The 57,671-nt window shown below is 33.5% G+C and carries 66 protein-coding genes and 3 pseudogenes (2 of these 69 running past the window's edge); 6 read left to right on the forward strand and 63 right to left on the reverse strand.

What is annotated here, in order from left to right; genetic code table 11:
• Positions 1–803, reverse strand: partial view of a hypothetical protein gene (locus E0D87_RS07955; RefSeq protein ID WP_000687657.1) — the 5' portion only. 352 nt of this gene lie to the left of the window's left edge; only the first 803 of its 1,155 coding nucleotides appear in the window; its start codon is at positions 801–803; its stop codon lies beyond the left edge, outside the window.
• A gap of 595 nt (positions 804–1,398) precedes the next feature.
• Between E0D87_RS07955 and E0D87_RS07960 the strand changes: the two genes are divergently transcribed.
• Positions 1,399–2,379, forward strand: coding sequence for a site-specific integrase (locus E0D87_RS07960; protein WP_000009490.1), 981 nt, complete (start codon positions 1,399–1,401; stop codon positions 2,377–2,379).
• Between the two features lie 162 nt (positions 2,380–2,541).
• Positions 2,542–2,778: pseudogene (locus tag E0D87_RS09275) on the forward strand (hypothetical protein); the annotation flags it as partial.
• Between the two features lie 73 nt (positions 2,779–2,851).
• Here E0D87_RS09275 and E0D87_RS07965 read toward each other — a convergent pair.
• The 26 genes and pseudogenes from E0D87_RS07965 to E0D87_RS08100 form a co-directional block, all read right to left on the reverse strand.
• Positions 2,852–3,181, reverse strand: a complete 330-nt coding sequence (locus E0D87_RS07965; protein WP_000359188.1) for a hypothetical protein — start codon at positions 3,179–3,181, stop codon at positions 2,852–2,854.
• Positions 3,182–3,830: 649 nt separating this feature from the next.
• Positions 3,831–4,214 (reverse strand): hypothetical protein, encoded by a 384-nt coding sequence (locus E0D87_RS07975; RefSeq protein WP_130820054.1) that lies wholly within the window; start codon positions 4,212–4,214, stop codon positions 3,831–3,833.
• Positions 4,215–4,229: 15 nt separating this feature from the next.
• Positions 4,230–4,919: a hypothetical protein gene (locus E0D87_RS07980; RefSeq protein ID WP_000039974.1), complete on the reverse strand. Its 690-nt coding sequence runs from the start codon at positions 4,917–4,919 to the stop codon at positions 4,230–4,232.
• A 424-nt stretch (positions 4,920–5,343) separates the two neighbouring features.
• Positions 5,344–6,075, reverse strand: coding sequence for a 23S rRNA (adenine(2058)-N(6))-methyltransferase Erm(A) (gene erm(A), locus E0D87_RS07985; protein WP_000810833.1), 732 nt, complete (start codon positions 6,073–6,075; stop codon positions 5,344–5,346).
• A gap of 57 nt (positions 6,076–6,132) precedes the next feature.
• Positions 6,133–6,258, reverse strand: coding sequence for an erythromycin resistance leader peptide (locus E0D87_RS09400; protein ID WP_017650677.1), 126 nt, complete (start codon positions 6,256–6,258; stop codon positions 6,133–6,135).
• A gap of 404 nt (positions 6,259–6,662) precedes the next feature.
• A complete protein-coding gene (locus tag E0D87_RS07995) occupies positions 6,663–7,142 on the reverse strand; it encodes a Csac_0668 family 2Fe-2S cluster-binding (seleno)protein (protein WP_000700631.1) in 480 nt (159 codons plus the stop codon).
• 398 nt (positions 7,143–7,540) lie between these two features.
• Positions 7,541–8,489, reverse strand: a pseudogene (locus E0D87_RS09280) (IS3 family transposase); the annotation flags it as partial.
• Positions 8,490–8,846: 357 nt separating this feature from the next.
• Positions 8,847–9,137, reverse strand: coding sequence for an RNA methyltransferase (locus E0D87_RS08010; protein WP_130820056.1), 291 nt, complete (start codon positions 9,135–9,137; stop codon positions 8,847–8,849).
• 197 nt (positions 9,138–9,334) lie between these two features.
• A pseudogene (locus E0D87_RS08015) lies at positions 9,335–9,750 on the reverse strand (sigma-70 family RNA polymerase sigma factor).
• A gap of 311 nt (positions 9,751–10,061) precedes the next feature.
• Positions 10,062–11,414 carry an MATE family efflux transporter gene (locus tag E0D87_RS08020; protein WP_034439151.1) on the reverse strand — a complete coding sequence of 451 codons (1,353 nt, stop codon included), beginning with the start codon at positions 11,412–11,414 and terminating at the stop codon, positions 10,062–10,064.
• A gap of 26 nt (positions 11,415–11,440) precedes the next feature.
• The gene (locus E0D87_RS08025; protein ID WP_034439153.1) at positions 11,441–13,186 is read right to left on the reverse strand and encodes an ABC transporter ATP-binding protein; all 1,746 of its coding nucleotides are present in this window, start codon (positions 13,184–13,186) and stop codon (positions 11,441–11,443) included.
• Positions 13,179–14,969 carry an ABC transporter ATP-binding protein gene (locus E0D87_RS08030; protein ID WP_019125105.1) on the reverse strand — a complete coding sequence of 597 codons (1,791 nt, stop codon included), beginning with the start codon at positions 14,967–14,969 and terminating at the stop codon, positions 13,179–13,181. The genes E0D87_RS08025 and E0D87_RS08030 overlap by 8 nt, the downstream gene beginning before the upstream one ends.
• Positions 14,959–16,428 (reverse strand): ABC transporter ATP-binding protein, encoded by a 1,470-nt coding sequence (locus E0D87_RS08035; RefSeq protein WP_044565602.1) that lies wholly within the window; start codon positions 16,426–16,428, stop codon positions 14,959–14,961. The genes E0D87_RS08030 and E0D87_RS08035 overlap by 11 nt, the downstream gene beginning before the upstream one ends.
• A complete protein-coding gene (locus E0D87_RS08040; protein ID WP_130820057.1) occupies positions 16,413–17,126 on the reverse strand; it encodes an energy-coupling factor transporter transmembrane component T family protein in 714 nt (237 codons plus the stop codon). Before E0D87_RS08040 ends, E0D87_RS08035 begins: the two co-directional genes overlap by 16 nt.
• Positions 17,116–17,712, reverse strand: coding sequence for an MptD family putative ECF transporter S component (locus tag E0D87_RS08045; RefSeq protein ID WP_019125108.1), 597 nt, complete (start codon positions 17,710–17,712; stop codon positions 17,116–17,118). The genes E0D87_RS08040 and E0D87_RS08045 overlap by 11 nt, the downstream gene beginning before the upstream one ends.
• 122 nt (positions 17,713–17,834) lie before the next feature.
• Entirely contained in the window at positions 17,835–18,473 is a 639-nt protein-coding gene (locus tag E0D87_RS08050; RefSeq protein WP_004835143.1) for a TetR/AcrR family transcriptional regulator, read from the reverse strand.
• Positions 18,474–18,544: 71 nt separating this feature from the next.
• Positions 18,545–20,107, reverse strand: coding sequence for a recombinase family protein (locus E0D87_RS08055; protein ID WP_130820196.1), 1,563 nt, complete (start codon positions 20,105–20,107; stop codon positions 18,545–18,547).
• A complete protein-coding gene (locus E0D87_RS08060) occupies positions 20,100–20,516 on the reverse strand; it encodes a recombinase family protein (RefSeq protein WP_068370147.1) in 417 nt (138 codons plus the stop codon). The genes E0D87_RS08055 and E0D87_RS08060 overlap by 8 nt, the downstream gene beginning before the upstream one ends.
• Positions 20,509–22,071, reverse strand: a complete 1,563-nt coding sequence (locus tag E0D87_RS08065; protein WP_068370143.1) for a recombinase family protein — start codon at positions 22,069–22,071, stop codon at positions 20,509–20,511. The genes E0D87_RS08060 and E0D87_RS08065 overlap by 8 nt, the downstream gene beginning before the upstream one ends.
• 59 nt (positions 22,072–22,130) lie before the next feature.
• Positions 22,131–22,340, reverse strand: a complete 210-nt coding sequence (locus E0D87_RS08070; protein ID WP_068370139.1) for an SHOCT domain-containing protein — start codon at positions 22,338–22,340, stop codon at positions 22,131–22,133.
• Positions 22,341–22,548: 208 nt separating this feature from the next.
• On the reverse strand, positions 22,549–23,358 hold the full coding sequence (locus tag E0D87_RS08075; RefSeq protein ID WP_068370136.1) for an N-acetylmuramoyl-L-alanine amidase: 810 nt from the start codon (positions 23,356–23,358) through the stop codon (positions 22,549–22,551).
• Positions 23,359–23,760, reverse strand: coding sequence for a phage holin family protein (locus tag E0D87_RS08080; RefSeq protein ID WP_068370134.1), 402 nt, complete (start codon positions 23,758–23,760; stop codon positions 23,359–23,361). It lies immediately after the preceding gene.
• Between the two features lies 1 nt (position 23,761).
• On the reverse strand, positions 23,762–25,195 hold the full coding sequence (locus tag E0D87_RS08085) for a hypothetical protein (protein WP_242618459.1): 1,434 nt from the start codon (positions 25,193–25,195) through the stop codon (positions 23,762–23,764).
• Positions 25,128–26,999: a hypothetical protein gene (locus E0D87_RS08090; protein ID WP_068370129.1), complete on the reverse strand. Its 1,872-nt coding sequence runs from the start codon at positions 26,997–26,999 to the stop codon at positions 25,128–25,130. Before E0D87_RS08090 ends, E0D87_RS08085 begins: the two co-directional genes overlap by 68 nt.
• Positions 26,999–27,361, reverse strand: a complete 363-nt coding sequence (locus E0D87_RS08095) for a hypothetical protein (protein WP_068370126.1) — start codon at positions 27,359–27,361, stop codon at positions 26,999–27,001. The genes E0D87_RS08090 and E0D87_RS08095 overlap by 1 nt, the downstream gene beginning before the upstream one ends.
• A gap of 1 nt (position 27,362) precedes the next feature.
• On the reverse strand, positions 27,363–30,428 hold the full coding sequence (locus E0D87_RS08100) for a phage tail tape measure protein (RefSeq protein ID WP_068370123.1): 3,066 nt from the start codon (positions 30,426–30,428) through the stop codon (positions 27,363–27,365).
• Between the two features lie 89 nt (positions 30,429–30,517).
• Between E0D87_RS08100 and E0D87_RS08105 the strand changes: the two genes are divergently transcribed.
• Entirely contained in the window at positions 30,518–30,841 is a 324-nt protein-coding gene (locus E0D87_RS08105; RefSeq protein WP_068370120.1) for a type II toxin-antitoxin system Phd/YefM family antitoxin, read from the forward strand.
• The gene (locus tag E0D87_RS08110; RefSeq protein WP_049690779.1) at positions 30,838–31,167 is read left to right on the forward strand and encodes a type II toxin-antitoxin system RelE family toxin; all 330 of its coding nucleotides are present in this window, start codon (positions 30,838–30,840) and stop codon (positions 31,165–31,167) included. Before E0D87_RS08105 ends, E0D87_RS08110 begins: the two co-directional genes overlap by 4 nt.
• Here E0D87_RS08110 and E0D87_RS09135 read toward each other — a convergent pair.
• From E0D87_RS09135 to E0D87_RS08285, 36 genes are all read right to left on the reverse strand, one after another.
• Positions 31,164–31,328: a hypothetical protein gene (locus tag E0D87_RS09135; protein ID WP_165442734.1), complete on the reverse strand. Its 165-nt coding sequence runs from the start codon at positions 31,326–31,328 to the stop codon at positions 31,164–31,166. The genes E0D87_RS08110 and E0D87_RS09135 overlap by 4 nt on opposite strands.
• 17 nt (positions 31,329–31,345) lie before the next feature.
• Positions 31,346–31,702, reverse strand: a complete 357-nt coding sequence (locus tag E0D87_RS08115) for a hypothetical protein (protein WP_044565579.1) — start codon at positions 31,700–31,702, stop codon at positions 31,346–31,348.
• A gap of 2 nt (positions 31,703–31,704) precedes the next feature.
• Positions 31,705–32,301, reverse strand: coding sequence for a major tail protein (locus E0D87_RS08120; RefSeq protein ID WP_130820058.1), 597 nt, complete (start codon positions 32,299–32,301; stop codon positions 31,705–31,707).
• 161 nt (positions 32,302–32,462) lie between these two features.
• Positions 32,463–32,789, reverse strand: coding sequence for a hypothetical protein (locus tag E0D87_RS08125; RefSeq protein ID WP_068370114.1), 327 nt, complete (start codon positions 32,787–32,789; stop codon positions 32,463–32,465).
• The gene (locus tag E0D87_RS08130; protein WP_068370110.1) at positions 32,782–33,162 is read right to left on the reverse strand and encodes an HK97 gp10 family phage protein; all 381 of its coding nucleotides are present in this window, start codon (positions 33,160–33,162) and stop codon (positions 32,782–32,784) included. Before E0D87_RS08130 ends, E0D87_RS08125 begins: the two co-directional genes overlap by 8 nt.
• The gene (locus E0D87_RS08135; protein ID WP_068370107.1) at positions 33,159–33,491 is read right to left on the reverse strand and encodes a phage head closure protein; all 333 of its coding nucleotides are present in this window, start codon (positions 33,489–33,491) and stop codon (positions 33,159–33,161) included. Before E0D87_RS08135 ends, E0D87_RS08130 begins: the two co-directional genes overlap by 4 nt.
• Positions 33,491–33,763, reverse strand: a complete 273-nt coding sequence (locus E0D87_RS08140) for a head-tail connector protein (protein WP_068370105.1) — start codon at positions 33,761–33,763, stop codon at positions 33,491–33,493. Before E0D87_RS08140 ends, E0D87_RS08135 begins: the two co-directional genes overlap by 1 nt.
• A 10-nt stretch (positions 33,764–33,773) precedes the next feature.
• Complete coding sequence (locus tag E0D87_RS08145; protein ID WP_068370102.1) at positions 33,774–34,964, reverse strand: phage major capsid protein; 1,191 nt, start codon at positions 34,962–34,964, stop codon at positions 33,774–33,776.
• A gap of 2 nt (positions 34,965–34,966) precedes the next feature.
• Positions 34,967–35,653, reverse strand: a complete 687-nt coding sequence (locus E0D87_RS08150; RefSeq protein WP_130820059.1) for a head maturation protease, ClpP-related — start codon at positions 35,651–35,653, stop codon at positions 34,967–34,969.
• Positions 35,643–36,917 carry a phage portal protein gene (locus tag E0D87_RS08155; protein ID WP_068370099.1) on the reverse strand — a complete coding sequence of 425 codons (1,275 nt, stop codon included), beginning with the start codon at positions 36,915–36,917 and terminating at the stop codon, positions 35,643–35,645. Before E0D87_RS08155 ends, E0D87_RS08150 begins: the two co-directional genes overlap by 11 nt.
• Before the next feature lie 39 nt (positions 36,918–36,956).
• Positions 36,957–37,376: a nuclear transport factor 2 family protein gene (locus tag E0D87_RS08160; RefSeq protein WP_002834879.1), complete on the reverse strand. Its 420-nt coding sequence runs from the start codon at positions 37,374–37,376 to the stop codon at positions 36,957–36,959.
• Between the two features lie 44 nt (positions 37,377–37,420).
• Positions 37,421–39,010, reverse strand: coding sequence for a terminase large subunit (locus E0D87_RS08165; RefSeq protein WP_068370093.1), 1,590 nt, complete (start codon positions 39,008–39,010; stop codon positions 37,421–37,423).
• Positions 39,011–39,102: 92 nt separating this feature from the next.
• A complete protein-coding gene (locus E0D87_RS08170) occupies positions 39,103–39,333 on the reverse strand; it encodes a DUF6900 domain-containing protein (RefSeq protein WP_083329050.1) in 231 nt (76 codons plus the stop codon).
• On the reverse strand, positions 39,334–39,666 hold the full coding sequence (locus tag E0D87_RS08175) for a hypothetical protein (protein ID WP_068370089.1): 333 nt from the start codon (positions 39,664–39,666) through the stop codon (positions 39,334–39,336).
• An 85-nt stretch (positions 39,667–39,751) separates the two neighbouring features.
• Positions 39,752–39,976, reverse strand: coding sequence for a DUF4314 domain-containing protein (locus E0D87_RS08180; RefSeq protein WP_068370086.1), 225 nt, complete (start codon positions 39,974–39,976; stop codon positions 39,752–39,754).
• Between the two features lie 43 nt (positions 39,977–40,019).
• Positions 40,020–41,462 (reverse strand): DNA cytosine methyltransferase, encoded by a 1,443-nt coding sequence (locus E0D87_RS08185; RefSeq protein ID WP_094208055.1) that lies wholly within the window; start codon positions 41,460–41,462, stop codon positions 40,020–40,022.
• A gap of 1 nt (position 41,463) precedes the next feature.
• Positions 41,464–42,060 (reverse strand): HNH endonuclease, encoded by a 597-nt coding sequence (locus E0D87_RS08190; protein WP_068370080.1) that lies wholly within the window; start codon positions 42,058–42,060, stop codon positions 41,464–41,466.
• Entirely contained in the window at positions 42,053–43,306 is a 1,254-nt protein-coding gene (locus E0D87_RS08195; RefSeq protein WP_232300144.1) for a site-specific DNA-methyltransferase, read from the reverse strand. Before E0D87_RS08195 ends, E0D87_RS08190 begins: the two co-directional genes overlap by 8 nt.
• Positions 43,303–44,085 (reverse strand): S-adenosylmethionine synthetase N-terminal domain-containing protein, encoded by a 783-nt coding sequence (locus E0D87_RS08200; protein WP_068370079.1) that lies wholly within the window; start codon positions 44,083–44,085, stop codon positions 43,303–43,305. The genes E0D87_RS08195 and E0D87_RS08200 overlap by 4 nt, the downstream gene beginning before the upstream one ends.
• A gap of 5 nt (positions 44,086–44,090) precedes the next feature.
• Positions 44,091–44,558, reverse strand: coding sequence for a P27 family phage terminase small subunit (locus E0D87_RS08205; RefSeq protein WP_083508594.1), 468 nt, complete (start codon positions 44,556–44,558; stop codon positions 44,091–44,093).
• 222 nt (positions 44,559–44,780) lie between these two features.
• Positions 44,781–45,122, reverse strand: a complete 342-nt coding sequence (locus tag E0D87_RS08210; protein WP_479722806.1) for an HNH endonuclease — start codon at positions 45,120–45,122, stop codon at positions 44,781–44,783.
• A 122-nt stretch (positions 45,123–45,244) separates the two neighbouring features.
• Positions 45,245–45,673, reverse strand: coding sequence for a hypothetical protein (locus E0D87_RS08215; RefSeq protein ID WP_068370075.1), 429 nt, complete (start codon positions 45,671–45,673; stop codon positions 45,245–45,247).
• A 92-nt stretch (positions 45,674–45,765) separates the two neighbouring features.
• Positions 45,766–47,112 (reverse strand): DEAD/DEAH box helicase, encoded by a 1,347-nt coding sequence (locus E0D87_RS08220; protein WP_130820060.1) that lies wholly within the window; start codon positions 47,110–47,112, stop codon positions 45,766–45,768.
• Positions 47,113–47,394 carry a VRR-NUC domain-containing protein gene (locus E0D87_RS08225; RefSeq protein ID WP_068370071.1) on the reverse strand — a complete coding sequence of 94 codons (282 nt, stop codon included), beginning with the start codon at positions 47,392–47,394 and terminating at the stop codon, positions 47,113–47,115. It abuts the gene before it with no gap.
• On the reverse strand, positions 47,352–47,609 hold the full coding sequence (locus E0D87_RS08230) for a sterile alpha motif-like domain-containing protein (protein WP_068370067.1): 258 nt from the start codon (positions 47,607–47,609) through the stop codon (positions 47,352–47,354). Before E0D87_RS08230 ends, E0D87_RS08225 begins: the two co-directional genes overlap by 43 nt.
• Positions 47,610–47,873: 264 nt before the next feature.
• Entirely contained in the window at positions 47,874–50,075 is a 2,202-nt protein-coding gene (locus tag E0D87_RS08235; RefSeq protein WP_068370064.1) for a phage/plasmid primase, P4 family, read from the reverse strand.
• Positions 50,076–50,462 (reverse strand): DUF7768 domain-containing protein, encoded by a 387-nt coding sequence (locus tag E0D87_RS08240; RefSeq protein ID WP_068370061.1) that lies wholly within the window; start codon positions 50,460–50,462, stop codon positions 50,076–50,078. It lies immediately after the preceding gene.
• Positions 50,455–50,655 carry a hypothetical protein gene (locus E0D87_RS08245; RefSeq protein ID WP_009431911.1) on the reverse strand — a complete coding sequence of 67 codons (201 nt, stop codon included), beginning with the start codon at positions 50,653–50,655 and terminating at the stop codon, positions 50,455–50,457. Before E0D87_RS08245 ends, E0D87_RS08240 begins: the two co-directional genes overlap by 8 nt.
• A 12-nt stretch (positions 50,656–50,667) precedes the next feature.
• Entirely contained in the window at positions 50,668–53,526 is a 2,859-nt protein-coding gene (locus tag E0D87_RS08250) for a DNA polymerase (RefSeq protein WP_130820061.1), read from the reverse strand.
• Positions 53,501–53,701, reverse strand: a complete 201-nt coding sequence (locus tag E0D87_RS08255) for a hypothetical protein (RefSeq protein ID WP_002834902.1) — start codon at positions 53,699–53,701, stop codon at positions 53,501–53,503. The genes E0D87_RS08250 and E0D87_RS08255 overlap by 26 nt, the downstream gene beginning before the upstream one ends.
• Positions 53,702–53,710: 9 nt before the next feature.
• Complete coding sequence (locus E0D87_RS08260; RefSeq protein WP_094208053.1) at positions 53,711–54,262, reverse strand: DUF2815 family protein; 552 nt, start codon at positions 54,260–54,262, stop codon at positions 53,711–53,713.
• Position 54,263: 1 nt separating this feature from the next.
• Positions 54,264–55,376 carry a DUF2800 domain-containing protein gene (locus E0D87_RS08265; protein ID WP_094208052.1) on the reverse strand — a complete coding sequence of 371 codons (1,113 nt, stop codon included), beginning with the start codon at positions 55,374–55,376 and terminating at the stop codon, positions 54,264–54,266.
• On the reverse strand, positions 55,376–55,675 hold the full coding sequence (locus tag E0D87_RS08270; protein ID WP_068370051.1) for a hypothetical protein: 300 nt from the start codon (positions 55,673–55,675) through the stop codon (positions 55,376–55,378). The genes E0D87_RS08265 and E0D87_RS08270 overlap by 1 nt, the downstream gene beginning before the upstream one ends.
• A complete protein-coding gene (locus E0D87_RS08275; RefSeq protein ID WP_068370048.1) occupies positions 55,617–55,868 on the reverse strand; it encodes a hypothetical protein in 252 nt (83 codons plus the stop codon). The genes E0D87_RS08270 and E0D87_RS08275 overlap by 59 nt, the downstream gene beginning before the upstream one ends.
• 85 nt (positions 55,869–55,953) lie before the next feature.
• Complete coding sequence (locus E0D87_RS08280) at positions 55,954–56,541, reverse strand: RNA polymerase sigma factor (protein WP_068370045.1); 588 nt, start codon at positions 56,539–56,541, stop codon at positions 55,954–55,956.
• 261 nt (positions 56,542–56,802) lie between these two features.
• Positions 56,803–57,027, reverse strand: coding sequence for a hypothetical protein (locus E0D87_RS08285; RefSeq protein ID WP_019117877.1), 225 nt, complete (start codon positions 57,025–57,027; stop codon positions 56,803–56,805).
• Positions 57,028–57,208: 181 nt separating this feature from the next.
• Here E0D87_RS08285 and E0D87_RS08290 point away from each other — a divergent pair, with 181 nt between their 5' ends.
• Together E0D87_RS08290 and E0D87_RS08295 are read left to right on the forward strand one after the other, a co-directional pair.
• Positions 57,209–57,556, forward strand: a complete 348-nt coding sequence (locus E0D87_RS08290) for a helix-turn-helix domain-containing protein (RefSeq protein WP_165442736.1) — start codon at positions 57,209–57,211, stop codon at positions 57,554–57,556.
• Positions 57,556–57,671, forward strand: the start of a protein-coding gene (locus E0D87_RS08295; protein ID WP_068370039.1) for a double zinc ribbon domain-containing protein. 1,180 nt of this gene lie beyond the right edge of the window; the window shows 116 of its 1,296 coding nt (coding positions 1–116); its start codon is at positions 57,556–57,558; its stop codon lies off the right edge, out of view. Before E0D87_RS08290 ends, E0D87_RS08295 begins: the two co-directional genes overlap by 1 nt.

Below are 57,671 nucleotides of genomic sequence, written 5' to 3' on the forward strand. Positions count from 1 at the left end.
TTTTTTTCTAAATATAAGAATAATTTTTGACGAAACACTTCTTCATTTAAATTAAAAAGATTTGTTTCTTCAAAAAAATCTTTAAACTTATCTGTTTTTTTTATTGTATGCTCATATCTATAAATACTCCCATTTAGTATCTCTCCATTTTCATCAACGATGACGATTTCTTTATTTTTATGCTTCTTTTTTGTTTCTTTTAATTTATCATAAAATGTAATTTTATGTCGTTGATTTTGTGCTGTTATTGTTTTGGATTCATAGCCGTCTTTCTCTTTATGGTTTTCAATATCTATGCAAATTTTCATATACGGGATAAATCTAACCAGAGTACGTAATGGGTCTTCAAAATCTTTAGTATTACCTGTCGTTAAATAATTGTAGTTAATTTCACAATAGTTAAAAATGACATTTGATATGTCTATCTCAATTTTATAATCTTCGTATAATATATTTTTAATTTCCACAACCACATCTTTTAATTCTTCTAAAGAAAAATTTTCTATATTTTGTCCTAGAATGTCCGTTGGCGAAAAATCTATTCTTGCATATAAGCCACAATCTATGTTGCAACAATTCTCTCTTCTTATCTCCAATCGCCCAATTCCTCCCCTTTCAATTCGAATGGATTTCAGTTCTTTTCTATAATAACTAAATTTCGTTATTCCATATGAGTTCTGATATAAGCTTATTAAGTGATTAATCTCATACTCGGTAACTCTTACATTCTTAAATTTCACTCTATCAAAGCCAATGCGTTGAAATTTCTCATATCTTACTAAGATGTTTTTTTCTATTTTCATAATTCCCCCATATAAAAGAAAGTTTTTAATCTATCTCTTATATGTCAGAAAATTTAATATTTTTATTTTCTACACAGGATTTCCAATAAATAAAATCTGTTTATACGGTCCATTTATGGACGTATAAACAGATTTAGGGTATTTACCAAGGATAAGTTTTTAAACTCTTTTGTTATTAAGAACCTTTTCTGACAAATTATAAATAGAAGATTGATGGTATGGAGAAAATAAAAAAGATAAGTGATCAAAAATGAGGAAACAAAGAGAGGAAGTCGCAAAATATGAAGTAAGAAAAAAATAAAAAAGATTTATAGAGCAAAAATTTTAAGTATGTAAAAAAATGTATAGTGTAGGAATTCACTTACAAAAGCATTAAATAGCAAGCCAAGCTATCAATCTAAAAATGTGTACTTTAGAGCAAGCCAAGCTCTTTAAAAAATGTGTTTTGTCTTAGATTGGACAACTTAGAAGCTTCTACGGACTCGGTAGTATAAAAAGCTTAGTCTTAACAATTAGAGTAACAAATAAGGCTCTAGAATCGTTTTTAAGAGCTTTAATTTTAAAAAGATAGTTATATATTTGAAAGGAGCATTCTATGTCTTTTAATATCACAAACAAAGCTTTTAACAAAGAATTTGGAATAATAGATGAAGAAAAGAAAAAAACTAAAAAATGGGATAAAAGAAAGCAAAAAAACATTTTAAAAAATCAGATTTATGATAGATTAACAAGAATGTTAAATGATGGTATGAGTACATCAAGAAATGACGATAAAAATGATTTATCAACTACAACAATAAATAAAATTTATAGCGTTACAACTTATAAGACATACAAAAAACAATGTTATAAATTTGCAGAATTTTTGAAAGAAAATTATCCTGAAATAAAGAAAATGCAACAAGTTAAAACAGAACACGTAAATGAATATCTGAAAAACTTAACAAATCAAGACTTATCTGCTTACTCAATTAGCACATCTAAATCAGCTATAGCAAAGGTTTTAAGAACATCATCTACAAACTTTATAGCGACAGCTCCAAGGACAAGAAAATCAATTAAAAGAAGTCGATATGAAGCTAAAAGAGATAAACACATATCAGAAGAGCTAGAAAGAAAATTTTCTAAAATAACAAGCTCTACAGGATTAAGAAAAAAAGAAATGGAAGCTGTAAGAGGGGTTGATTTAAAAGAAATCAACGGAAAATATTATGTAAAAGTTAGACAAGGAAAAGGTGGAAAAAAACGCTTAGCTTTAATCATGGGCAAAGATAAAGAAGAAACAGATGAAATAATAAATATTTTTAAAGAAGCTGGAGAGCTTAAAATAGCACCAAAATTACCTTCTCATTATGACAACCACCACTACAGAGCAGTATACGCCAAGAGAATTTATAATCATTATGCAAGACCAATAGATGAAATACCTGGTGGTTTAATTTCAGAAGGAGGAGAAAGATACATCATGAGAAATGATAGAGCTGGAGAAATATTAGATCGAAAAGCTATGTTAATAACCAGCAAATACTTAGGACATAATCGTATTGATGTAATCGCTCAATCTTATCTGTACTAAAATAAATAGATGTAGATATAAAATCTAGGTTTGGAGAAATTGATTTAAAGCTAGTTATTTTCTTATGATATACAACATCCACTGAATAAATTTTAAAAAATTGAAACTGAAATAAAGATCTTACATCATGAAGTATAAAAATGTAAAAAAACTGAATAAAACCAATTTACAGAGAAGTATTATATCGAACTTTCTATTTATAAAATAGCTACTAATGAAATTTTAGAAATCTATAAAATATTACCAAACATAAAAGAAATATTAATCAGACTCGATAAGTTGCAATAAAAAAGAATACCCTTATGCAAGAGCATTCTTTGAATAAAGAAGAATTTTCTGACCTTTTTCAGTATAGGAAAAACTATGAAAATCACTTATGGGAAGGAAGTGGAGAGATAAAATGCTATAAGCAGATAAACTTATATCTTTTTAAGATTATTTACAAAATTTTACTCTAAGCTTATTATATTACTTAAGGAGATCCTACTAGATGACCTACGAACATTGTTATAGGAAGTAATAAAATCAAAAGGATATTTAATGCCATAAACAACTTATCCTTTTCCTTTACCCCATATACTAAACCTATTAGTCCAATAATTGGCAGAAAAACATTAATGTGAAATTTATAATAATCTTTATGAATTTCATGAGCATCTATATAATTACTTGATTTGATTTTTATTTCACATCCACCATTAAATTTACAAACAACTTCATAAATACCATCACTGGAAAAATTTAATGGATATTCAACATTTTCATCATGATTTATAACTCCAATATATGCCAATTTATCCATTATTATCCACCATAAAATTTACTACTATATCTTTTAAGAGACATTTTAAAAATAAAGAAGGTTAACAAAAACAAAAATGTTCTTGATAGTAGTAGTTTTATATAATCATGTTGTAGTAAACTTAAAACTTTTATAGTCATCGGAAATGTAATATATCCACTATTAACTACTAAAAGTACCATTAATAAAATGTAATAGTTTATATAAGTAAACAAATCCTTTTTTAATAGTAATAAAATAGATAGAACTATATAACTTGCAGATAGAATTTCTAAAATTGTTAATACATTAAACTTAATACTAATTAAATACACTTCACCTGTTATAAAATAATTAATTCCTTGAAAAAAAATTTGTCCCAAAATATAAAATATTAATTCAGTCCCCAAAATAATATAAAATATCTTTCTAATATTCTTTTTCTCGTTAATTGAATATATTACCATATAGTCTTTCTGTATACATATAAACTTTTCATTTATTACATTTAATACAAAAATAGGCACCAAGAATATTAAAAATACTTGATGAGTCAAAAGACGAAATAAGGAGTTACTCTAGCACTTTTATTGTTTTTTATTACTTCCATTGCATATTCTTCTCCATCTAGTTCATCTAATTCTTTAGTTGCTACTGCCATTTTCTCAGTTTAATATAGATCCTTGCCTAGCTTATCAAAATCGCTGAAGTTATTTATAACGCTATAGCAATGCAAGTTGAAACTTAGGCTTACTAAATCTGCCATTGTATTAGGTTCTTCTGTAAAGGTCGCAGCACAAAACTTTTCTATTTCCCTTGGACTGAACCCATCAAATCTTTTCATTAAATAGTTTAGTTCATCTATATTTACATTTTTATCAGCCAGTATATTTGAAAATCTTTCATCCCTACTGCCTTCTATATAACAGTTTGACCTTGTACTCATTTCTATTCCTAATTCATTGCATACCTCTTGTAGTTTATCTTCCTCCATTGGAATCCATATGGTTTTTCTTTTATCATCATCCCTTGATTTTTTAATAGTTATATTCAATCTTTTTCCTCCATTCTATTTATTAATTAAAAATAACTCTGTCCCGTATCTATTGATTAAGGCAGAGTTAATTATTGATTTAAATATATAGTCATCTATTAATTCCCTATCTGCTAGCTCATTGATTCTTATACACTCCTTTCCAGTTGATAGGGTCTTTGCAGTTTGGTATAAGGCATAGCCATTGGTATCTATATCCCGAAGACATATTTGTTTTAAGCCAAACTTAACATTTAAAATATGATTTTCAGAAACCTTCCATAGATTTTCATCGGCAGTAAGTAAAAATAGGATAGCAATAAATCTTGGGGATATATCATGAATATCTAGATCTTGGTTTCGAAGAAAATTATAGAATCTTTCTTTGTGGTTATGATTTAAAAAGATTTCCCCCTTGAAATTATTTGCTAGACTTTCTAATCTTTCCTTTAAATAATAATTATTTATCTTTCCAAAGCACTCTCTGACTAGATCTTTATATCTACATCTATCCACATTGATTTTGAAGTTTGAACCAATGTGTCCACACTCCTTACAATCATCATCAACATTAATCACACCAATCTTGCAATCTCCATCACCCCCTTGGCAATTAAAATAATTATTGATGATTATTCCATTTCCTCTTGGCTGGAAATTTGGAACCATAACCATCAATTGCTCTATTCCTTCCAAGGATGTACCATACATAAATAATTTTGACATTGTTCCCAATCCTTTCTTTCTATTTTTAAGCATAAAAAAATGACGAAGTTTATTGGTCTTTAGTTGACCTAAACTTCGCCACCATATTCTCGATATTTAATCTTGATTTATATACAAATAGATGTATTAGAATATCAGATATTCTAATACATCTATTTGCTACATTTCAAATTCCTTTAAATATTATTTCTTCATTAATTAGTTGCACATATACCTACTATATCAATAAATTTTGAGTTATCATTGACTATATTAGTTGCTATTATCAGAATAGTCGTCGATAACTATATTTTCGTGCAAATATGCAAATAAGTAAAATGATAGTTATGTTATATCATAATAATTGAAAATAATAGAATGCATTTTTCAATGTAATAAGATTAAGCGTTCTCTTAAAGTTAGAGAACGCTTAATTATTTTTAATTTATTGAAATAATTTGTAACTATTGAAAACAGACAAAAATTGTTCATTGGATAATTTATCAAGATCAGTAACATTCGCATGCTTCAGCACCTGTCTTAATTGATTTTTAGTAAAAAGAACATGATATTCCCTGTTTACCCATTTATAAACGAAAAATCTATACTTTTTGTAGTCCTTCTTTAAAATAAATGGTTTATGCCTTTCAAGTACAATCAATACAGAATCTACATTAGGCTTAGGGTGAAAATATGCTCGTGGCACTTTTTTAAGAATTTTTATATCCATTTCCACCATTAACAGCAAACCTAAAGCTCGTTGGGTATTTTGCAACCTTTTAGCAAATCCCCTCTCTACAATAAGGTAGCTATATTTCGCTTGACTATCAAAAGCAATCTTTTTTACAATATCAGTACTAATATTGTAGGGAATATTACCAAATATTTTATAGTCTGTATTTTTAGGAAAGCTAAACTTCAAAATATCCTCATGAATAACTTTTATATTCTGAAAAGGTTCAACTGCTTTTTTCGTGGCATGACATAAACCTTCATCAATCTCTATAGCATTCACCCGTTGACTCATTTCCACAAGTTCCTTGGTAAAATGTCCTTTTCCTGACCCAATTTCTATTATTTTATCTTGTTTATTGATATTCGTATATTTTAATATTTCCTTTACATGCTTTTTAGATGTAATGAAATTTTGCGTATTTTTCGGGTTTTTCTGTTTCATTATAACCTTCTCCTTGCCGGTTATAATGAACTAATCTTAAGAGCTCATTATAACCAATTATTTTTGGTTTAGTTGATAATGAAATCTCTCAATAACAAATATAGAAAACATACCCATACCTTTACCTCCTTTAATTTTTTTCATTATAAATGAGATAAAGTAATATCTACTACTGCAATACATGTACACATATTTAACTCCTCCTTATGCAACTGATTATATCACTTTTAATTTCTCTATTCAATAAAGTTCTGTGCTAATCTACCTCACCCTATGGATTTTTAATCCCGAAACATCAAATGTCATCTGTCAAATGCCCTATTTAAAAGGGTCAAAAAACGGTATTTTTTAGCCTGTTTTTGACCCGATTTTCGTACTCAAACCACTACATGTTGTGGTTGACTCCTATTATTCCTTGTCCAAACCACAATACGTCATCAGAATTGCTGCTTCAACGTGTGTCGAGTTGCCTTGATAGCTATCAAAACTGCATTCTCAACCCCTAAGGTTATGGGGAACATATCCACGCTCGTAGATGGAAACATATCAAAGATTGGCTCTCGTTTGTAGGAACATATCGACTGTAATTATTTCATTTTCAAGCCTTTATCGATAGCTTCCTGAATAATCTTATGACAACAAACTCCCAACGGATTGTTTTCTTTACAATTAGAATTTTTCATTGCCCCAGTGATGGCATTTACTTCTTTTACGGATTTCGCGCCATGCTTTACAACTGCTTCAATTACCTGATTTTCTGTGACTTCGCTACAATAACAAGCATACTTAGGATCTGCATCTTTCTTAAACCAGATAGGAACTCTAACTTGGTCTTTCAAGAATTTTATTTCATTATCTAAGTTATAGTAAACAACGTCGCAGTCCTCGTTCATGCAAATCTTATATTGATCTCCGTTAACAGCATTACGATAATCATCTACCACTAGATGTTCAACAGTTACTTTACTAACGGAAATCCCTTCATTATTACATACAGGACAATTGTCTTTAATTTGATCCGGCTTTTCTGTTTTGCATCCACAACAACATTCATTATTAATCTTCATATTCTTAGCCTCCATATTTTCATTATAATTTCTTTTTTAAACTAGGTAAAACCAATTTCATATACTTGTCATTTATTAATAGCGTCAAACATTTTAGCTGGTGTTAATTTACTTAGCTCCCTGTTGTCAGCCAACGCACGTGTAGCTTTTTTGTGTATAAACACATCAGCGTCATGTTACCCATTGCTCGGCATTCTTCTAATGAACCCAAATACATGGAATGGCAACCCTTTTTTAGACAATTTATAACCGAACATTATCAAGCTTGAAAGTTTCTTTAGATTATAAAATATATTCTCAGACAATCAAGGGTAAAGGCTTCGCCCAAATTTCGTTGAAATTTGCCCTTGACAGTCTGTTCATATATTTTATTTAATTTATGAAACTTCCAGAGCTTTTTATTCTGCTTTTCTATATTCTACTGGTGTTTTATATCCTAAAGATCCATGAATTCTTAGGTTATTATACCAATATACGTATTCTGCTAATTTTAGATTAAGTTCTTGGAAATTAGTAAAGTTCTCCTGATATATGAATTCTGTCTTCATTACTCTATTGACTGCTTCGCTTACTGCGTTATCATATGGGCTTCCTTTTTTACTTAGCGATCTTTTTATCCCAAATACCTTTAATATTTCTTCTATTTTTATATTTTTAAATTCTCTTCCTCTGTCTGTGTGAAATATTTTTATACGATTTAGTGGCTGCCTTATTGAGTAAATGCTCCTGCTACTAGATTTGCATCTTTGTTTTTACCTGATGAGTATCCTATTATTTCACGGCTGTTTAAGTCTATTATTAAACATATATAATTTCATGTTTTTCCTACTCTTACATATGTTAGGTCGCTTACTATTGCTTCTAAATAGTCTCTATTGTCAAATTATCTATTTAAAAGGTTAGGGATGTCTTCTTCGTTGCATTTGGATCTTATTACTTTATATTGTGCTACTGTATAGTTTGAGACTAGGCCATTTTTCTTCATTATTCGGCCTATTTTTCTTCTCGATATTTTATATCCAATTTTCCCTAGTTCTTTTTTTATTTTGCGTGTTCCATAGTTGTTTCTACTTCTTCTGAATATTTCTTTTATTTCTTCTATTAGTTTTTCATCTTCATCTAATTTCACATCTTTTTCTTTGTTCAAATGATAATAGACTAAACTTCTTGTGACCCCAAGTAGTCTACACATTGCACTAATGCTATATTTATCTCGGTTCGAGATAATGAGGTCTATTTTTTGCCTAACAGTAGTGCAGCTAGCTTTAAAATATCATTCTCCATTTCAACCTGTTTCAATTTTTTACGAAGTCTGATTATCTCTTTTTGTTTCGCATCCACATTATCAAAATGGTTACTCTAAGCAGCACACCAACTATTTATTTTTTGAGTTTTAAACTTTGGTAGAAGTCTTGAACTCTTTATATTTACATAACTATTTGCCTCTATCACTATTATGACACGAAACCCTGCACAATGATCTAAAATTTTCAATTCTAACAAGTCTTTTTCAGTATTTTTAACTTCATAAAAACCTCTTTGGCATTAATGCCTAATTCTTCTTTAGTTGTTAAAATTTTTTATTTTACCATCATCGTTCCCCTGATTTTCAATTAATCTTCTTAGGTTATATAAGAAGTACATATCTTTTTAATCTTAAAGTTTTTAAGTCTTAATTTTAAAATTTTCAATCTTAGATATTATTTAAATCATTCCAAAATGCTCTAAAGCATCTTCGATTGCTTTTTCTTTTTCTTCTGGGCAATTTGGCACTCTTTGATTTTCTTTCTTACTAAAATTATAATTTTCTCTCTCTATTAGACCATGTTTCCTTTTTATTTGTGCAATATATAGGCTTGAAACTTTTAGTCCGTATTTATCTAACACATACTTTTTAATTTCTCCATAAGTTGCGTCTTTTGAAAAGTCAATTTCAGAAAATTCATCTTCCCCTATTTCTATATCTAAATGATGTTCTGTATTTAGTTTGGACAACAGAGCTACCGTCTCCACATGGCTTGATCGGTCAGTATGGATAAAATTGTAATTTTTTCAAAAGCCTTGTATGTGGGAACATATCTATGATATAAATTCCTTCTCTCATTACATAATATACTATTAATAAGCAAAGAAAAATAGCCCTATATCACCTTTACTTTATAATGGAAAATCTGCCCTTATCTACAAGTCGATTATCTTAAAAAATCTTCTAATAACAACTTCAGTTTTTTCAATATATTATTCTTACGCCATTGTATAGCTTGATAACTCACTTTCTTTATTCTTGTAATACTCGAAAGAATTTCATCCTGAAAGTACAAACGCTCAATGATGCCCCTTTCTTCTGCATTGAGTCTTGAAATTGTATTTCTGACTGCTTCAATCATCATCTGTGTTTCAACAATCTTTTCTACATCAACACTTTCATCAACAATATTATCTACAAAATGTCCGTCATGATCCAATGATGAAAAAAGAGCAAGTGATTTTTTCTTTCCACCTGCTCCAAATACTTTTCGTGTTCTCTTTCTCGCCAGTAGACTTTATAAATATCTTCACTGACTTTGACCTTTTGTCCGTTGATATAAAGGTAATATTTTTTTGGCATATATGCTTCCTCCATTTCTTTTTGTCTGCGTTTTAAAACAAAAAAAGGAGGACTCCTGCACCTTGGCATAAGAAGTCCTCTAAAACGAAAGAAACTTGTTCTTCCTTTAATTATATTTAATTGTTTAGACGAGCATATGGAAAGACAAACAGCTATAAAGCTTATAGGAAAAAGGACTATTTTTATTGTGGTTTATTCTTTCAAATAAATATATAGACTTTTCCATTTCTATCCCTCCATTTTATAGCTAACTATTTTCCATAAATTAAGTCCTTCTAATGTTTCAAATTCTAAACACCTAATAAGAAATTTTACGCTTGAACTTTTTCTTTCCCCATTTTATTCAGTTCCCCAATCATCATGAAAACGCCAACAACAATCATAATGAAATCAACAAGTGGCTGTGTAAACCAAACAGCTTTTACTCCAAATATCATTGGCAATAAAATCATGGCAGGAACAAACAAAAACAGTTGTCTAAGCATTACGATTATCCCAGCTTTCTTTCCGTTTCCGATTGATTGGAAGAAAGTAACAGTCATAACCATTACTCCATACAAAATAAATACGGAATAGAACAATCTAAAGTTTCCAACACCCTGTGCAATGATGTTTGCTTCTACACCGAATAAAGATAGTATTTGACTTGAAAGCAATAAAGACGGAATCCAAAAGATTGCTGCAAGAACTAAACCGCCAATAGAAAAGACCTTCATAGCCTGTCTTACTCTGTCATACTGCTTTGCTCCAAAGTTTGTTCCAACAACAGGTTGTAAGCCTTGACTCATTCCCCAAAGAGGAATAAATGAAAAGGCATATACACGAAGTGATGCCGCCATCAAAATTCCATTGGTATCTCCGCCATACTTAAATGCCATTTTATAGAGCATAGTCTGTTGAATCATAAACAAAAGCTGCATCATCATAGCGGATGAACCGACAGAAAACATTTCTTTTTTAATTTCCGCATCAGACTTTATCTTATGGATTTTAACAACTTTACTCTTTTTCAAGAAATAATGTAGTGTTGCCACTGCCTGAACAAATTGTGCTGTGATGGTTGCGAGGGCAGCACCTTCAATCGCATATTCACCCATAACTGTCATTAAAATCGGATCGAGAATGATATTCAGTAATGCTCCAAGTCCCATAATCGTCATAGCTTTTTTCATCAGTCCTTCGCCACGCATAACCATGTTTGCGGACTGTGTGAAGTTTACAAATAGAGAACCTATAAAAATTACTCTAAGGTATCTAATACCATAGGCTTTGATTTCACCCGTTGCACCGACCATATCTAAAAAATGCGGAGCAAGAAGTATTCCTCCAACTGTAATAATTACAGAGAAGAAAATCACCCAATAGATTAGGTTACCCATAATTTTATCTACAGTTTTTTGATCCCCTTTACCGATTGCTCTTGAAAGTACAGATGCAGAACCTACACCAAGTAAAGTTGAAACACCGCTGTTGAAAAAGGTAAGTGGCATTGCGACACCACAGGCAGTCATTGCTGTCTGTCCTATAATTTTCCCTGCAAATATTCCGTCCATTAACGGATACAGACCGATAACAATCATTCCGATAACTGCCGGAATAGATAACTGAAAGAGTAAATCTATCGGTCTTTTTGTTAATAATTGTTCTTTCATATCTTGTTTCATTGCCTTCTCCTCTCTTAGACCAATTTTTATATAATTTTTAGTCCTTTATTTTTTTCTTGGAGCTCTACCATATTTTTATAAATCCCATTTAAAGCAATTAGCTCATTATGGGTTCCTTGTTCTGCAATATTCCCTTCCTTGATTACAATAATACTATCGGCATCTCTAATAGTATTTAATCTATGGGCGATAACTAATAATGTTTTATTCTTTACCAATTCACTGATTGCTTCCTGTATATAGCTTTCATTGTCCACATCAACACTTGCTGTTGCCTCGTCAAGAATTACAATAGGAGCATCTTTTAATATGCAGCGAGCAATAGAAATTCTTTGTTTTTCACCACCGGATAGAGTTGCTCCGCCTTCTCCAATCATTGTGTCAAATCCATCAGGAAGTGCCATAATAAAATCATAGCATCTTGCTTTTTTTGCAGCTTCTATAACTTCTTCTTTCGTCGCATTTTCTTTCCCCATGGCAATATTGTTAAAAATCGTATCTTGAAACAAATACACTCTCTGGAAAACCATACTAATTTCCGACATCAATTCAGATAGCGAAACATCCTTTATATTCACCCCTCTAATCAAAATTTCACCGGAGTCTACATCCCAAAATCTTGCCAAAAGATTTGCTACTGTAGATTTTCCTCCTCCGGACTGTCCAACTAAAGCTGTCATTGTATTCTTTTTCATTTCAAAATTCATATCATGCAAAACCTCTTTTTCTCCATAAGAAAATTTCACATGATTAAAACTAATTTCCGGCTCACCAAACTTAGCCTTTAAGAGATGTTTTTTACCTGTATCCTGTAGTTCTGTTTCATTTAATACTTCTTCAATACGATCTAAAGCAGCATTCATAACTGTTAGCCTGCTTGCTTCTCCATAAAGAGTTTTTAATGGACTGAATAAGTCAAATACAAATAGTATCAGTCCTAACACATAAGGAAGTTTCAACATTCCTTGTAAATGAAGATACAAAGCAAGTGCCAAAATAAAAGTAATTCCGATACCATAAATAATGTTCAATCCGCTTGTCCAAGGTGTCATCTTCTTTTCAAACTTTATAGAAGTGTCTCTTGATGAAGCAAAGCTATCTGTAAGAGCCTTTGAATTGTCTCCTAAAAGGTTATAGCTTTTGATTACACTAATTCCTTCTGCAAATGACAAAACTGCATCTGTTAGCTTCTCTCCTTGCTCTTGCCTGATAACAGCTTCAGATAAAGACATTTTATTCATTCTGCTTGCAAGTAATGTTGCTATTAGAGTTACACACACAGACACAAGACCTATTCTATAATCTAAAACAAACATGAATATAGTAAGCACAACGGTTGAAAGCACATAACTCATCATATTAGCTATGGTACTCATGGATACTTCCTCAATGAATGACATATCTGAACTTAAAACAGAATTGATTTTTCCTAAATTTCCTGATGTGAAATATCCCATAGGAAGTTTTCTAAGGTGATTTCCAAGCTCCATCCTTTTATCTGCAAAAATCAGAAAGCCAGCAGCACTTTGCAATTTATCGCTTAAAAAATGAACCAATGCCTGTACCAACACTACCAAACCAAGTCCTATTCCTACATACAAGAATGTTTTCGGTGATATTGTCTTTTCATAAAATCCTATCAATACAGTAAATGCAATAAAAATAGGCATTTTACTTAAAACAGATTCAATAAAGGCAAAAACAAATGCCCCTTTAATTCTATTTTTATACTTTCCTGACAAGTTTAAAATTCTTGATATTAGTTTAAACATTCATTTCACCTTCCTTTCTGCTGATTTTCCAATCTTTACTAAATAGTGTCGCATCCCATAATTTACGGTAGTCTGCTGATGATTCTAACAAGTCATTATGTTTTCCATTTGCAACTAAACGACCATGATTCATTACCAATATTTGGTCTGCATCTACAATTGCCGGAAGTTTATGAGCAATTACAATCAATGTTTTTCCTTTTACAAGTTCACGAATAGCTGCTTCCATTTTTTCTTCATTTTCCGGATCTGCGTAGGCTGTTGCCTCATCAAGTACAACAATCGGAGCATTTTTCAAAATAGCTCTCGCTAATGATATTCTTTGCCTTTCTCCACCTGATAACATCTTTCCTGCCTCGCCAGCCAAAGAGTAAATACCATTTGGGAGCTTATCTAAAAATTCCATACACTGAGCTTTCTTTGCAGCTTCTATCACTTCTTCATCGGTAGCTGACAAATTTCCGATACGAATATTTTCTAAGAGTGAAGTATTAAATAAATATTGGTCTTGAGACACATAAGAAATCTCTTTATTCAGTGCCTTAAGACTCATATCCTGTAAATTTTGTCCTCCAATGCTAATACTTCCCTCTAAAACATCATAGTAATGAATTAAGAGTTTCGCTAAGGTGCTTTTACCTGAGCCTGATTCTCCAACAATGGCTGTCTTTTCTCCAACTTTTGCTGTAAAGCTCACATTATGAATCACATTTTTAATGTATGTTTCAGGTTGTCCATTCTCTCCCATCTTGCTTAGTTGATAACCAAATGTAACATTGTCATAGGAAATAGTATGATCTATACCTTTAAACTTGTTTTCACCTTGTTTTAATGGTTCTATATTTAAAGCATCTTCCAATGCAGATATTTTATAATTAAGCTGTGGCATCGTTGGTAAAAATCCCAAAGCCTTTAAGAGTGGTAAGCCAATACTCAAAGATAGGCATAATACCAATATCAAATCAGAAAGACTAACATAGCCCATGTAAGCAAAGTAACCTCCAAGCGGCAATGTTAATATAATCGTGCATGGAAGTAAGGCACTGTATAATGCCATCCATGGCCATGCAGTCTTATACCAAGCGAGTGCATAATCTCTATAATCTCCAACATCTTTAGAAAATCTTTTATATGATTCCGTTTGCTTGTTAAACACTTTTACTACTTCCATACCATTCACATATTCAATAATGGTATTATTCATTTTTCCACTCGCCATATAATATGGTCCCATTTTTTTCATTCCTGCGGAATACATAATCATCATAGCGACAATGCTTAGTGGAATGGATGCCAAAGACATAAGTGCCAGTCTCCAATCAACGAAAAACATTGCAATATATACCATTACAGGCACAATTAAATTGGCAATTCCTTCAGGCAATGAGTGTGCCAAAAGAACTTCCAAACTACCAATATCATCTACAAACATCTTTTTAATAGCACCTGTTCCCTTTTCTTCAATAGCTCCTAAGGGAAGATTCTCCATCTTTTTTTGTAGAGATGTTCTAAGTCCAAATAATGTGTTATATGCTGCCTTATGGGACATATTAAGACCCAAACCACCTAATAATGCTTGCAAAACCAAACATATCAAAATACCGGCAAGCAAAATAACTAACCTTGTGAATTCCAAATTTTGTCCTAAAATCAAGGGATTTATAATCTGATAAGCAAATAGAAATGGCACAACTCCCATAATGACACTTAATAGCATAATAAAACTCGCTAAATGTATTGTTTTCTTATGCGAACCAGCATACTCAAAAACCTTATTTAACATCATTCTCCTCCTTCAATAAATTTCCTTTTTTATCCATAAAATCCATGATTAACGCTTCATTTCCCTTTACAGATATTTTTTTATAACCATTATCACCGAGCATTAAGACGGAATGACAGGTTTTAAATAACAGTTCTAAATCATGAGTAATTATTATAATTGGAATCTCCTTTGCTTTTTCTGTAATTAAATCGGACATAATTTTCATACTTTTATAATCAAGTCCCGATGTTGGTTCATCCAAAATTATCAGCTTACGACCGGATAAAAATGAAGTAATAATTGCCAGTCGTTGTTTTTGTCCACCGGATAGTTTCTGCGGATGATTGGTTTTTTTATGCCACAGGTTTGTATCTTTCAGATATTCTCGTATCTTTTCTAAATCATTTTCCGAGTTTTTATCTTTACAAAATATCAACTCATTTTCTACTGTGTCTAAAAAAATCTGAGCATCTACATCTTGTAACACGCAATATGAATTTCTAAGTCTTTCTCTTTGTTTCTGTCCATAGCTGACATCCAAATATTTTTCAGATAAACCACATAATGCTTTTGCCAAAGTACTTTTCCCAATACCATTAGAACCAATCACTCCCATTATTTCGCTTTCTCCAAGCTCAAAAGTTAATTCTTCTATCAAAGTTCTTTTGCCTTGATGAATGCAGGCTTTATTTACTTTGATACAGCTTTTAGCCACAATAGGTTCTTTTTCTGATATCAATTCTCTTTCATTAAGTGTCCTTAACTCAAGTTCCTTACATTTATCATTACTAAGACTACCATTCGGAAAAACATCACATATTGTACCGTCTTTTATATAAATCAATCTGCTAAAAATCTCTTTTAAATAATAGAGCCTATGTTCCGCTATAATTATTGTCTTTCCCATCGTCTTCAATCTGATAAGTATTTCACTGAAATGTTTTATACTATCGTAATCAAGGCTACTTGAAGGTTCATCGAAAAAGATAATGTCTGTATCATAAATAAGTGTTCCTGCTATCGCCACCTTTTGCCTTTCTCCCCCTGATAATTCAAAAATGGATTTTTTGCTAATATGATTTATTCCTAACAAGTCCATTGCTTTTTCAACTTTTTCTTTTAGGGTGTCCCTGTCTAATCCCAAATTTTCACCTACTAAAGCAATTTCATCTTCAACTACATCACAAAAAAATTGATCCTTAGGATTTTGAAATACATTGCCAATATATTTAGCTAACTCTCCCTTTTTATAAGTAGTTATATCCTTCCCTAAAATCTTAATTTCGCCGTCCAAATCACCGTCATAAAATGACGGAATAAGCCCGTTTAGTAGTCTTAAAAGTGTCGTTTTTCCGCATCCTGAAAGACCTGTTAAGACTATAATTTCGCCTTTCTTTACAGACATTTTTAAATCTTTCAAAATCAAATCTTCTCCATAATGAAAGGATTTGATTTCTGCCTCTAAAATATTTTCCATAAACTCGCCCCCAACAAAATCATTCCTCCGATCATCATTGCTATATCAATAAATGTAAATCTCACCTCATGAAAACTTGTTTTTTGTCCATCATATTCAATACCTTTTGATATGATTGAACAAGTTAAGGTATCGCTTATATCTATGCACTTACACATAAGAGGAACAAAATATAATTCAAATGTTTTAATTGGTTTGAAAATACTTGCTTTAAATCCTCTAATTTTCATGCCATTGTTTATTTCCTTCATCCTAATAGAGATTTCCGGAATAAAACGAAAGAATACTGTAATTCCTATCCCTATTCCACCATCAATTCCAATTTTTCTAAATGCAGCCATTAGATGCGAAGAACTATATGAGGACAGAACTTTTCCCAAAATGAAAAGTGGAGCAAATTTCAACACTATAAGTAGCATTGTATATATAGAACCAACCAAAACATTTCCTAAGTGTGGTTTCAGCAAATAAATAAGCCCCCATACTATAAGCAATGAACATATCGTTCTAAATGCCTTTCTTATAGAAAATAAGAATAATAGTCCTAAGACAAAAATAAGGGAAAATAAATATTGTGATTGCTCTCCAACAGTTAGAATAACTGAAAATAGTAAAATCAACCCAACTATAGTAAGCGGGTTGATTTTATCTGATAGTTGGTATTCGTTTATATTATTTTTTTCACCTTTACAAAACACTTTTTTTCTTCCTGTTGCTAAAGAATTTGTTGTAAATATATGTTCCAAAATTAGCACCAATAATTGATGCAACGATTGCGATCACTACGCAAATTGCAATGTTTTTAGGGGTGTAAAAATTATAAAGAAATGTTGCATAGTCTGTTGTAAACATCTTAGGGAATTGTTTTGTAAGACCTTCTACACCAAATACGAATGTGAAATACATCGCATGAAGCGAATATATAAACATACCAGCACCAAAACCAAGACCTACTTTCATAGTTTTGTCTGAGTAATTTTCCTTTTTACCAATCACAAGCTCTGCTAATATTCCTGCAATTGCACAAACTACTATTACAGGCCACATTCCCATAAGAGCATAGAACACGCCGAGTAATAAGAAATATAAGAATGCTGTTCCTCTTTGTGCGACTTGTTTACACATTATTACAAAAACTGGCGCGGCAATTATTGTTGGAAGTGCCGATGATAAATACAAACTCGGAATCATTCCAAACGATCCTGTCAAAAGTCCCAATCCCATTGTTAATACAAAACCAATAACAGAAAATACTGCTATTTTTACAATACTTTTTAAATTCATTTTTCTCCTCCTTGAATACATATAATATTTTTTATCTGCTTATAAAACAGCATGTTGCCAATTTATATAAAATTAAATCTTTAATATAACTAAGTTATATTTGATGCAAAAATTTTTCCATTTTACAAACCTCGTATTTTGCCCCATCCTTCATTAAAGAATTTTGAAATTAGTTTGGCATTTAATTCTACTTCTTCTCTGCTTTTAGAATGAACAGCAACTTCAGATAAAGCATAATAATATGCATGGTTAATTAAGTGAATTCCCATATCGGTTATTACACTACCGACACCATCTTCACCATAAATCATGCTTAATATTTTGATGTGATTTTTATCTTCTATTTCCACGAGTTCATCTAAAAAATTACTGTATTTTGTTCCATAAGAACCAAACACTAATAACTCAAATGCATCTTTATTTTCAAAAAAATACAAGACCATCTTAACAGCACCATGTGCTTTAGAGTCTAAAATTTTATAAATGGTTTCTTTCCCAAGTGGAACTTCCTTTTTATATGTCTCAAAACTCTCATCCTCATACATAGCATAGTATTTTCGTATTTGGCTTACAATCGGCTCAACTAACTCAGAAAAAAGTGCTTCCTTATCCTCAAAATGACCATAAAACGCCCCAGTAGTAACACCTGCTTCTTTGCAAATAGCTCTTAAATTTGCCTTTTCAAATCCTTGTTCTTTGAAAATTTTCTTACCGCTATTAAGAATCCTATTATGAGTTACTTCATAATCTCCGTTTGCCACGATTTGCCCTCCTTTCTTCAAATATAACTTAGTTATATTGTAGCACATGTTATATTTGAAAGTCAAGATATTTATACACATACATTGACTTCAACTCCTGACTTGAGCACTATCTTTAGTTCCTCATCATATACAACTACCTTATCTACAAGTTTCCTTACCAAGTCTTCATCGTAGCTTTCTATTTCCAATTCCTGATTATCTAAAAACTCTTCTAATTCCTTTAGTCTGTTTTGTTCATTCTTCTCTTCCGCTATATTTAGAAGTATCTTTTCTTTTTCATTTCTTAACTCTTCCACTCTATCTGCAAGGTCTGTGTAGTCTTTTTTTGCATTAGCTACTTTTAAAAGTTCTTCTTGTACCTCAAGCATTTCTTTGTCTATTTCTTCTATCTGACTACTTCCATCACCTGTGATGGCTTTTTCTATATTTTCTTTAATTATTTCTTTTAATTCACTGCTTTCAGATATAAGCTGATTGATGGCTTCTACGACTGCTTCTTGTAGGTCTTCTTCTCTTATGGTTCTTGCTTCACATGCGTCTGGTCCATGGGTTACTCTTGTACAGCATCTCCAAACAGTATATTTTTTCCCTCTGTTGTTCCATGCTATTCTCCTATAAATATCCCCGCATTTAGAGCAGTAGACAATACTTGAAAGGGCATATTTGCTTGAATAAATTCTTCTCTTTCCTTTGCCGCTCACCATATTAGCTCGTCTATCCATTTCTTCTTGGACTCGCATGAAGATTTCTTTTGGTATGATGGCTTCGTGGCTATTTTCTACATAATATTGAGGTGCTATTCCATCATTTTTTACCCTTTTCTTATTTAGAAAATCCACTGTATAAGTCTTTTGTAAGAGGGCATCCCCCATGTATTTCTCATTGGTTAAAATTTGATTGAGGTTTGATACATGCCACTTTTTATTCCCCGCCCCATTTACTATCTTGTCTTTTTCAAGTCCTACCTTTATATCTCGTAGACTTGCTCCTTCCAAGTATTCTCTGTAGATCCTTTTTATAATTTTTGCTTCTTCAGGAACAATGACAAGTTTTCCCTCTTCGTCTTTTGTGTAGCCTAAGAACCTATTATGATTTACTTGGACTTGTCCTTGTTGAAATCTGTATTGAAATCCTAACTTCACATTTTGTGATAAAGACTGACTTTCCTGTTGAGCAAGAGATGCCATAATGGTAAGAAGAACTTCTCCCTTGGCATCCATGGTGTTGATGTTTTCTTTTTCAAAATAGACTGGGATATTGTTTTCTTTTAGTTTACGAATATACTTTAAACAGTCTAGGGTATTTCTAGCAAACCTCGATATGGACTTTGTGATTATATAGTCGATATTTCCTTCCATGGCTTCTTCAATCATTTTATTAAAGCCAGCTCTTTTCTTGGTATATGTTCCACTGATTCCTTCATCAGAAAAAACTCCTGCAAATTCCCAATCTGGATTTTTCTTAATATAGTTTGTGTAATGGTCTATTTGAGTGTCATAAGAAGTTGCCTGTTCATCGCTGTCCGTCGATACCCTTGCATAGGCAGCTACTCTTAGTTTCTTCTTTTCTGATTCCCTGATGGAATTTCCTTTTTTCTTCTTAGCTGGTATAACTATAACCTTGCTATTCATCATCTATCACCTCGATTAAATTGTACTGGTGGCTTGCTCGTTCAAAGGGATCTAGTGGTAGAATTCCTTCTTCTTTATATCTAAACTTGCAAGGAACTTTAATAATCTCTTCTTCCTTTTTCCAAACTCGTCCCATGGCCACTGCCCTTTCTTTTAACATTTGACCTGCCTTTTCAAAGCTCTCTCTATCTATTATCTTGGGATAGATTTCGTTTCCTAAGTACTTTTTATTGGTAAGGATTCTTTTTACACTGGAGCTGTTTTTCTTTAAGCCTGCCAGGTCTGCCGACTTTATAAGGGCATTTCCATCAAGATAGTTTTTAAAGATTTTTCTTATATTCTCGGCTTCTTTTTCTTGAACTTCTAGTCTTCCGTCTCTTATGGTGTAGCCATAACATAATCTAGACATTATTTTTCACTTCCTCCCTAAGTACAAGTCCACACTTTAAATGAAAATCAAGAGTCTCTCTATTGACAACCTGTATGTGATCAATGATTTCTTCAAACAAGTCATCTTCAAAGTGATCTATCATTTTACTTTTATCTAAGATTCCTATTAGTTTTTCAAGTTCTCTTATTTCTTCATCATTTCCAAGGATAGCTTTTTTACTTCTTTCCTTTTCCCTGAGTAGAAAACTTTCTTCACTTGAAATTTCACTGCTTTCTTTTGTGTAAATACTTGCATCTAAAACGCCCGAAGTTATTAGTTTGCTTAGAACCTCTTTTCTTTCCTTTAGTTTTTCTAAACCTTCTTCTATTTTATTTATCTTCGCAACTTCTCCCTTGCTGTCCATTCTCTTTAATGATTTCAAAAGTGGTGTAAAGATACTATCTTTTCCAAAGATTAGCTTGTTTACTAAAGTTATAAAAGCCACTTTTATGTCCTTGTCTTTAATAAACTTCATAGAACACTTATTAATATCTCTTAGGTGCTCACTACAAGTCCAAGCTATATATCTAACTTTTCCATTATAGTGATGTCTTCTTTTAAATGTTGATCCACACTCGCCACACTTTATTTTCCCTGATAGGCTATATCTATTTTGATATCTTTTAGTGTCTTCTCCATTTCCTTTTGCTATAGCCCTTATCTTTATTAGGTCTTGAACTTTCTCAAAGTCCTCTCTACTTACAATGGCTTCATGGTTATCTATAATCTTATACTGGTCTTCTTCTCCATTATTTTTATGCCTCTTGTAAGTATCATCTGTATAGGTCTTTTGGTAGATGACATCGCCTATATATTTTTCATTTTTTAAGATTCCATTTATAGTCGACCCGTGCCAGCTTGCTCCTTTTTGTCCTTTAATCTTTCTTTTATTTAAGTCTTCTGCAATTTTGTGCGTTCCATTACCTGAAAGATACTGTTCAAATATTTCTTTTATTATTTTTCCTTCTTCTTCATTCACTACCATCTTTCCGTCTATATTCTCATAGCCATAAGGTGGGCTTGATATAATAAACGTTCCATTTTGAAATCTTTTCTTTATGGACCATTTGTTATTTTCTGATATAGACCTGGACTCACTTTCTGCAAGGGATGAAAGTATGGATAACATCAACTCGCTTTCCATTGTCCTGGTATCAATGTTTTCTTTTTCAAAATAGATACCAATGTTTAAATCAAGGAGTCTTCTTACGATTTCCAAACAATCTGTCGTGTTTCTTGCAAGCCTTGAGATGGATTTGGTTAGGATAAAATCTATTTTTCCGTCTTCACAGTCTTTTATCATTTTTAGAAGACCGTCTCTACATTCTTTCTTTGTTCCAGTGATGCCTTCATCAAAGTATAGACCTGCAAAAGTATATGAATCATTCTCAGATATCATCTTTTCGTAGTGTGCTTTTTGCGTTTTAAGACTCACAAGCTGAGCATCTTCATCTGTCGATACTCTCGCATAGGCAGCGACTCTTAATATAGATTCTTCTTTTTGATTTGCTTCTATTTTTGTTATCTTTTTCATCCATTCAACCTCCTTTCTGCTAGTGCTATATTCCCGTACAAGTGAGTATTTATCAAGTCTTATAGCATTAATTCTGAAAGAATAGGTCTGAATTTTTTAATGTTTTCTCTCCTAATTTTTCTATATTCTTCAAGACTGATTTCGTCTAAAAGAAAGAGGTCTTGGATAAACTTATCTGATAGATAAAAGTTAAGCTCTGCCTTTAAATCCCTTTCAGTGTATTCTGATTTTATAATTTCTTTTCTACCTTCAAACTTTTCCACTCTCATACTCCACCTCCTATATCACAGGCAAAGAAATAAGGTCTATTTTTAACCCTAATTTTCTTTCCTCTATATTCCTTAGGACAAAGAGAGTGTTTTTGAGTAATATTAAGGTCTTAATATATGCCATAAGAAATACTGAAATAGGATGGTAAAATAAAAAAAGGCTTAATGGATTTCTAATTTAAAAATCCATTAAGCCATAATCATTTTATTAAACTAATTGATTCACTCTTCTCTGAATAGCATAATAATCATATCCAGCTTGAGTTAATCTCCTTTTTCTTTCTTCTCCATTCCCCCATTTTCCACTTATAACTTCTCTTGCTAAATCATCGATTGACTTCCCAACTGGATATACTATCTTACCATTAGCATCGAATACTTTTAATCTAAATCTATCGGCACATCTTTTAGCATTATCTAAATTCTTAAACGCACCTTTCTGGCTTTTTACATCAGACCAAGATTTTCTAACTCTATATAGTCCACCTATTGATTTGCTAACAGTCTTATTTCCTCTTAGTCTTTTATTGACTTCATTTGCTATATATGGAAACTTACTTCCTAGGTATGGACCAGGACAATTTGTATTAGAATACCACTCATGTTTTTGAAGAACACCATCCTTGCCTCCAGTATAGGTACAAGGATAGATTCCATTTCTTCTGCAGATGTCTGTAACTAAATCAATTAGTCTATTTAAAACGTAATCAGAAACTAACCACTGAGGACCTCTCGTAGAGTTCCCTACTTCAATTGTGACTGCTCGGTTATCACACCAGGAAGATGAGGTTGTCCAGGCTCTGTTAGATTCATCTACTCCTAAAACAATTACTCCATCGGATCCTAAGTTGTAGTTAGCTGATGCTCGTCTTGACCTTGGCACAAATACTCCAGCAAGATTTCTACCATTTATAACTCCTGCTGCGTGGTGTATAGCAATTTTTGTTATTCTTTGATTTCTTCTACCGCTATGGTTAGGTGAGAGAATTCTTGCTTGTACTAATGGACTATTACTCATTTATTTTTCCTCCTTGAATTGTTTTAAAATCGCCTTTAGTTTTTCTGGTACTGGCAAGCCTAGTGCTACAGAGTTTTCCAAAATAGAGAGCCCTTCATTTGCTATATAAAAAAAGATGATGGCTGTTCTTATCATTGTTCCATCACCTTTAATTAAATTTACATCACATAGGTTTGCGATACCTACAACTATAAAAATCATAATCTTTTTTGCTATCCCTCTAAATCCTATGGATGAGGATAGCTTTCTTTCGACCCCTGCTCTTAAAACTCCTGTCAAATAGTCGGCTATTACAAAAGCAAGTAATGTGTAAATAAATGCATCTACACTTCCAAGATAAAATCCCAACCATCCTCCGATAGCTGTAAAACATACTTTTAGTATTTCTAAAAACTTATTCATTTTATTCCTCCTCTGTTAGTGTGTAAGTTATTTTCATTGTCTTATCTGCCGTTTTTAATATTGGGCTTGATAAGTTATTAATTGTTCCAAGGTATGGGGTGTGAAGAAATAAAAGTTTGTAAAACTTCTCCTCATAACCTCCAAATCCAATGACCAATGGTCCGATTGTCTTTGGATCCATCATTAAGTTTGGTATTCCCTCACCGTTATAGTCAGAAACACTATTTACTATAACTTGGTCTTTTTTATCAATTGCAAATTCATAACCTAATATATAGTCTCCCCACTTGTATAGGTAACAGTATTCTCCCCCATATTTCGAAGTCCTAACTTCTTTACCTAATTCTATAACAGAAATATCTACAGGATTATTGATATTAATTTTATAGATTTTATCCGCACTATATGAATTTATCGAATATAGGTAGCCATCTTTAATACAGCTATATACATATCTATGACAGTAACTTCTATTTTTTTCATAGTAACTTCCTAATTTACCTAATCTTATTTCATTTAATGCCCACTCATCTATTTTCGTTGAGTAATCATTTTTATTTATTTTTATTCTTATTAGCTTATCTCTGTAAGTTCCAAAGCCATACCAATTTCCATCTTCTCCGTCATAAAAACAACATTCGTTCCAAGTACTCAGTTTACTAAAAAACTCTGATACATCAATTGTTATCCTTTCCTCATTTTTATATCCTTTAGTGTAAATTGGATCATTTAAACCTATACTCGTAAATGGTTCCTTAAGTTTTACTAATTCTATTGATTTGTTGTCTAAAGGCCATATTGAAACCAAGGTGTTGTTTTCAACATCTATTTCAACACATCCGTTATATGCGTCCGAGACTTCTCTGTTTTTCCATAAGCTAATTTTATTTAATAATAGGAAGGGATCTTTACCATGAGTGTCTCCATAAAAATGTTTCCCTCCTCTATAATGTGTTAATGCCAATGAAGAGATTCTTCCGTTTGCCTGTGATGTAGAAAAGTCCCAGACAAACTTGTGTCCATTTTCAAGAGGGGTTGATTCATTAAGATTAGCTGAACCTCTTCTTGGTGCATCCGTTGAATTTACATCATTGGATGCATAGCCTATGATTTGATTATCAGAAGGAGCAAATATTTTATTTGGATCTTCCTCTAACTTATCCTCAAATAAAAGGATCCCACCATAACATTTAGTTGCTATAGGAAATATTTCTTTTTCATATTGAGTAATTCTCGAATCACCCATAGGGTACATTAACCCCATAGGATTGAGCCTTAATAAATCAGGGACTGCATTCGTTATTAAGTTTTCATCTTCATATATCTCCTTCCTATTTGTCCTCACATCAGTTAGTTCAATGACTGATTTACCCTTGAGCATTTCCTTCCTCCTTATCTTTAAATTCTGTAGTAATCTCTTCTTTATATTTCCCAATCATTAATCCTTGATATTTAAATCTCCCTACCTTTTCATTAAATATAATCGGTGTTGGTATTTGTCTTTCTACTTTGTAGTCTGCTTTAAGTTTCCTAAGAAGAAATGAATGACTAAGTTCTATTCTTTTCCAAGATTCATCAATCTTAATCTTTCCATCCCAAGCCTCTGTAGAGCCTAAGGATTGACCAGAGATAGCTGCGATAGCATTATCTTTACCTATCATAGCTTGCCCTGATTCAAGCCTAATAAGCACTGAGAAGTTATTCATTGTTTTCTCTTGCAGTTTAGTTAGTGGGTAAAAAAGATTTAGAATATGGTCACCACTTAAGTAGGTTTCTTTTGGAATGTGATGTTCTATTTTCGTATCATTGAAAACATAAGTAATAACAAGTCTTGTTGGTATTTCTATATTTTCAATAAAGTCTAATTCTTCTACTTCCTCTTTTTCTTCAAACTTTAGAGGATTATAGGATTTTCCATCGTTATTTAAAACCTCTACTTGTTTCTTGAACTCTCTGGATATCTTTCTAGTTTTTTGTTCGGTATCACAAATTATATTTAACAAGATAGATGCATTAAAAATTGCCTCCGTTTCTTTATTAGAGGCAAATTCTATACGAATTATTGGTGTATCCGTTGTGGAAAGATTAAAGGCAGAATAGTTTGAGTAGGCATGAACTACTAACTTTTCAGATTCTATCTGGTTTAAAAGTCCAACTATATTTTTATCATTCTTACTCTTAGCTTTAGATAAATAGGGATTTTTTCCTACACCAAGAATTCTATGCTTGCTATTTATTTTATATTCTATGTCAGTGATAAGTCCTTCAATCTTTTCTTCTGGATAAGAAATAGCTATTCTATCTCCAACATCAAGGCTAGGGTCTCCTATGGTTACCATGTCAAAAGGTGTGTGGTGAATCTTACAAATTTCTGTTAATAAACTCTCACACATTCTTTTTCTTTTTTCTGGAAGCCCTAATTGCATTAAAGGATTTATGCTGAGGTTCATAGTTAAGCCATCATCATTTTCTAAAGAGTAGTATTCAGCTATTTTAGTTTTTGCATTTGTTGAATTGATGGCTGTATATCTTGTCTTAAAATCTGATATTGATGAAGAAAATCTTTCTCTTGTTTTAATTTCAGTTGATATGCTTTCTGCATACTTGTTTAAAATTAATTTTCCATCACGACTAATCCCAGCAAAAGCACCAAGGGTTGATGCTATATAGTGAATAAAGTCCCTGTAAGTTTCTATATCATGGTCTTGGTAAATAGCCAGAACTTCCTCTCCATTTACAAAAGCTTTTACCTCATCTTCTGTCATACCTAGTTCTACCTTGCACTTCTCACATGAAAGACTTAGTAATTCAAAAGCTGTGCCAAAGGTATCTGTAACTGGGAAATTCTTATCAAATCTAAGCATATAGTCATAGCCTTTTAGTTCTAAAATCTTCTTAGACCTATTTGCCTCAGTAACATCAAAGATTCCCATTGGTATGGTTTCTATCTTTTTATTCTCTAATTCTTGATGGTAAAAAAGTTCTAGCTTTGAATCCTCTAAAGTATACCTATCTATATTTGAAAAAAGACTGATTCCAAACTCTCCAGCATAAACTGTACCAATTTCAAGTTCAGAAGATCCAGAGCAAGAACGATGAATGTATCCAGACCCTTTCAAAATATCTTTATTGGTAAATGGAATGATTGTTTCATCTTTTAATATGATGTTTCCTGTCCAGTAGAATTTACGAGAGTTCTTTTTGATTGCTGTTTTATATTCATTGCTTATTGGATACATCAATACTCCTCCAATGAAAAAGATACTTCCCACAACCCTTTATAAGAAGTATCTTTTATTAATTTGACCTGCAACTTGTCTATATACATTTGTGTCTCTTTGAGTTCCAAACTTTCTGTATCTAAGTATTTAACTTTAAGATTAGACTTGTTAGCAAGACCACTCAATATCTTCACAAGCTTAGGACTGCAAGAAAAACCTACAGATATACTTGCTACTTTGTTTCTAACAATATCCCTCTGAATAGTTCCTGCCTCTGTCTCTCCTCCAGTATCTGCCTCGATATCTCTAAACTCCAAATCGTAAGAATTTGGCAGAGGCAAATCTACTCCTTCAATAATTAAATATGATTGATATTTCAATTTATCTACCTCCACTCCTTAAATTCTTACGCATTGATGCATTGACAATAACTTCATCAAGGAGAGTCCCTCCAAGATAAACTGGTATTACTATATCTCCAGTATTTTCAGATTTTAAATTTATGTTTGCAATTGCATCAGATATTTGTCTTCCTATATCAATTCCATTTACAGCAGATTCTTTATCATATCCACCTATGCCAACAGCTGATATGCTTGGGCTTAAAACCATATCACTTGCAACATTTTTCATTGAAGATTGTACTAGTCTCCTGCTCTTTTCTATTCCCTTAGATAAACCTTCCATAAAGTCTGGCATCCATGATTCGTAGTCGGTAAGTGGACCAACATCTGGAACAGAGAAGTGCAGGTAAGACCTAATAGTTGATGCTACATTCGATACAGCCGATGTCACATTGCTAATCGCACTTCTAATCCCTCTTGCAATTCCGTTAATCATATCGGCTCCCCATGTATAAGCTTGAGATGCTAAATTCTTAATGTGATTAACTGCATTATTAAATCCATTTCTAATAGTGGACTGAATATTTGCCATGGTCGATGAAATACTCGATCTCATAGAATTAAAGGCAGACGATACGGCTGACTTTGCAGTATTCACTGCAGATGAAATAGTCGACTTTATGGAGTTCCAAGCAGATGAAACAAAGGACTTAATATTATTCATTGTTGATGAGATAAAGGTCTTTATCCCATTCCAGATTGATTCAAGGACTGTCTTAATAGAAGTCAAGATAGTCTCAATTGTCGTTTTTATATTGGTCCAGGATGTGGATATAAATGTTCCAATTGCAGTGATGACTGTTGTTAAAAACTCTTTTAGTCCATTCCAAATAGTCTCTACTTTTACTTTGATTGCATCAAGAACTGTTGAAATTAAAGTCTTAACACCTTCCCAAGTAGTTTTTATAAACTCTCCAACTGCTGTAAATACTTCTGTAGTTGTAGTTGAAATAGCTGTCCATATATTGGTAAAAGTAGTTTGAATTCCCGTCCAGAGGCTTGTAAAGAATTCTCCTAAACTTTGCCATAGACTCTTTGCTCCTTCAATAAAGGTATTCCAAGATTCAGTTAGAAAAGTTGTTATAGATGTCCATATACTGTTCCATCCTTCAGAAAGTCCATTCCATAGATTGGCAAAGAAGTCCTTGATGCCTTTCCAAGTAGTCTTAACACCTTCAATAAATCCAGACCAGAATTCTGATAGAAAACTTGTGATTTCAGTCCAGGTACTTGTCCATGAATCAGATATCCCTTGCCATAGATTTACGAAGAATTCTTTTATACCATTCCAAATAGCAACTGTTGATTCCTTAATAGTTTCCCATATGGAGATTATTCCTTCTCTAAACCAGTCGCACTTCTTCCATAAAAGAACAAGTCCAGCTATTACTGCACCAATAGCAATAGGAACTATACCAATGGCTGATACTACTGCAGTGATTGCTGGTATAAGTGTACCTGTAAATATTCCAACTATCTTAGTAATTCCTCCTACTATTAGAGGTCCTTTGGTCATAATAGTTCCTATTGACCAGATAAGTTTTCCTACAATCATAAGTACAGGTCCAAGAGCAGCTATAAAAAGACCGATACCTGCAATAATACCCTTTACTGGTCCTGGAAGTGCATTAAGTCCATTTACCAGTTTTGTTAATATATCTACTGCTTTTCTAACAGCAGGCATCAAAAGTTCTCCAAAAGATATGGCTAATTCTTCTAAGGCAGATTGTAGGATTTTTAATTGACCAGCTAGGTTATCCTGCATAGTAGCAGCCATTTTTTCTGCTGTTCCATCAGCGTTATAGATGGCATCACTTAAACTGTTGTAGTCTTTCTCACTGGCATTTATAATTGCCAACATCCCAGACATGGCATTTTTACCAAATATCATGGATGCTGCTTGTGCTTTTTGAGTTCCATCTAAATTAGCAAAGGCTACTCTAAAGGTGCTTAAAGTCTCATCAAGTGAAAGGCCCTGCACATCTTCAATAGATAAGCCCAACATAGACATTCCGTTAATAACTTCTTTAGTTGGTGATGCGAGTCTTGTTAGTCCAGACCTTAAGGCTGTCCCTGCTTGTGAACCTTTTATTCCTGCGTTAGCCATTAAACCTATAGCTACTGCTGTATCTTCAACTGAATAGCCAAGGGCACCAGCAATAGGTGCAGCATATTTAAAGGTCTCACCCATTAATGAAACATTGGTATTAGCATTAGATGATGCAGCAGCAAGAACATCAGCAAAGTGAGAAGAATCTTCTGCTTTTAAACCAAAGGCTGTAAGGGCATCTGTCACGATATCTGAAGTAGTAGCTAGATCCTCACCACTCGCAGCAGCAAGGTTCATAATTCCTTCGATACCACCAATCATGTCCTTACTTTTCCAACCAGCCATTGCCATGTAGTTCATAGCCTCTGCCGCTTCAGATGCTGAGAACTTGGTCTTGGCTCCCATTTCACGAGCCTTTTCCCTTAGGGCATCAAAGTCGGACCCTGTTGCACCAGATACCGCTTTTACCTTGGACATGCCCGAATCAAAATCTGATGCAGTCTTTACAGCCGCTACCCCAAGACCTGCTACTGCAAGAGATACTGGCATCATTTTTCTTCCTACATTTTCTATATTTTGCCCTGTGTTTTGCCATTTTTCTCCAGTAATAGCTATGTTTTGAAGGGTTTGATTAGTGGTTGCCCCTTGCCTTTCTAGAGATTTAAGGGCTTGTTCTGTTTCAATAATTTCACGTTTAAGGGCATCATATTGCTCTTGGGAAATCTTTCCTTCTGCAAGAGCCTGTTCAGCTTGTTTTTGTGCCTCTTTTAAAGATGTTAGTTTGTTCTTTGTTTCTTCTAAGGTCTGTCCTAATAGCTTATGCTTTTGTGAGATAAGTTCAGTGTTTCCAGGATCAAGTTTAAGAAGTTTGTTAACATCACGAAGTTCTGATTGAGTATGCTTAATCTCCGTATTTACTTGTTTTAGTGCAGTCTGTAATTTGGTAGTATCTCCACCAATCTCAACAGTTATTCCTTTTATTCTATTTGCCAATATCTCACCTCCTCTTTAAAGATATATTTATCAGTGTTTTTATTGATGTTTTTATCGATTTCTGCTATACTTATCTTGAGGTGATAAGTATGAATTTTGTAAAAGAATTATCCAATAAGACTGTATCCATTTCTGAATTCAATCGAGGCCTAGCTGGACGTATTTTCGATGATGTCAAAGTGAACGGTTCCAAGGTCGTATTAAAGAACAACACTCCTGAGTGCATTCTTGTTTCCCCTGATGAATATACGAAACTCATTGATGAGCTCGAAGATGCAAGAGATATTATGCTTGCCAATACAAGGATGTCATCAATGGATAAATCCGATTTAATTTCTCAAGATGAATTTGAAGAAGCCTTCCATATCGATTTAAATGAAGTCTCTCCTCTTGATGAGGACGAAATCGAATGAACTATAAACTATCCTTTATAAAAGAAGCCATCCAAGACTATAAAGCCTTAGATGGATCTCAAAGAAAAATTGTCGATAAAGCACTTAAGAGGATCTTAATAAATCCTCTTCCTAATACTGAAGGTGGGTATGGCAAGCCTCTTTCTAACCTTTCTGATTCTAAGCTTGCTGGTCTTATGAAAATTAAACTTAAGAGTTCAGGTCTTAGGATCGTTTATAAATTGGAAAAATCAGATGATGAAGTTCTTGTCATTATTATCGGTGCAAGAGCCGAATCCAAAGTCTATAAAGATGCTGAAAAAAGAGTAGCTAAGCTTGAAGATTAGAACTTATCATAATCTTCTTGCGTAGCTACTTCTTTGTATTTATATTCATCGTTATTCTTTTCTGTAAACATATCATTTACAAGTCCAATTGTTAGTAGGGATAAATCAGAAACAGAAAGACCAAGTTCCACTGCCCTTAATAGAAACAAGGGTGTAGTCATTGGTCTTTCTGTTGGTCTTACTTTTTTTTAGGAACTTCTTCCGATTTTATATTAAGTCCCCACAACTCAATTAGCTGAGGTAGAATTTGGTAAATTGAAAAGGTTGAGAAATTATCTAACCATTCTTCTGGACTATCAGGAACAGATTTGTCTCCATGCTTTGCCATTACATAGGCTATATTTTCAAATAGTTCTAATGAACCTATATCAAGGTTAGATTTATCTTCATCATTTTTCTTCATGGACTTTTCTAATTCCATCAAGTCTTTGAAGATATCTCTTCCAAATTTAAGTCTATAGATTCTTGGGATAGCTGCTGATGCACGGAAAACAACATCTTTCCCATCAATTTGAATTTTCTTGGTTAGTGCCATATTTATTTACCTCCAACACTTGCTCTTGAAGGTGTTACTGTCGTTTCTGTTGGCATATAGACTGACTTATACCAACCATCGTAAGTTTCCTTCGTAGTTTCTTCACCTGTTCTAGCCTTTACATTTCCATTTGGAAGTGGTCTTGCTTGGATAGATAAGGTTTCTGGTTGAACTTCTCTTGATTCTTCATTAGTTTCTCCTTCGAGAGTAGGTCTTGCTGCTGAACAGTTATACATAACGTGACGGATTTTCTTTTGGTCTCCATCAAACTCAAATAACAGTGCAAAGTTTGCAGTTTCAGAGTTTGAAGACTCAATTAGAACTTTATTGGAGTCTGATTTTTCCATCAAAACATCAGTCCTAAAGGATTCTGGAATAAGAGCGATTTCCAAATCTCCGTCATATCCCATATTGTTTGAAATAGCGTAGTATTCAATTCCATCTGCATAAAAGCTTTCAGGCTCTCCATTTGGATCTAGTGAAATTGAAACAGCACCAGGCATCGGTACTGGTGTCTTATATTTAATAACGCCCTCTTCGGCTTTATCAAGGAGAGCGTAATGCACATTACAAATATTAAACTTTACCTTATTTGCCATAATTGTTACCTCCCATAAATTGTAGTGAGTCAGCTCCATCACAATTCTCTTCGCTCCTTATCAGTCGCAGAGAATTGGATTGCGTGACATCTGACCTACCTGCCACTCGCAAGGCTCGTGGGGTTAGGTCATTAACATTACAAATATTAAATTTAACTTTATTAGCCATTTTTTACCTCCATAGTAAATTCATAGAGAACCTCATAGAGTCTCTCTGATTCAATCCAAACTTCAGATTTTTCATAATAGATTTTTTCTCTATCAAGTATCTCTTCTATTTTTTCTTCTAATTTTAAATCTTTCTTATCAGTATAAAGCTCTAAGTCTATCTGGGTGTTTTTATAGAAAACTACTCCATCTGCACCAAAGTGCTTATTCTTTGGAAATAGGTAGACCATAAATGGGGGATCTGGACTTTCTCCCTCAGCAAAATGTGAATATGCAAAGGGAAGTCCCATATCTTCAATTATTTTTAATAGCCTATCCATTGTTTAGTTTCCTCATAATATTTTCTTCCAATTCTCTGATTCCTTTCTCTTCAGCTGGCCCAATGTGTGGCTTAGCAGACACTCTTCCACCTTGTCTTAGGACGTGACCTTTTTCAAGTAGATGAGCCAGCTGATATCTATTTCTTGAGTGAACTACAAGTTCTATTGAATTTGAAGTTTCTTTTATAGTTTTTACAGACCAAGATTTAGAATATTTCTTTGTTTCTCCTACAGGTGCATTTTCTTGTATGTCTTTTCTAATATTGCTACCAGCTTTTTTAACTTCCTTTTTGACTTCATCTGTTGCCATATCAGAATATTCTTCTAAGCCCTTCATTATTTCATTGGCGAGGTTTTCAATTTTTACATTCATCTACTCACCTTCCTACATCTAAACTTTATAAGTCTATTTTCATAGTTCATAAAGTCAATTGAGATGATATTGTACATTTCATCATCAAATAGAATTCTGTATTCTGAAGTGTTAATATTCTTTAACCTATTTTGAAATCTCACAGTAAAAGAAATATCTGACCTATCTACTTCCATCCCAAGAAAAACTTCTTCGCCTTTACCTTGAAAAGAAATATAGGCTGACGTTTCTAGATAATCCGTCCATACTGACTTATGGTTACCAATTCTATCCACCTCAACATTTTTATTTTGAAAGATTATTTTTCTATTTAAATCTGATATCCTCATTAGAACTCAGCCTTTCTCATTCCAAACAATAAAGCCCTTAGAGTTAAGTTTAATTCAGAATAATCTGCCTCTTCTCGGTGTTCATAAAGATAAGCAGTCATATAGAGGACAGCTATCTTTCCATTTGGATTTTTAGAAAGGTCTTCTTCACTATCAACTCTGGCTACATCCATGGAGTGTTTTATTGATGATTGGATGAGAGAATTAATCATCTCATCCTCATCATCAAAATCCACCCTTAAATAGGATTTTGCCTCTTCAAGAGTAATCATAATTTACTCCTTAGGCAGTGGCACCAATTTTTAATAGTTTAACTGCTTCTCTTAAAACTAGGATTCCATCAACTCTTTCTTTGCCTAAGAAACCAATCATGCCATTACCAGCAAATAGTTCCTTTAAGTCTTGGAAAGATCTATTTCCTCTATCTCCAATCTTGTAGTACGAAAAATCGCCAAAGGCTACAGCAAGTTTTCCTTTATCAGCTTTTGGAGCAAAGGCAGATGTGTAGGCAGGATATCCTAAAAGTCTATCTGGTTCTCCATCTTTAAGTGATGGTTGCCAAATATATGCACCATTAACATCTTTAAGCTTTCTAATTTGAGCAACTGTTGCATCATTTAATATGAAGGCTGCTTTCTTCCTATAAGGTCTGTCTAATGAGTAAACTAAATCAATTAGTTCATCCGCATTAATTGTTTGAGCCTTTGTTGTCAGGCCAAGTTCTCCACCCTTTTTAGAGTCAAAAATTCCTGTAGGTTTATTTACTCCATCTCCATTTAGGAAGGCATCCTCTTCAGCATTTGCTAGTGCTCTAGTAAATTCTTCAGTGATGTATTTTTCTAGATTAAAGGCTGCATCATAGAGAAGCTCTTCAGTTACTTTAATTCCAACATGAAGTTTATGTGCATCAAGAGATACTTGATCAAATGTGCCATCTCCAAAGGTTAGTTGACCACCTTCTTCAACCCATAGGGCAGCTGGTTTTGTAGCTGCAATATTGATTTTATGAAGTCCTGAAGTTTGAACTTTTGTAGCTAGTTTTCTTACAATATTTTCATCTTCAAGACCATTTACAATATCTGTTTCCATTTCTTCTGGAACTAAATATCCACCACTTTCATCTGTACCAACTTTTAATTCATTGGAAATATCTCTAAAGTTAGTTCTTAATGCTTTCATCATAGATTTCTTATAGACATTTCTTGCCCTCATTGGCTTTTCTTCTTCATTAAAAGTAGCAGGTTCATTTGTTAGTGCTTGAGTAGTAGGTTTTTCTAAGGATTTATCCATTTCTTCTTCCCTCTTCTTTCTTTCAATTTCACGAGTATAATTCTCGATAGTTCTTTCCATCTCTTCATATGTCTTAAAGTCTTCATCAGACATTAGACCCTTTTCATCTTTCTTAGATTCAGCAAATGCCTTTGCCTCATCCCAAGCCTTAGTTCTCTTTTCTAAAAGTTCTTTTAAATTCATAATTACCTCCAAGTGTTTTTAATTTTGTTTAATCTTTCTTCTACCTCACTCATTGAGTGAGTCTTTACTTCTTTATTTATCTTTGTTAAAAGTGAGTTTGTAACTGCTCGTCTTGAAAAAACCATATTAGTGACTTTTTCATCTTTTCTTTTGTCAGTGAGAGTTCCATCACAAAAACCCATCTCAATAGCCTTGTTCTTATCAAACCAAGTCTCTCCATCCATTAGATTAGAAATTTCTTCTCTTGATAAACCTGTCTTAATCTCATAAGCATTGATGATTGATTCCTTGACTTCCTTTAACATATCTATGGCTTTTTGCATTTCTTTTGAGTCACCAATGGCTACAGTTAAGGGGTTGTGAATCATCATTAGTGAGGTAGGACTCATCAATACTTCAGTTCCTGCCATAGCAATGACTGATGCTGCTGATGCTGCAAGCCCGTCAATCTTAATAGTCACATTTCCCTTGTGCTCTAAAAGCATGGTGTAAATACTTGATGCAGCTATACAATCTCCACCAGGAGAGTTGATCCACACAGTTATGTCTCCACTTTTATTTTTTAATTCTTCAAAAAAGAGCCTTGGTGTGATTTCATCATCAAACCAAGACTCTTCTGCAATTACTCCATCTATATAGAGTTCATTTGAATCCTTTTTCCAGTTCCAAAATATTTTATTATTCTTCATTAGGATTTATTTCTTCTCCTTTCTGCTGATAAAAACTACCAGCTTTATCAAGCGGTAGCATATTTCCATTTACAAGATATAAGTCTCCACCTTCTTCAGCTGATATCCTATCTAGGTTTTCTAATTCTCTTATGTCATTTGCACTCATCCAACCATTCTGTCTTCCTACAGCATATCCATTCATTCTTGATTCATAGTCTCCTCTTAGAAGTCCATCAAGGTTAAATTTAATAAAGTAGGATTCTTTTTCTTTCTTTGTTAGTAGTGCTCTTTCCAAAGATTGCTCCCAACGAACAATCCAAGGGTCAAGAGTGTATTTAACAAACTCAAGTGACTGCTGTTCTATATTTGAAAATGATGACCTCTCTAGGTCGCCGATCATATGAGGTGGTATTCTGAATATTCTTGCTATCTCATTTAGCTGAAATTTTCTGGTTTCTAAAAACTGGGCTTCACTTGGTGCTATTGCTATGGGTTGGTATTTCATCCCTTCTTCAAGTACAGCCACTTTGTTGGCGTTCTTAGGCCCTTGAAAGGCTGCATTCCATGACTCCCTTACTCTTTCTGGGTCTTTGATAATACCTGGGTGTTCTAAAACTCCACCTGGCTGTGCTCCATTTTGGAAGAAAGATGCACCATAATCTTCACAAGCCATAGCCATACCAATAGCATTTTTAGCCATGGTAATTGGTGAGTAGCCAATAAGGCCATCAAAGCCAAGTCCTGGAATATGAAGGACATCTCCTTTTAAAAGATAAACTTCTTCTGATTTATGATTGTATTTATAAAATATTTCTCCTTCTTCACTTCTCATAACAGTCATCTTGTTTGGCATTAGTGGGTAGAGACCAATAACCTCATTTCTTCCATTACGAATTATCTGAGCATAAGCATTACCCCAAAGTAGTAGATGGGTCATTAGTGTTTCTCTAAATACAAATGAAGTCATCTCAGTATTTGGTTCATCGTGCAAAAGAAAATATATGGCATGGCCTTTTGCTTTTTCCTTAGAGTTTGAATCTCCTCTTTTATATAGATGAAGAGGAAGTCCTGCTAAGGTTTCAGCAAGAACTCTCACGCATGAATAAACTGCTGTCATTTGCATAGCAGTAAATTCGTTGACATTCCTTCCTGCTGCAGTTCTTCCAAATAAAAAAGACGATGAAGATATCCTCTCCCCGTCTTTAGGTTTGTCTCTTGACTTGAATATTAAATCTAAAATGTTTATATTACCACCTCCTAAAAGTAGGCATGAAAAAAGCACCTACTAATGTAGATGCTAAAAAAATATCATGAATATATGTTAAAACCACTTTGACTTTTCTTTTCTAAATTTAGGAATCTCTCCATAAGCATATGGATTATAATTATCTATATTACATCCAAATTCTTTTAATTCTATTATTTTATTATCAAAATCCCATTTAACCAAAGAAATTCCATTAAATTCATCAATTTTCCCATTATTCATCACTGATTTAAAATGCCATTCCACAATTGATTGGTCTTTAAAGTCTAAAAATTGTACAATATCCCATGTTTCAACTTTTGCACGACTGTTCCATTCTTTAAACCATAACTCGAGTGTACTGCGATTATTATACTTTGGCCCCCAACTTTCTGTATACACAATATCATTAGCAAAAATATCTTTAATTCCTAAGTCTTGTTTTTTTATCCACATATCAAACCATAAACGAATAATATCTTCTCTATTCCTCATGAATATCACCTCAAAAATGTTTCTATTTTATTTATATACCCATATTAAAAAACAATCAGACCCCTATCGTCATAAACAGATTCACTTGTATCATTGCCACACCTTATAGCCCTGTCAAGTGCCATAATTGTAGCTATAACTCCATCTATTTTTTCTGTAGACTTTTCTTTGTCTGCCTTTATGTTTCCAGCTGGATCTGTTCGAATAAAGATATTATCCATCATCCACCTTAATACTGGATGACCTCCATGGGCTATTTTTCTTTCGAGAGTTAGTTTCATTAGTTCTTTAGTTGGTGGAGACATATCTTTAAATCCTTGACCAAATGGAACTACTGTAAAACCCATGCCTTCTAAGTTTTGAACCATCTGAACTGCTCCCCACCTGTCAAAGGCAATTTCTCGGATGTTATATTTCTCACCTAAGTCTTCTATAAATTTTTCTATAAACCCATAATGAACAACATTACCTTCTGTTGTCATAATATAGCCTTGTTTTTCCCATAGGTCATAGTTTACATGGTCTCTTTTTACTCTTAGGTCGAGGTTGTCTTCTGGTAACCAAAAGTAAGGTAATATTTGATATTTATCATCTTCGTCTATTGGAGGAAAGACTAAAACAAAGGCTGTAATATCCGTTGTGCTTGATAGGTCAAGACCTCCATAACAAACTCTGCCTTTTAATTCTTCTTCATTAACAATAAAATTACATAGGTCCCATTTTTCCATAGGCATCCACCTAATTGCTTGCTTGACCCATTGGTTAAGTCTTAGTTGCCTAAAGGCATTTTCTTCAGTTGGGTTTTGCTTAGCCGATTCACAAGCTTGTCTTACTTTTTCTATAGGAACTGTAATTCCAAGAGACGGATTTGCCTTATGCCATACTTTTTCATCTGTCCAATCGTCTTCTCTATCTGCTCCATAAATCACAGGATAAAAAGTTGGATCAGTTTTTCTTCCTTCCAGTATATCAACTGCCTTTTGATGCGTCTCATAGCAGATTGATTTTGTATCTGTTCCTGCAGTTGTTATAAGAAAATATAGAGGTTGGGTTCTTGCATCGCCAGACCCTTTTGTCATAACATCAAATAATTTTCTATTTGGCTGAGTGTGAAGTTCGTCAAATACGACACCATGAATATTAAATCCGTGTTTGGAATAAGCCTCTGCAGATAGAACTTGATAGAAAGAATTGGTAGGTTTATAAATCATCCTCTTTTGAGATGCTAGAATTTTTACTCTTTTAGATAAGGCTGGGCTCATCCTTACCATATCAGCTGCAACATCAAAGACGATTGTTGCTTGTTGCCTATCAGCAGCACAACCATAAACTTCTGCTCTTTCCTCTCCATCACCGCAAGTAAGGAGGAGTGCTACAGCAGCTGCAAGTTCTGACTTTCCCATTTTCTTTGGTATTTCAATATAGGCTGTATTAAATTGTCGATACCCTGTATCTTTCACAATTCCAAACAAGTCTCTAATGATTTCTTCTTGCCAGTCAATAAGCTTGAAATCTTTACCTGCCCATCTACCTTTTGTATGTTTTAGGCATTCTATAAAGGTGACAGCATAGTCTGCTTTATTTTTATCATAGTGAGATGTAGGTAGCATAAATTTTGTTGGTTTATATTTCATTTGACCTCCTTCCTTGAAAAATAGGCATAAAAAATACTAGCCGTTAGCTAGTTCACTACGAGAAAAAGAGCCTTCGCTCAATTTCTTGATTTCTAATTATTTTGTTTTCCTAATTCATAGGCCTCTTTTAACATTTCTTTTAATGACCATACTGAAACTTCTAAAAAGTCTTCTGAATCATTGTTTCTTTTTTCTAAGTCTCCTCTTTCTTCTATTGCATAAGAATGTTTCTTGGCAATTTCTAAAAGTGCTTTATCTCTTTTTTCATTAATTCTTTTGGTGGCCTCTAAAAAGCATTGCCTTTTCAATTCTTGGTTTGTCATTTATCTCACTCCTCTTTTCTTATTCTTTTGGAGATTGTCTATAAAGTCATCAAACCATTTCGCTCCAATCTCAAGTCTTATAATTGGAAGTCTTCCTAACTTGTTGTATTTTAAACTTACTATCCTTAAGTCTTCAGGAAGGCTAGTTCCATAAAATTCGTTAATTGTTTTTCCCATTGTGATATAAATTGTGTCATCTTCAAGGTAGTCTTTTAAATAATCTTGGAAAGCTAAGTCTCCATTTTCTCCTTCGTAAAGTCCAAGCATTGTAATTGCTGAAGAGTCGATTAACTCATTTAAATCTTCCTGTGTTTTCATGTATTTGTATGCCATATTTTTCTCCTTATCTTTTTGTATGTACATATAACCGTACTGTCAAAAATAAGTCAAGTTAATTAAAGGATATAATGGCTATATTTCAACCTTTACTCGATATCTTTTCTATTCTATCCACTCTGAAAATTACATTTAACATTGAACCATTATCCCATTTTACTAGGATTGATCCAATGGCATCCACCCCGTAAACTGTGCCTAAAGTTCCAACTGGAGGTGCTTGGTCATCTTCCATTTGGATTAGTTTCACTCTCGTACCTACTGGATACGCCTCTTTTAATTTTTGTATAATTTCCCTTGAAATCATCTAATCACCTCACACACATATATCACTTAATTCAAGATTTATATCAAGTCTTATTTGCAGTATTTATAAGTCTTTTGAAAATATATATAGCGCATGGAAGAGCAATTCCATTGCCCCACATTTTATATTCTGCAGAATCAGTATGAGGATTTTTAAGCCATTTTAATATCTGCTTATCTGTTTTCTTCTTTTTAAGACCTTTTATTTCAGCATCCTTATCAAAAACTTCTCTCCAAAAAGACAAGTCCTCATCTGTTGGATTTTCTATTTCTAAGTTATCACACCAGTAATCTGGGAACCCTTGTAATCTTCCACATTCTTTTGGTGTTAGTCTCCTTACAAGTCTCTGGTTTACAAGCGGTGGGTCTTTATAATCAGTAGCCAGTAAAGGTGATGATATATTTTTATCTGCTTTTGTAAAATATGAGTTCTTACTCATTGAATAGGTATCTTCAACAATAGCTACCCCTCCTTGATTCCTGGTAGGCGTATTTCCAGATGTATCTATAGTCCTTGAAACGTCACACTCGTAAATATTATGTCTTTCATTTTTAGTATTTTCTGAAGTTTGTCTTATATCGTAGACTACAAATGGTTGGTTATTTCCACCTTGTCCTAAGTTTGATGCAAGTGTTTGTGTTTCTTTTAATGGTCCTTTATACCTTGAGTCTTGACTGTGATTTTCAAAAACGAATGGTGCAATTCCTCCACTTGCTCTCAAGGTTCCGCTTTCATCAGAATAAAAGTCCATCCTTTCTCCACCTTGGTCATTTAAACAGATTGTTCTATTAAAGCTTTCTTTAATGGCTCTGGTATTTCTTTTCCCTTTCTCGCAGCCCTGTGAAGTATTCCCTGACAAGCTTTTTTGCTCAAATAATATTTCTCTGGAACTTCCTCCATCAAGATCTGCGACAAGGAAGATTCTTCTCCTTCGTTGGGGTACTCCAAAGTATTTAGCATCAAGGACTCTCCAAGCAAGGGAAAAATTGTCTCCCAGGATTTTTCCTGCACTTTTCCACCTCGAAGGTCGAGGAAGTTTAATTGTGGAATCTTTAATTCTTGTAATTTCTTCAAGGACGCATCTAAAATCCTCTCCTTTGTTAGATGAGAAGGCTCCTGGCACATTTTCCCATAGTAGGTATCTTGGATACTTACCATTAGTTTTACACCTCATTTCTTTTATAACTCTTGTGGCCTCATAAAAAAGGTTGGATTTTTCTCCTTCAAGTCCTGCCCTTTTACCAGCAATTGATAAATCTTGACAAGGACTGCCAAAGGAGATAATATCAACGGGTTCAATTCCATACCCGTCGATATCTTTTATATCTCCTAAATGTTTAATTTGAGGTAGGTTTTTCTGTGTAACTCTTATTGGAAAAGGCTCAACCTCCGATGCCCATATAGGTTTTATTTCACAAAAAATAGCAGCTAAAGGAAATCCTCCACTGCCGTCAAATAGTGAACCTAATCTTAGTTCTTTATTCATCTTAAATACCCCAAAAATCAAAAAATGCACTACTTGCTGCTAAATCAGCATATGGTGTGCATTTTTCAATAACCTTATTTTCTATCCATTTTGGAATAAAATCAATTTTATTATATTGTCCAAAACCACCAAACAAACACTTCATGGCAACATTTCTAGCTTTTACAGCGTCATCAAATGTATCGTAGTAGCCCAAGTGAATATCTTTGCCACTAATTTTTATTCTTGCTCTAAACTTATTTCTTGGTTTATAGAAACTTACTCCAACAACTCCAGAAGTATTATTTTTTTGCAAGCCTTGATTTATTTGATTCTGCTGATGAGTGCAATACCTTATATTACAGGCTCTATTATCTAGAGTATCCATGTTAATGTGATCTATCTCAAAACCATCTATGTGAGGAAATAAATAATCATGTAGGACTCTACCTTTTGAATCCATCATGTACATATTTTCATAGCCTTGTCTACAATAATAGAAATTCACATTTTTTATTTCATTAACTCTATTTGCATCTAGTTTGAAAATTACACCGTCTTCAGTTTCTCCTAAAGCAATACCAGAGTCTTCAGATAAATAATATTTTATGTTACTCATCTTTTAGAACCTCCGAATACTTGTATTCTTTACCTTCTCTTAGAAGTTTTATCTCATCATCACTACCAACTAGATTTAAATATCTTTTTACTGCTACATCAACAAATTTAGGTTCTATTTCTATTCCATAGCAGATTCGATTAAGCTCCTCACAGGCAATTAATGTAGATGCACTTCCTAAAAATCCATCAAGGACTAAGCCATTCGTTTGTGTAGATTGTTTAATTAGGTAGGCAATGAGAGGTACTGGTTTTGATGATGGATGACCACATCCTTCTTTTTCTGAATCTTTAATTCCATCGAATTCAAAGACTGCTGTTTGTTTTTGATCTCCATACCAGTTATGCTTTCCATCTTTTCTCCAACCAAAAATAATAGGCTCCATATTAAATTTCCAATCTGTTCTCATGAAAGGAGCTCTTGGTTTTTTCCAAATAAGCCCTGCACCAACTTTAAATCCTGCATCTTCAAAAGCATCATAGAAAACTCTAGCTTTCATAGTTGCATAGAATTCATAAATTGATGCATCCTTAGCCATTGCGTCTTTAAAGTTTGTAAAGACCTTCATTAAAAATTCATAGGCCTCTTTATCATTTAAGTTGTCATTTTTAATTGTTCCCGATTTATTTTTTAATTCAACAAAATATGGTGCATCGGTACATACTAAATTGACCTTAGTTTCGCCTAGTAACTTTTCAAAAGTATCCCATAGAGTAGAATCTCCACAGATAACTTTATGTCGACCTAGAGTCCAAATATCTCCTTCCTTGGAAAAAATAGGCTTTTTAAGTTCTTCTTCAACATCAAAGTCATCTTCTTCAGCCTCTACGCCAAGGTCAAAGAGCGAAGATAATTCTTCAGTTGAAAATCCTGTAAGCTCTACATTAAATCCATAATCTTCTAGGGATTCAATTTCAACTCTCAATAGTTCTTCATCCCAACCAGCATCAAGACTTAGCTTATTATCAGCAAGTACATATGCTTTTCTTTGTGCCTCTGTGAGATGATTTTCTAAAATACATGGAACTTTATTTAGTCCTAGTTTCTTAGCCGCTAGAAGTCTGCAATGTCCTGCTGTAATAACATTCTCATCTGAAATTAAGATAGGATTTAAAAATCCAAATTCTTTTATAGATGCAGCTACCTTATTAATTTGTTCGTCAGTATGTGTTCTAGCATTATTAATATATGGGATGAGTTCATCTACATTTTTTAATTCATATTGTAATAGTCCTTCTTTCATCATATTAGCCCCCACTTAGCAAATTCCTCAAAACCACCAATAGAGTTAATGTAGTTTCTAGCAATTTCTACAATTTCTGAATATGGTCTACCATCAACAGTTTCATCCCCGATTGCACAGGATAATTCAATCTCTTTATTTTCATCTTGTGCCTTTAGGTGGGCATAAATATTAACTGATACATCGGCCTTGGATAGGTCTTTACCATGAAGGCCTCCACCCGTTACTGCTCGTCCCATATCTGAGCCGAGTTTTCTATTTGTCGCTCCAGTATCAACATTAAATCCTCCAGTCCAATCTCCAAGTGGATTCACGATAGTTTTTGGATAAATTGATTTTAAGATTTCTGTAGATATATTTGACTGGCATATGATGAGTTTATCTCCATCAAGAATGTATTTTCCATCGTAAGGATAATTAGAAAAAATTTCACGAGCAATTAGAGATAGTTTCTTTTCTTCATCTGATATAGGTACTCCCTTAAAGATTCCATTGTCACCACATCTTATCTTTTCTTTTTGATTATTTGATAGGTGGATATCCTGTTCTACTATTTTAATATCTGCTTTGATATCTCCAGCTATCCTCTTAATCGCTGTTTCAATTTCTTTTTTATTTAGATTACAATCTGTTTCTATAATTACATGACAATTTCCATGTCCCAGCAAAACTTCAACTGCTATTTTAGGATTATCTTTTGCTTTATATGCTAAATCTACAATTGCACCAGCGATGCAATCTGCTATTTTATCTGGATGCTTTGGATTTACTTTTTCAAACAAATTTATTACCTCCTCTGTCTTAGTAATTTTTCCATCATATCTTCTCCATAATCTTCATAAACTTCAGTACAGTTTTCTTTCACTATGTCATAAATTTCATACCATAGAAGATTTGCTGTCTTTTGAAACTGACTAGACATCTGTACAAATGGAGATGCAATAACTCCACCAGTTGTAGGATGCTTTCCTAAAAGTCCAAATTGACTTATTGCCTCTTCACATTGAATGTATCTTGCAAAAGCCTGGGAGTAGGATTCTAATAATCTTGGATTTACTAAGTTTTCACAGTTTCTCTGTTTTAACCAACCCCATGTCTCTTTATATATTTCATCTGCACCTAGTGGTATTCCATTCTTTTGTTTTGCAGATAGATAATCACTAGGTGCTGGCATATCTGTTCCATCAAGAACTGCTCCATCTGGTAAGTCAACTGCATCTATTTCTTCTGGAGTGAATGTTGGAATATCATTCATTAGTATTTCTACTTTTTTACCTTTTTCTATTTTTTCAACAGCAGGCTGTGGTTTTCCTCCTGCTTTTACTCTTCTTCCACCTCTATATGTTCCGTCTTTAGCGATAGTATCACCTCCTAGTTTATTATTCTTTAATAGGGCCTTTGAACCCGTTTTTTTGTGCGTGAGAGGGCGGCACCGTTGGTAGGGAAATCAGCTTTTAAGATAACGACTCCCCCTCCCTCAAAACTTTTCTCGTCCAAATCTATCTCCACTCTTTGCATGAATCTTTGAATGACAAGATTTACAAAGACTCATAAGATTATCTTCGTCATTAGTTCCACCACGAGAAAGAGGAAGTATGTGATGTACTTCCTCTACCTTTGTCATTCTATTTTCTTTTAAACACATTTCACAAAGTGGATGTTCACTGACATATCTTTTTCTTATAAGTCTCCACGCTTTTCCATAACGCTTGTGAGTTTTAGGGTCTCGTTTATATTTTTCATAGTTTTTGTTGTATTCTTTCTCATGTTTCTTACAGAATCGTCCATCAACTAACTCTGGACAACTGGATGTGAACATGGTCTCTTAGGTTTTCTTGGCACTTTATCACTCCATAAAGAAAGCCTCGAAGATTAAATCTTCAAGGCTCTATTAATTATTCTTTTGCTATTTTAATAATACTACAACTCCATAGTGACATTCTATGACATTTCATGACAAGGTTTGATTAGATTTGAAGTTTCTTTTAACCCCAGATTGTGAAGCCTATGAATATGCCTAATATCGTAATTCATATCAACTGCTATCTTCTCCCAAGTCTCATAACAAAGATATCTTTTTTCAAGGATAACTTGAAGTTCCTTATTTTGAATCTGTTTGATTGTTCCAACCATCTCTGCTTTCAAGTCTACCAACTTATCTATATCCCTATTTATTTCTTCTTGGAGATCTACAATCTTTACGATAGTATCTTCAAGTTTTGATGTTCCTCTACTAAGGCTCTTAGGCATATCTGATAAAGTCGATGTAGCTTTTGTTGCTAGAGCGTTGAGTGATTCAACTTGCTCCAGCTTGCTATTAATTCTTTTGTCTAAATAAAAAGCTTGTTTTAAATATTCTTTTGCGTTCATTTCTTACCTCCATAAGTTTTGAGGTAAGTTCTCCATAGAACTCCTACTCGTATATTAAGCTTAGCAAATTTTGATAGTGACATTCTATAACATTAACTCTCTAGATTTGCTTTCACTGCATCAATAAGTGCAGCTTGTGTTTTGTTCTTATTTTCTAATGCTTTCATCACGTCTTCATCAATAGTTCCTTTTGCTAAGATATGATGAATCACAACTGTTTCTTTCTGCCCTTGCCTATAAAGTCTGGCATTGGTTTGTTCATAAAGTTCTAAGGACCAAGTAAGAGAAAACCAAATAAGGGTTGAACCTCCAGCTTGTAGGTTAAGTCCGTGACCGGCAGATGCTGGATGAATAATAGCTACAGGAATGTTGCCTTGATTCCATTCTTTAAAGTCCTCACTTGTTTTAAGTTCTCTCACATCAAATCTTTCTTTGATTCTTTTTAAATCTGACTTATACCAATAAGCTGTTAATACTGGTTTACCATTTGCGCCTTCTATTAAATCTTCCAAGGCATCAAGCTTTCTATCATGAATATGAATCATATTTTTATCTTCATCATAAACAGAACCTGACGCCATTTGAAGTAACTTATTAGAAAGTGCAGCAGCATTAACTGCATCTATATCTTTATCCTTAATACTAACAACCAAGTCTTTTTTTAAGGTCTCGTAGATATCTCTTTCTTTATCTGATAGATTTACAAAGACTTCATTGTTTATCTTCTCTGGCATTTTTAGATAGTCTTCAGCTTTCATAGAAACTGTGATATCTGATATCTTTTCATAGATTGCATCTTCAGCAAAAGGAAGTGGCTTATAGGAATAAATGATTGGTCCATTTCTCTTATCAGGTTTGAAATAGATTTCTCTGTACTGACCAATAAATCTTCCAAGTCTTTGACCCATATCAAGTAATCTAAACTCAGCCCATAAATCCATTAGACCGTTAGATGATGGAGTTCCAGTAAGACCAACTATTCTTTTTACCTTTGGTCTAACTTTCATTAATGCTCTAAACCTCTTTGACCTATGAGACTTAAAAGATGATAATTCGTCAATTACGATCATGTCGTAGTTGAATGGTAGTTCGCTTTTATTTATTAACCAGTCTATATTTTCCCTATTGATTAAATAAATATCTGCCTGCTTATTTAATGCTTTTATTCTTTCTTTTTCACTTCCTATTGCTACTGAATATTCTAAGATATCAAGGTGAGACCATTTTTCTACTTCTTCCTTCCAAGTGTCTCTGGCAACTCTTAGTGGTGCTATAATTAAAACTTTAGAAATTTCAAAAGAATCAAAGAGTAAATCTTTTATAGCTGTTAGGCTTATAACCGTCTTGCCGAGACCCATGTCAAGTAGAAGTGCTGATTCTTTATTTTCTTTTATAAATTCAGTAGCATAATTTTGATATTTATGTGGAATATATTCCAATTAGTCACCTCCGATTCTCTTCATTATTTCATCAATGTTTTCTTTTGAATCAAGAACATAAACCTTAAAACCTAAATCTTTAAATTGCCTTATTCTCTTTTTCTGAATTGGTCTTGGTTCTCCTCCAGGTCTTTTTGTTTCAACAAATCCGATTTTACCTTTAGGTAGAAGTATTATCCTGTCTGGTATTCCCGTCATTGAAGGGGATGTAAACTTAAGACATAGACCCTTGTTCTCTTTTACTCTTTTAACAAGGGAAGATTCAATCTCTTTCTCTCGCAATTTTCATACTCCTTCCACGCTTCTTCAAAAGTCATCATACAATCATAACAAGCACCCTGACTTTCTAAATAATTTTTAATCAGTCTTTTCCAGCCCTTAAATTTCCCTGTTTTATTTTTAGGAAAGTCTCTATCTTCCTTCATATCTCTTGCTAAATCTCCTCTTGGAGACTTTTCATTTAAGTGATTTTTCATCATGTAGTTATAGAAATTCATAAATCCTCCATTTTTCTAAAGTGTTGTATAGTGTAGCTTTATATAAACCTTTTACACGAGAGAATAAAAATAATATATAAAAGAAAGTAGGCTATAACTATTCACACCATACAAAATGCGTATATTAAGCCATTTAAGTGTTAAGTCAAGTGTAAATAGTCATGTCTTTTTGTAGTTTAGTGTATGCACTTTTCATTAATTAAGAAAAACTTTTTTCTATACAATCATCTTTATTTAGCCTATAAATGCTACACTAAGATGCATTTATAAAAAGTCGTCTTCCGACTCCATTAAATCATTGATGGTTATACCGCCCCATTCAATTCCCCTATTTGTCCTTTTCTTTTCATAACCTTCTGCTATAAGGGCTCGTGAAAAATCTCTATTGTTCCTAATGTATTCTCCATTTGAACCAGCCCACTCACGATAAACTTGATATAACCTTGCACTCATTTCTTTATAATTTGTTCCTTTTATGCATTTATCTGAAATAAAATGGTTTATCCAATCATTCTCTTCCTTATATAATCTTTTAGCATCATCTACAACATTACACTTTGGATATTTAAAGCCTGCATCTATATATTCTTTTGCTCCTTCAATCATCCACTGTAGAATTGCCCCACCTGCTTTTTCTAGAAGCTTATCTATATAGTCTGTCTTAGGATTTTTAATGGCAACAGAAAATGGAGCCACCACAATTCTTCTCCAGGTTCCTCGATCATTAGAACCCACCTTTGGTAGATGATTTGTATAGAGAATAGTAGAATGCGTTGGCGTAAATGAAAAGGGTGCATAGTATTTTCTTTCTGCTGAAATATCATCAACACTTGCTATCTGCTTTAACATAGAACTTGACAGTCTTTGACCCTCTTCTGTTTCAGAGGCTAGAATAAATCTCTTACCACATAACTCTGCAAGATCAACCTTCACATTCTTCGCTCTTGTTGTTAAAGACTCAGCTGGAATTTTACCTGCATAGTCTCCAAGAACGTGAGCCTCTGAATTAAAGACTGTAGACTTCCCATTTCCTCCATCTCCGTAAGCTATAAGGAGTGCTTCTTCATAAACATGACCTATTAATGTCGACCCTGCATGGAACTTTAAGAAATTAATAAACTCATCATCTCCACCAGTTACATCCCTTAAAGTAGCTATCCACATATCCATATTATCCTTACTTGGAGCTAGGGCAGTAATCTTCGTGCAATAGTAAGACGGGTCATGCTCTTTTATTTCACTTGTTTTTAAATCAATAACTCCAACAGGTGTATTTAAAATAAAAGCATCTGCATCAAGTTTTTCATTTTTAACTTCTAACAAAGACTTAGCTAGTTTTAATATTCCAGATACTTTTCCGTGGTCGTTCATTTTTTTAGCAAAATTGAGATAAGCTTTTGCAGTATTTACTTTTAATTTTGCTTGTGCCTTTTCTTCCTTATTTCCCATCATTTCAGCATCTGCTAATTCTTGATAGGTCTCTTTAAATTCAATGCTTGCATTTTCTAAAACTTTTTTGGCAGTCTCCATATAAAGACTCATTACTTTTAGCTCAGAATCTTCCCATTTCTTGCCCGTCCAATAAAGCCAGCCTTGAGATATGGTGTAGATAGCTTTATTTTTGTTGTGCTTAGTAAAGATTTCAGCCATTGCTATATCTGTAAGTTTCTCTGGCTTATATTCCTCATATCTTTCATTGTATTCTTCAGGTGGCACATAATCTTCACATGCTGATACTTTTTTATAGAACTTACAAGCTGACCTCCATATTTGTTCCAGTTCATCATCTGGAAGTGGTGGTGAACAAAGACTAGCTTTTTTATCAAATAGTTCTCTCGCCTCATCTGTATTTCCATATCGAATTAGAACCCTACCAGCAAAATGGTTCATAGTTGAATTTCTAGAGCCTTGCTGAATCAAGTCTTGAGAATTATCAAAATCCTCAAAGTCATCTTTTAGAATATCAGTTATATATTTCCTTCCCCTAACTATTTCAACGGCAGGATTCTTAACTCCAAAGAAAAACCTCGCTCCATCTAAAGCATTTCCATCAAAGAAAGTATAAGTCTCTGCCAATTTTTCTTTTAATTCTACATAGTCATCAAGATTTGTAATCTTAGGAATTGGAAAATATATGTGCATTCTTGGTCTTGCAGCTTTTCCATTTTTTTCTTTTCTATGGTTTCTGCTGTAAACTATGGCAAATTTAACTCCATCAAATATTCTCTTTAAGTCATTAGCTGAAATCCAATCATCTGGATTTTCTGAATGGTCATTGTCTATATCCATAGGGACACATTCTGACTCTATAAAATTATCATTGGATCGATAGGAATTTTTATACTTAGCCATTACATGGTCGAAACTCGCAGCTTTCTCAAAAGACCTTACATCTACTGCATTAACCTCATTTGGATAAACACAGTTTGACTCCACTCCTATTAAATTTGAGGTGTATATTTTCAATTAGGATACCTCCTTTATATAGCGAATCTTCATTTTTCTCTTCTCAGCAATCTTTATTTCTTCAGCCATTCCAGGACTTATCTTGTCACCAAAGACCCATACTTCTTCACATTTTCCAAGAAGGACATAATTAAAATGCATGGCAAGTCTTCTCTCACTTTCATCACTCATAAACTGAGGAAATAAAAGATGTGGTGCGATGGGAATATTTCCTTCATCTAAAGCATAGCGAGAATACTTCTGTGCCTTGATTACATTATTTTCTACATCTCCAGAAAATGGACTGCAGATATATACCAGGGGATAGTATCTCTTCTCTGCATTTTTAATTGTTTGATAAGGAGTGGGGTCCTTGCACCCACTCCCGTTGTATAGTTCCTTATTCATAAATATCCCTCATTGTTTCACTACAAGTATTACAGCAAACTTGGGTAGAAACTAAATCCCCCTCTTCCAATACTTCAACTAAATCGACTCGAACTTCTTTTCCGCACTTTGGACAGGTGCAAAATACATTCTCATCATTTATTTCAATGCTTACTTCCATGACATCATTTATTTTTTCTTTAACATAAAACATGAATAAACCTCCTTAGTCTTTCTTATAAAATTCACTTTCAAATCCATCTGCATCTAAGATAAGTCCAGGTGCCCAAATAGGAGCTATGGACATGATTTCATTTATCTCTTCGATACTAGATGAATCACTTTCTATTACAACTTCATCATGAATATGCATGACGATATTAAATCCTTTTTTCTCCAGTCTCATCATAGCTTCAGTTAAAATATCTCTGGCTATTGCTTGAACAATATTTTCTACAAACTTTCCTCCGTAAGATTCTATCTTGTCCCACTTATTTCCTACTACGATTCCTTCATAGACAATTGATTCTCCACCAAATCGATTCATCCCTATTTTTGCCTTTGGATAAGCTAGTCTTCTTTTTGAGGGTAGTTGTATAAAAAGAATGCCTTTTTCATAGCTAATAACTAGGCTCTTATATTCTTCTTTACTTCTAGTCTTTACAACTCTTTTTACGACTGAATCTATATCCCACCACAAGCTTACGATGTTAGGATTAGCCTCTCTCCAAGAATCGACTATTGATTGAAGTTCATCTTCAGATAAACCCATCTCAATACCACCCATTGCTTTAAGAGCACCTAAGGCTCCTTGGTAGCCACAGTTGTGAACTAATTTCCCTGATACGGTAAAACGGTTATTCTTTCCGGCATTTCGTATATCATAAAGTCTAGTCTTGCTTCTATACCTTTCCAATTTTTTCTTTTCTCGAATACAGCTAATTCTGCATCTTCTATAATTTCGTCTCGGCTTAATCCTTTTGAAAGTTTCCTTATAACAACACTTCGTGCATAAGGCCAGTATTTTTGATGAAATTCTGTTAATACAGTATTTCTCTTGTTCGAAGCATTCTCTATACGAGTCGCAAATCTTAAGTTGCCTCTTTCGTAATGCCCATTGTTGTCTATTCTGTCTATTTCTAGTTCTCTTTTTGGCAATCCAAATCTTTCTATTAAATAAAGACCTGCCTCTAGAATTGATGGAAACTTGAATTTTATTCCTCTTTCTCCATAGTTTTTGAACTCTGGATCTTTTGGGTTGGTACACCTTTGCTTTGCTGCTGTTAGCCTTCTGTCCAACCATCGTGGAATTTGTCTTGTCTGGGAGCAAGCTTGACATCCTTTTGACCTTCCTGTTGTTAAATTTCCCCTGTCTTGCCATTGAATGCTTCCACAGCCTTGACATCTTGTGAGGACATAACAAGAATTCCAGTTTTTCGCCCATCTTTTTTCTGGGCTTATAATCTTCACCCACCCGTATTGTTCTCCTACCATCTCCTGATTGTAGGAGATGTGCTCCGCTGGTGGCAGCTTCTCCAAATTGTATTGGCTTTTCTTGCCCCTCGATCCATACGATATGGTCTTTTGTTGCTCTAAGCCCATCATATTCAATCACTTCTCCTATCCCCTTATATATAACTCCATCATGTGAAACCCAGTTTTCTCCATCCCATAATTTATGAGCTTTTGTAAGTTTTTCTATAGGAACTAACCCCTTATCTGTAAGAACCAACTCGCCTTCAGCAATACAAGCTAACGTCGCTATCTTTCCTTTTTGTCTAAGATGACCATTAACTCCATGCTTTTCAACTGGAACGCCAAACATCCTCGATGCTGTTCTGCAATAGATATCTTCTCCATTTTTAAAGGCATCCAGTACCCATTGTTCCCCTGCAAGCCATGCAAGGACACGGGCCTCTATTGCTGAAAAGTCTGAAATAATAAACCTGGTGCCTTCTTTTGCTATAAAGGCTGTCCTTATTAGTTGGGATAAAATATCAGAGGGCGATTCATATAGAATCTCCATAGTTTCGTAATCTCTATTTTTTACAAGACTCCTAGCTAGTTCTAAATCTTTTAGATTATTTCTTCTTAAGTTTTGAACTTGAATAAGTCTGCCTGAATATCTGCCAGTTCTGTTTGCCCCATAAAATTGGATCAGACCTCTTGCTCGATTATCTTTTCCTTTTACATTTTTCATAGCATCGTATTTTCTTACTGAAGACTTAGATAATTCTTGTCTAAGTTCCAATACCTCTTTAATATTACCTTCAGCATTTTTAAGAGCAGACTCTACGTCTTTTTTAGCTAATGAATCTATCTCTAAGTCTTTATTATTTAGCCATTCTTTTAGTTGTAAGGGAGAATTTGGATTTTCAAGACCAGTTAGTTCTATGGCTCTGTCCATATTCTCTTCTCGTAATATTTCATCAAATTTAATAGCTGAATCAACTAAAACTTCATCAATCAAAATCCCTCTATCATTGATGTTCTGGTCTGTCCAGTAGTTTTCCCATTCTGAATGAGGCATAGAGAATGCTGATAATTTTTTCTTAATCGCCATTTCTGTTTCCACATCTCTTCGGTTATATTCCTTAAAGGTAGACCACTTTTCTAAATCGTGATGTGGTAGATTTCTTTCCCTCATACCATTTGTCTTAGTTGGTTTACATGGAATAGAAAAATATCTTATAAGAGCCTTGCCTTCATTCATCTTTTGCTTATCTAGTTTTAAAACCTCTCCTACTTTTTCAAGCGATAGAGGTAGACCAAGATAGGCTGACCAAATCATAGTGCAGTACCAACCTTGAGGTTTTAATCTCTCTCCAAGAAATTTTGATAAACACACCCTTTCAAAATTTGCATTAAAGACCCACTTTTCTATACTTTCATCACTAAGTGCTGCTAATATTTCTTCAGGAATAATCTCTCCACTTGCCAAATCTATGACCTTAACTTCTCCATCATCTATAGAATAGGCAAAAAGGAGGATTTCAAAATCCTCACTCTCGGCATATTTGTATACACCACTTTTGCCTAAATCAACTGAAGAATAGGTCTCAAGATCTATGGACAATTTCTTCATAGCTATCACTAAGCTTTGTTAATTCTGCTAAATTATTTTTTCTATCTTCTTTTATTTGTTTTTCTATTTTTCTGATATCTCTATCTAGTTCTTTTAGTTGAGCTTGTAAAAATCCAAGCTTATACCATAAAAAGGACCAAATAGCTAAAACTATTGCTGTAATTAAATAGTCCATTTCTACCTCCTATGCTAAGAAATCTTCGTCATCATCGTCCATAGCATCGAAGTCATCTGCTGCATTAGACCTATTTCCTAGAGGTTGACCATCTCTTAGCTTTTGAATATTTCCAAGCCCAACCGCTACGCCCTTATTGCCATTTACATTGTAGGCATAGAAGTTAAGGGATACCCTTGCATAAACCCCTGAGTAGACTTCACTTCTATCAAGAATAGGTTCTACATTTCTATCTACAATTTGAGGTGCTGTCATAGAGTTGGCATTTAAGAAATATGCATCAGCATATGCTTTATCATCTTTTTCTGTGTCACCATCTCTTAATGGAAGTTTGATAGCTTTCTTATTAGGTTTTTTCCCATTGAATTTAGAAAGTCCTTCATCAATAGCAGCATCTACTGCCTTTTCAATCTTCTCAATTGTCTTTTGGTCGCTCTTTGGGATAATGACAGATACTGAGTATCTTTCTTTACCACCATTGATTGACTTTGGTTCCCAGACATTTGCATAAGATAATCTAACCTCACCTGTAATTACTTTTGTTTTATTTATATTTGACATATTATTTACCTCCGAATTCTTCTTTAACATTGTCAATTTTTACTTCCTCTCGTTTGTCTCTAATGCTTACTAAGGTTAACTTTCCTTTTGGTTTTTCTAATAAGTCGGTGATATTTTCATCAAAGACTTTCTTACCTAGTAACTTAGTCATAGCTGTGATGCCAAGTAACTTCTCTTCAAAGGGGTTAAATCCCAGTTCTTTTACTTTGTTTATAACTTCATCTTCATCTCGGTATTTCCTATTAGACCTACCTTCGACAAGTTTTAGGTCCTTCCATCTATGGCCCTTCATTGCTTTTTCTAAAGCGTAAGCCTTGATATCTTTGACCCATTGTTCCAGTTCGTCTAATCTTGGTAGGATTTCTTCAATTTCATCGTCAGATAGTTCTGGTGGTAGGGTAAATTCCTCTTGTGCCAGTTTTAGGTTTTCTTCCGCTCTTTTCCTGCATTTATTCTTAGCTTTGCAGAAGATACACCATTCTCCACAAGAGAATTCTCCTTCGCCTATATATGCTTTCTCAGCAATCTCTCGTATGGTTTCTCCCCACTCATAAAGTTCTATCTTCTTGATTTCATAAGTTGAGATATTGCATCTTCTTGGTTGATAGATATGAAGAACTACTTTCTCGATATCATAAATTCCATCGAAGAGAGTCAAAGCACCAAGTCCATATAACATGAGTTGTGAATTCTCTTTAGCATCTACTAAAACTCCCTGACCATACTTTAGATCTATTACATGAAGTTCTTTTTCTCCAACAACTACACAGTCAGCAGTTCCAAAGGACTCCTTAACATATTCTGAAAGGTCAAGCCTTTCTTCAACAAAGACGGCTGAGCTTTCGTATCTACTTATTACTTCTGTTACATATGATGCATATCCTTCGGTTAACTCATCCATTTCTTCATCATAAAAATCCAAATCATCAGTAGGATCTTTAACATCTATGCCTAATAAATTCTTTAGTTTATATTCTGCTAGGGCATGAGCTGAGGTGCCTTCAAGTGCATAAGGACTAACCTCATCCTCATATTTTTGAGAAAGCCTAACGCTTGGTGGACAGTGAATCCATCTATTAGAAGATGATGCTGATAAAATAGCATGAGCACTCATTACAACTTCTCCACATCTGCTACCAAGTCTTTATAGTTACTTGGATCAATCTCAGATAATTTTTTAGCCCCATACTTTTCTAAGAGTTCTCTTATCTTTGCTGTATGACCTAATCTTGATTTGTCGGCTAGTATCTTTCTAACATCTTCAATCTCATAAATCTTTTCGTTCTGATTTACTTTTTCTTCCTTTTTAGGAACTTCCTCATTACTTTCTAAAGCTGTGAGAAGGACACCTATACTAGATGCAAGATTCTCTGCATCTTCTTTGATTTCCATTAGTAGCTTTATTCTTGACACTTTTTTCTCCTTTCTCGATTTCTCTAACATCCACTGAATCAACTGTCATCCCAGGGTCTAATAGATAAATTTGTCTGTAGCCTCCAAACAAAAATTTTATTAATCTGTTTGGAATTTTTCCGACTGCACCTTTAAGGACATTTGTCTTTTGTCCTTTCTCATTTGTTACATTGATGATTATTTTGTGCCTCATGTTTGCCTCCTTTCTGAAAGGGTCATCTCCCTTACAAATCACAGGCAAAGAAAAAGGACGAGTTTTTAACCTCGTCCTAAAATATTTAAAAATTATTTTTGATTGTTTCTTTTGCCTTATCCAAATGTTTCTTAACCGCAGCTGAAGATATATTCATTAAATCTGCAATTTCTGACTGCTTGTATCCATCCACAAACATCAACTTGATTACTAATCGCTGTTTATCCGTTAATAAAGAAAGTACATCTTCCATATGCTCCGACCATTCAAATTCTTCATTCATGTCTTTGGATTTAATAGTTGCTATTAATCTTTTATCGGGATCAATATCCCCATCGTTATCGAAATCAAGAGATAAGTTATAGTTCCTTGGGAATCTTTCCTCTACTTCTCCTTTTAACAAATCCTCATTAGGTTCGTATCCATGACTCTTTTTAAAGTCGCTTATAAATTCTTGTTTCCACGCATCTATTTCAGCTTTCTCTTCTTTAGTTCGTTCAGGTCTTAGATTCTTGTTGTTATAGTAAACTTCACTGTCGTCTAAAGCATGTAGTTTTTTGATGTCCACTTCTGTTATCCCATCTTTTCCTGGTTTTAGTTCCACTTTTGTTTCATCTGCAAACCTATAAACATACGTGGTTCTTTCGTCCGATCTAGTCTTTCTAATTTTCAAAATATTCCTCGCTTTCTTGCCCGATAGCAAGGAGCGAGAAATACAAATTTTACCTACAGTTTATGGAGCATAGTTGTCTTTCACCTAAAAAAGGCTATAAGAAACTAGAGGTACTCCATATACTTCTTTCAAAATTGATTGAAATTAGTTTATATGTGTATCTCACGCCCTTATAGCTAATCAGGCTTGATATAATTTGTAATAAAAAAAGCCTAATTCATCCGTTAAGATAAATTAGGCCGTCTTGCAGCTCTTAAAAATTTATGCTGATTTTTTGTAACTCTTTATGTCGTACTCTGTTTTATCTATTCTTTTAACTAAGGTGATACATCCACCTCTAGCTAGTTCAATACTTTGTCCGACTTCAAGTCTAACTTTAATTTCTTGTTTTTTATAGATATTTTGTAATATCCCAGTTTCTGCTTCAATTTTACAAATAAGTTTATTATTTGCATCTTTTACTTCTTGAATTTCTTTAATAGGCATCTTCCTTTCTTTATATTTTAGCTTGTGATAAAATAACTTCTTTCTTGTTGTTGATTTAATGGAACGCTCAACTTAAAAAAATATAGAAGTTATCTCGTTCCATCTATTCAACATAAATTATACCACATGTGTTGATTGCATGCAACACTTGTGCTATAATATTATTATAAGGAGGAAGTTTATGAAAGACACTTTGGGAAAGGTTATATCCAATAGACGTGAAGATCTAGGCATCTCTCAGCGTGAATTGGCAAAAAAAGTAAAAATTAGTAATTCTACTGTTTCGAGAATTGAAAACGACGATAAAATAACTCCAGATAATAACACTCTTAAGGCTATATCTGAAGTTCTACAAATCGACTATAACTATCTGCTTGCCTTAAATAAGCAAATAGATGATGAACCAGAAATTCGTATTATTCAGAGAGCAGCAAGAAACATGGATCAAGGAAAAAAAGAAGAGATGTTAAAGGTATTAAAGAAGCATTTTGAAGAAGAATTTGGCAGTGCAGATGGAGATATGCAATAGTGAGGTATACTCCAGATTATAAGATTTCCCTAGAGAAATCATATGAATTATTGGAAGATGCCGATATCTCTGAAATTCCTGTTGATTTAAATAAAATTATTGATTGCTTTAGCAA

The organism is Anaerococcus vaginimassiliensis (assembly GCF_900626155.1).
GTDB lineage: Bacteria > Bacillota > Clostridia > Tissierellales > Peptoniphilaceae > Anaerococcus > Anaerococcus vaginimassiliensis.

Bases quoted from the DNA above. Each gene is read 5' to 3' on its own strand.
- E0D87_RS08170 (WP_083329050.1), bottom strand. From the start codon at position 39,333: ATGACAAACCAAGAATTGAAAAGGCAATGCTTTTTAGAGGCCACCAAA.
- E0D87_RS08210 (WP_479722806.1), bottom strand. From the start codon at position 45,122: ATGTTCACATCCAGTTGTCCAGAGTTAGTTGATGGACGATTCTGTAAG.
- E0D87_RS09400 (WP_017650677.1), bottom strand. From the start codon at position 6,258: ATGTATTGCAGTAGTAGATATTACTTTATCTCATTTATAATGAAAAAA.
- E0D87_RS08145 (WP_068370102.1), bottom strand. From the start codon at position 34,964: ATGAATTTAAAAGAACTTTTAGAAAAGAGAACTAAGGCTTGGGATGAG.
- E0D87_RS08135 (WP_068370107.1), bottom strand. From the start codon at position 33,491: ATGAGGATATCAGATTTAAATAGAAAAATAATCTTTCAAAATAAAAAT.
- E0D87_RS08025 (WP_034439153.1), bottom strand. From the start codon at position 13,186: ATGTTTAAACTAATATCAAGAATTTTAAACTTGTCAGGAAAGTATAAA.
- E0D87_RS08290 (WP_165442736.1), top strand. From the start codon at position 57,209: ATGAAAGACACTTTGGGAAAGGTTATATCCAATAGACGTGAAGATCTA.
- E0D87_RS08105 (WP_068370120.1), top strand. From the start codon at position 30,518: ATGAATTTTGTAAAAGAATTATCCAATAAGACTGTATCCATTTCTGAA.
- E0D87_RS07960 (WP_000009490.1), top strand. From the start codon at position 1,399: ATGTCTTTTAATATCACAAACAAAGCTTTTAACAAAGAATTTGGAATA.
- E0D87_RS08285 (WP_019117877.1), bottom strand. From the start codon at position 57,027: ATGCCTATTAAAGAAATTCAAGAAGTAAAAGATGCAAATAATAAACTT.
- E0D87_RS08115 (WP_044565579.1), bottom strand. From the start codon at position 31,702: ATGGCACTAACCAAGAAAATTCAAATTGATGGGAAAGATGTTGTTTTC.
- E0D87_RS08185 (WP_094208055.1), bottom strand. From the start codon at position 41,462: ATGAATAAAGAACTAAGATTAGGTTCACTATTTGACGGCAGTGGAGGA.
- E0D87_RS08165 (WP_068370093.1), bottom strand. From the start codon at position 39,010: ATGAAATATAAACCAACAAAATTTATGCTACCTACATCTCACTATGAT.
- E0D87_RS08110 (WP_049690779.1), top strand. From the start codon at position 30,838: ATGAACTATAAACTATCCTTTATAAAAGAAGCCATCCAAGACTATAAA.
- E0D87_RS08045 (WP_019125108.1), bottom strand. From the start codon at position 17,712: ATGAATTTAAAAAGTATTGTAAAAATAGCAGTATTTTCTGTTATTGGT.
- E0D87_RS08140 (WP_068370105.1), bottom strand. From the start codon at position 33,763: ATGATTACTCTTGAAGAGGCAAAATCCTATTTAAGGGTGGATTTTGAT.
- E0D87_RS07980 (WP_000039974.1), bottom strand. From the start codon at position 4,919: ATGTCAAAATTATTTATGTATGGTACATCCTTGGAAGGAATAGAGCAA.
- E0D87_RS08205 (WP_083508594.1), bottom strand. From the start codon at position 44,558: ATGAATGATATTCCAACATTCACTCCAGAAGAAATAGATGCAGTTGAC.
- E0D87_RS08195 (WP_232300144.1), bottom strand. From the start codon at position 43,306: ATGATGAAAGAAGGACTATTACAATATGAATTAAAAAATGTAGATGAA.
- E0D87_RS08125 (WP_068370114.1), bottom strand. From the start codon at position 32,789: ATGGATAGGCTATTAAAAATAATTGAAGATATGGGACTTCCCTTTGCA.
- E0D87_RS08160 (WP_002834879.1), bottom strand. From the start codon at position 37,376: ATGAGGAATAGAGAAGATATTATTCGTTTATGGTTTGATATGTGGATA.
- E0D87_RS08035 (WP_044565602.1), bottom strand. From the start codon at position 16,428: ATGGAAAATATTTTAGAGGCAGAAATCAAATCCTTTCATTATGGAGAA.
- E0D87_RS08150 (WP_130820059.1), bottom strand. From the start codon at position 35,653: ATGAAGAATAATAAAATATTTTGGAACTGGAAAAAGGATTCAAATGAA.
- E0D87_RS08250 (WP_130820061.1), bottom strand. From the start codon at position 53,526: ATGAAGAAATTGTCCATAGATCTTGAGACCTATTCTTCAGTTGATTTA.
- E0D87_RS08090 (WP_068370129.1), bottom strand. From the start codon at position 26,999: ATGTATCCAATAAGCAATGAATATAAAACAGCAATCAAAAAGAACTCT.
- E0D87_RS08175 (WP_068370089.1), bottom strand. From the start codon at position 39,666: ATGGCATACAAATACATGAAAACACAGGAAGATTTAAATGAGTTAATC.
- E0D87_RS08060 (WP_068370147.1), bottom strand. From the start codon at position 20,516: ATGTCTAGATTATGTTATGGCTACACCATAAGAGACGGAAGACTAGAA.
- E0D87_RS08180 (WP_068370086.1), bottom strand. From the start codon at position 39,976: ATGATTTCAAGGGAAATTATACAAAAATTAAAAGAGGCGTATCCAGTA.
- E0D87_RS08030 (WP_019125105.1), bottom strand. From the start codon at position 14,969: ATGTTAAATAAGGTTTTTGAGTATGCTGGTTCGCATAAGAAAACAATA.
- E0D87_RS08130 (WP_068370110.1), bottom strand. From the start codon at position 33,162: ATGAATGTAAAAATTGAAAACCTCGCCAATGAAATAATGAAGGGCTTA.
- E0D87_RS08190 (WP_068370080.1), bottom strand. From the start codon at position 42,060: ATGAGTAACATAAAATATTATTTATCTGAAGACTCTGGTATTGCTTTA.
- E0D87_RS08255 (WP_002834902.1), bottom strand. From the start codon at position 53,701: ATGGACTATTTAATTACAGCAATAGTTTTAGCTATTTGGTCCTTTTTA.
- E0D87_RS08070 (WP_068370139.1), bottom strand. From the start codon at position 22,340: ATGAGAGTGGAAAAGTTTGAAGGTAGAAAAGAAATTATAAAATCAGAA.
- E0D87_RS08275 (WP_068370048.1), bottom strand. From the start codon at position 55,868: ATGAGGCACAAAATAATCATCAATGTAACAAATGAGAAAGGACAAAAG.
- E0D87_RS08245 (WP_009431911.1), bottom strand. From the start codon at position 50,655: ATGTTTTATGTTAAAGAAAAAATAAATGATGTCATGGAAGTAAGCATT.
- E0D87_RS08240 (WP_068370061.1), bottom strand. From the start codon at position 50,462: ATGAATAAGGAACTATACAACGGGAGTGGGTGCAAGGACCCCACTCCT.
- E0D87_RS08230 (WP_068370067.1), bottom strand. From the start codon at position 47,609: ATGAATTTCTATAACTACATGATGAAAAATCACTTAAATGAAAAGTCT.
- E0D87_RS08055 (WP_130820196.1), bottom strand. From the start codon at position 20,107: ATGAATAGCAAGGTTATAGTTATACCAGCTAAGAAGAAAAAAGGAAAT.
- E0D87_RS08215 (WP_068370075.1), bottom strand. From the start codon at position 45,673: ATGAACGCAAAAGAATATTTAAAACAAGCTTTTTATTTAGACAAAAGA.
- E0D87_RS07965 (WP_000359188.1), bottom strand. From the start codon at position 3,181: ATGGATAAATTGGCATATATTGGAGTTATAAATCATGATGAAAATGTT.
- E0D87_RS08265 (WP_094208052.1), bottom strand. From the start codon at position 55,376: ATGAGTGCTCATGCTATTTTATCAGCATCATCTTCTAATAGATGGATT.
- E0D87_RS08080 (WP_068370134.1), bottom strand. From the start codon at position 23,760: ATGAATAAGTTTTTAGAAATACTAAAAGTATGTTTTACAGCTATCGGA.
- E0D87_RS07995 (WP_000700631.1), bottom strand. From the start codon at position 7,142: ATGAAGATTAATAATGAATGTTGTTGTGGATGCAAAACAGAAAAGCCG.
- E0D87_RS08120 (WP_130820058.1), bottom strand. From the start codon at position 32,301: ATGGCAAATAAGGTAAAGTTTAATATTTGTAATGTGCATTACGCTCTC.
- E0D87_RS08065 (WP_068370143.1), bottom strand. From the start codon at position 22,071: ATGAAAAAGATAACAAAAATAGAAGCAAATCAAAAAGAAGAATCTATA.
- E0D87_RS08020 (WP_034439151.1), bottom strand. From the start codon at position 11,414: ATGAAACAAGATATGAAAGAACAATTATTAACAAAAAGACCGATAGAT.
- E0D87_RS09135 (WP_165442734.1), bottom strand. From the start codon at position 31,328: ATGACTACACCCTTGTTTCTATTAAGGGCAGTGGAACTTGGTCTTTCT.
- E0D87_RS08075 (WP_068370136.1), bottom strand. From the start codon at position 23,358: ATGAGTAATAGTCCATTAGTACAAGCAAGAATTCTCTCACCTAACCAT.
- E0D87_RS08260 (WP_094208053.1), bottom strand. From the start codon at position 54,262: ATGTCAAATATAAATAAAACAAAAGTAATTACAGGTGAGGTTAGATTA.